Source organism: Natrinema sp. LJW11 (genome assembly GCF_056135975.1).
In genome coordinates this window covers 111,683-166,096 of record NZ_JBWBDM010000006.1, presented here as the reverse complement: position 1 = coordinate 166,096, position 54,414 = coordinate 111,683, and the positions used below count along the sequence as shown (strand labels likewise).

Sequence of the window (54,414 nt, the reverse complement as noted above, 5' to 3'; positions counted from 1 at the left end):
GCTGGCGATGGCGCTCGTGCTCGTGGTGTTCGCACCGACGCTGGGGATCGCCGGCCGACTTCGGCCCTCGACGACGTCGCCGCTGGTCGAATCGACAGCCGGTTCGGGTCTCGATTCGTCTCGGTTCGACGATCGGGCCGCGCGCCAGCGGATCGTCGGCGAACCGTTCGATCGGTGGCTCGAACTGGCCACGGCGTACGACGACGAGTCGCGGTCGACGCGCGAGGACGCGCGCCAACGGCTCGTCGAGTCGCTTCGTCCCATCGCCGCGACCGCCTACGCGAATCGGGCGGGGCTGACCGAGGACGACGCGATGGCCGCGATCGAGGCCGGTTCGTGGACCGACGACCCCCGCGCGGCCGCCTTCCTCGGGGGCTCGAACGGTCCGTCGACGCCGCTGTGGCTCTGGCTGTTCGATCTCGTGAGCGCGGCCGATCCGGTCGTCCGGAGCCTCGAGCACGCGATCGACGAGATCGATCGGGTGCAGTCGACGCCGTCGGTCGCGCCACCGGCGGCGACGTCGGCGACCGAGCGGACGGAGACGGCCGACGCGGAGGGCACAGCGTGACGGACGCGATCCGCCAGGCTCGCTGGCACGGCGCGCTCGTCGTCACGCTGGTGACCGCGCTGCTCGCGGTCGTGCTCGGCCTCCCGTCTCTGCTCTTCCTCGGCGTCGTGTCGCTCGGGTTCGCCCTCGTCGGGGAGGTGAGTTCGGTCCCGTCACTCGGCGGTGGCGAGGACGAAGCGGATGCCGACGCCGACGCTCCCGATGAACCCGACGCTCCTGTTGACGCCGACGCGGAGGGCGGCGGCTCTGCTAGTTCTGGTACCGGCCTGCGCCTCGAGCGGGCGCTCGAGGACGCCCGCGTGCGGCCGGGCCGGTCGGTGACGGTGACGCTGTCGGTGACCAACGAGAGCGATCGGGTCGCGTCGGACGTTCGCGTCGTCGATCACCCGCCCGCGGACGTGCCGGTGACGAGCGGGTCGCCCGCGTTCGCGACGGCCGTTCGGCCCGGTGAGACCGTCACCCACGAGTACGAACTCACGCCGCCGCGCGGAGAGTACGAGTTCGGGACGGCGACGGTCCGCTGTCGGTCGCTGTCGGCGACGGCGGTGACGACCGACGAGTTCGAACCCGCCGGCGAGACCGGGTTCACCTGCGAGACGCTGCTCGACTCGTTCCCGTTCCAGGATCGGACGATCCAGTACGTCGGCCAGACGCCGACCGACGACGGCGGGAGCGGCGTCGAGTTCTTCTCGACCCGGGAGTACCGCCGCGGCGATCCGATGAACCGGATCGACTGGCACCGGTTCGCCCGGACGGGCGACCTCGCGACCGTCGAATACCGCGAGGAGCGGGCGGTGACGATCGTGTTCGTGATCGACGACCGCGCGTCGGTGCATCGCGACGCCCCCGGCGGCGGGCCGGATTCCTACGACTTGACGCTCTACGCCGCCTCCCGGGGCGTCGTCGCCTCGCTCGAGGACGGCAACCGAACCGGGCTGGTGACCCTCTCCGGCGACACTTGGATCGAGCCCGGCGGTGGCTCCGGCACCCGAAGCCGCGTCGAGGACGCGCTCGAGGACGCGGAGACCCGGTCGTCATCGGGCGCGGCCTCGCCCCCGGGATCGGCGACCGATCGGCCGATCGCGGACGGGGGTGGAACGGCGGATTCCCGATCCTCGTCGGATCCACAATCCGACGAGAGCTCGCTCGCGGTCGATCTCGAGCGGCGGCTTCCCCGGCGCGCGCAGGTCGTCTTCTGTACGCCGCTGTCGGAGGCGGGGGCGGTCGATCTCGTCGAGACGTTGCGAACTCGCGGGCGGGCGGTGACGGTCGTCTCGCCCGACGTGACGACCGGCGTCACGTCGACGGTCACGACCGGCATGCAGGTCGCCGGCCTGCAGCGGGCCAACCGGGTCGACGCGCTCCGCGGGCTCGGGGCGACCGTCGTCGACTGGCACCTCGAGGACCCGCTCTCGGTCGATCTGGCGCGGGCGTTTCGCGCCGGTGCCGGCCGAGCCGGAGGCGGATCGCCGTGACGGGCGACGCGATCACCGGCTCGGCCGGCCGGGACGGTCGGGGAGGTCCGAACGCGCGCGACTCGACCGCAGCGGGATCAGCGGGAGCGGCAACGGGATCGAACTCGAGGCGTGCGATTACGCTCGAGACCGGCAGGGAGACCCTCGAGTCGGGAATCCGCGGCCTTCGACGGGCGCTGCGCCGACCGACGGCGAGCGACGCGGCGATGCTCTGCTGTACGCTGACCGTCTGTCTCGCGGTCGGGGCGACGCTGGTCGGTCTCGAGTTGGCGGCGCTCGCGGTCGGTGCCGGACTGGCGGCGGCGGTGACGACCGCGTTGCTGGCGAGTCGGCGACCGCTCGTCCGCGGTCTGGGCGGGATCCTCGCGGTTCCGACCGCCGTTCTGGTCTCGTCGCCGGCCCTCCTCGCCGGCGCGCTCGCCCTGACCTCGTCCGGCGTCGGGCTGATCGCCGGCGCGGCGGTCTGGTCGCTCGTCGTGGCCGCGTTCGCCGCGGGCCTGGTCTCGTGGGAGCAATTCGGACGCGGCGGCGTTCGGCGCGGTTCGACGGGGACGACCCTCGCCGCGATCGGGGTCGCCGTCGTCGCCGCCGTGCCGATCGTTCCGCGGGCCGACCTCCGCGCTCGCGCCGCGGCGGCCGTGACGGATACGGTCGGGCAGTTCTGGGCCGCTCTCGTCACCTCGCCGGAGCCGTGGACGGTGGTGTCGTTCGCCGGCCTGGTGCTCGTCGCAGCCGTCCTCTCGAGTCGCGCGCTCGCTGCGGTGCCCCTCGAGCGGGTCGTCCCGCCGGATCGCCGCGACGCGCTCGCGACGGCCGTCGACGCCGTTCGCCGGGGGTGTTCGCTCTCGATCCGGGGGGCGCTCGCGCTGGTGATCGCGGCCGTCGGCGCGCCGCTCGCCGTCGATCGGCTCGGGGGACCGGCGGTGACGCCGGCCGACCTGCGGACGGAGCTGCCGGCACCGGTCGGCGACGCCGTCGCGACGCTCGTCACGACCGTCGACCTCCGCGTTGTGCTGCTCGCCCTCGCGGCGATCGCGGTCGCGCTCCTCGTCCTCGAGCGGGCCCGTCGCGCGGCCGGTCGCGGCCCCGCCGTCGTGATCGCCCGATTAGTCGCGCCGATCGTCGGCGGGGCGCTCGTCGCGCTCGTGCTCGCGCGGGCGCTCGCCGGCTCGGCGCTCGAAGCCGAGATTCAGCGGGTGCTGACGACGGGCCTCGGCGGGGTGGCACCGCCGTCGGTGCTCGAGTTCCTCACCTCGGTTCCCGCCTTCGTGCTGGTGGCGATCGTGTTGATCCTCGCGCTGGGCTCGCTCTCCTCGCTGCTGTGGACGGTGACGATGTTGCGAGTGGTCCGCCTGCTTCCCCGGCGGGGGATCGCCGCCGCGCTCGCCGCGGGTTCGGTGTTCGCGCTGGCGATCGGCCTCGCGATCGTCGGCCGGCTCGAGCCGGCGATCTGGACGGCGGCGGCGGCGTTCGTCCTCTGGGACGTCGGCGAGTACGCGGACGGAATCAGGACGGAACTCGGCCGCGACGCGGCGACGATGCGGGCGGAACTCGTCCACGTCGGCGGGACGGTGCTGTCGGGCGGCCTCGTCGCCGGCGGGACGGTCGCCCTCTCCCGGTGGGGCGTGACCGACGTGTCGATCACCGACCCGGCCCTCGCGGCCGTCGCCGTCGGGACGGGACTGTTCGCGGTCGTCCTCGTGACGTGGACGCTTCGGGGGTAGGGACTGGGACTCACCGGTGGCGTATCGATCATCGACCCGTACCTTCCGCTTCAGACAACGTTTTCTCGGTTCGCGTGAGATGTGGGTGCATGGAACGCATCTCGCTGTCGAACTCGGCGTTCGAGGGTGACAACAACGCCTATCTCTTCGCGGACGGAGCCGAAACGGTGCTGATCGATACCGGCGACTGGATGCCGGCGACCCGCGACCAGCTCGAGGCGGCGTTCGCCGATCGGGAACTCGAACTCGCCGACGTGGACCGGATCTTTCTCACGCACTGGCACCACGACCACTGCGGACTGGCCGGCGAGATTCAGGCCGAAAGCGGTGCCGAGGTGTACGCACACGCCGCCGACGCGGCGCTCATCGAGGGCGACGAGGAGGCCTGGGAGGCGATGTACGACCGCCAGAAGCGCTACTTCGAGGAGTGGGGGATGCCCGAGGCAAAGCAGGAGGTCCTCCTCGAGCGGACGGTTCACGACGAGGCGACCGTCGAGACGCCGACCGTCACCCCCTTCGAGGACGGCGAGACGTTTGCCGTCGACGGCACCGAACTCGAGGTCGTTCACACCCCCGGCCACGCGGCCGGCCTCAGCATGTTCGAGACGACGATCGACGGTGAGCGGGTGGTCTTCTCCGGCGATACGCTCCTGCCGGTGTACACGCCGAACGTCGGCGGCGCGGACGTCCGCGTCGACCGGCCGCTCGAGAAGTACCTCCGCGCGCTGCGGGGGATGGTCGACGCGGAGTACGACCGCGCGTGGCCGGGCCACCGCGATCCGATCGACGATCCCACCGGGCGGGCGCAGTACATCATCGACCACCACGAGGAGCGCTCCTGGCGGGTGCTCGACGCCCTCGATCGATTGGGCCCCTGTGATACGTGGACCGTCAGCGCTGAGCTGTTCGGCGAACTCGACAGCATCCACATCCTCCACGGTCCCGGCGAGTCCTACGCCCACCTCGAGCACTTGGAGCGCGAGGGGACCGTCGTCCGCGAGGGACGCAAGTACCGGCTCGCCGACGGCGTTTCCGACGAGCTCGCTGCGACCGAGGGTGAGCGGTGGGACCTCGAGTACTGAGCCGTCTCCATTCTCGGTCGATCCTCTTCGCGTACTAACGAACTCGATGTGTGAATGGGAGGCGCTAATGGGAGTTCGTGCGGCGAAGCGTCCTGCTATCGTGGCGACAGGGAATGGCCACGCCCTCCCCAGCCGATTCGCTCACTAGCGTTCGCTCATCCACTGGAAGACGCGAAGCGTCTTCCAAGCCATTCGCTCACAAAGTTCGCGAAGACCTCGCGCAGCGTCGGGCCGCGACTCACCTGTCGGTTCGCCGCGGCACAGCGCGCGCCACCGCAACGTTGGGTGCCGGTCCGGAGTGAAACGTGGTTTCCCCTTCTCGTCCTTCAGTCACCCATCGAGGGAACCGGCACGCTGTTCAGCGCGCCCTCGACGATCGAGCGGGGATCGACGTCGCGGACGTCCGCCTCCGTCGTCAGGACGATGCGGTGGTCCAGCACGGGGTGGACGACCGCGCGGACGTCCTCCGGAGCGACGTACTCGCGGCCCGCGATCGTCGCTTGAGCGCGACTCGCCTCGAACAGTCGCTGGAGGCCGCGCGGTGAGATTCCGACCTCGACGCGCTCGTCCTCGCGAGTCGCCCGACAGACGTCGACGAGGTACGCCCGAATCTCGGGGTCGACGTCGATCGATTCGGGAACGGTCTGGAGATCGAGGACCGCGTCGCGGTCGACGACGCTGCCGACGTCGGGCGTCCGTGTCTCTCGGTTCGCCCGTCGCTCGAGGAGTTCGAGCTCGCCGTCGCGGTCGGGGTACCCGATCGTCGTCTTGACCATGAAGCGGTCGACCTGCGCTTCCGGCAGCGGGAAGGTACCCTCCTGCTCGACGGGATTCTGCGTCGCGATGACGAAGAACGGGTCCGGGAGCTCGCGCGTCTCGCCGCCGATCGAGACCTGTTTCTCGCCCATCGCTTCCAGCAGGGCGGCCTGGGTCTTGGGCGGCGCGCGGTTGATCTCGTCGGCCAGCACCACGTTCGCGAAGATCGGTCCCTCCTCGAACTCGAACTCGCCGGCCCGCTCGTCGTAGACGTGGGTGCCGGTGATGTCGGCAGGCAGCAGATCGGGCGTGAACTGGATGCGCTTGAACTCGAGGTCGAGCGCCGTCGCTAGGGTCCGCGCCGTCAGGGTCTTCCCGGTCCCGGGCACGTCCTCGAGGAGGACGTGACCCCCTCCGACGATAGCCGTGAGAATCGTCTCGAAGCGCTGCTGGTCGCCGATGACTGCGGTCTGGATCTCCGAGAGGACGTCCTGACACGTCTCGGCGGCCGCGGAAACGTTCATGCTCGCGGTCTGTCTCCCGACCGTTATATACGGTTCGGCCGATACGACGAGTCCGAGCCGATACCGAGAAGTTTTTACTCATAACCGAGTTAGAAATGCGTATGATGTGGCAAGACTTGATCTTCCTGGCCGGTAGCGTCCTCTCGATCGTCTTCCTCGCACCGACGGTGCGCGACGTGACCGCGAACATCCCGCTCGCCTCGAGCGTGCCGTCGATGACGATCGGCGCGGTCTACGCCGTCACGTACGCGACGCTGGGAATGCGCTTCTCCGCGCTCGGCTCGTTCGGCGTCGCGGTCATGTGGTCGCTGATCGTTTCCTACCGCTCGCCGGGACCCCACGACGGCCTCGCGAACGCCGGTCGATTCGTCCGCTCGCTGCTCCGGCAGGCGCGTCGCTCCGGGACCGAGACGCCGACCGAAACCGAGTACACCGCACCCGGCCAATCGGCCGACTAACGACCGGCGTCGCGGTTCGCTTCGTTCCCAGCTGACAACTGATCGTCCCCGAGACGGAACGGGAGTGACGGACCGGTTCCGGGACCGCAGTCATTCGGTGCTGAGACCGGGGAAGCTTTGATCCCGCCGAATGCTAGAGTATAGTACTATGCACACGCGAGCCTGCAGATTCGAGGGAGGGCAGCCGCCGTGATCGACGACGTCGAGGAACTCCTCGAGGAGATCGGGTTCGATCCGGAGACCAGCGTTCTGACCTACCGGCAGGCACAGGTGCTCGCGTTGCGCGAACGCGGCGTCTCGCAGGCCGACATCGCCGAGGCGCTGGGGACCTCGCGAGCGAACGTCTCCTCGATCGAGTCCAGCGCCCGCGAGAACGTTTCGAAGGCCCGCGAGACCGTCGCCTTCGCGGAGGCGCTTCGCGCGCCGGTCCGGGTTCGCGTCCCCGCCGGGACCGACCTCTACGACGTGCCGCAGATGGTGTACGACGCCTGCGACGAGGCCGGCGTCAAGGTCGACCACACCGCGCCGGATCTGATGAAAGTCGTCGGCGACGCCGCGGGGTCGGCCGTCTCCGGCCGGCAGATATCGACGCCGCTGATCGTCGGGGTGACCTCGGAGGGAATGGTTCGCGTTCGACACCACGACTGAACCGCCTCTCGTCGCTGCAACCCGTGCGACTACTCGTACCGCTCGTCGAGAAACTGCCGGACTGACCGCCCGACCTCCGATCGAAACTGGTCTGTCTCGACGGTCCCGCTCCCGCGATAGAGCCGGTCGTGCGCTTCGCGAACGATGTCCTCGAGGACGCGCTCGTGGACCGCCTCGACGGTCACGGGCCGCTGGCTGTCCTCGAGTAGTCTCGCGATTTTCTCCATCCGTTGTCGCGTCGCGTACGTCGCTGCCAGCTCCGGAGCGGACGCGTCGACCGGAGTCGTTTCTTCGTCGTCTCGGTGCGCGGGGTGGAGTAGCTTCGCCCGCTGTCCCCGTTTGTTGCGGATGATGACGCCTTCGGCGGGTCCGTCGTACCACTTCGACTGCGGGACGGCGTACGACTCCGGATCGAAATCTCGCGTGTGCCGCTCACGTTCGACGGCGTTCACGGGCCGGAGCCCGACCCGTTCGAAGATCCGTTCGGTCGTATCGGGCGGATAAAACGCGCCGTTCTCGTCCGACCAGATATCGAACCCGAGAACCGACGGGGTTCGGTCCCACTCGTACTCGATCGCGTGCCGGTGCATCGCCTCGCCGACGAAGACGATCGACTCGACGTCGTCGACGGCGCGTCGAAGCGCGTCCCGATCGAGGCGCTCCCGAACGTGGCGGACGGCGTGGCGGTACGGGGCGGGAATCGCGTCCGGATCCGAAAACCACCGGTCTCGATCCCCGAAGCGGACGAGCCCCGACCGCTGCAACCGAAACCGAAAATTCGCCCCGTCGACTTTCTCGAGGAGCCAGAGATGCCCGTCATCGAAGAGCTCGCGGGGCGCGTTCTCGACGCGCGGGATGGATGGGTATCGCTTCAACTGTGTCGTCCTCGAGTGGCTCCACCGTCTTTTATCCCCCGTTGGCCCCTGGTCTCTCGGAACCGCTCACCGGGAGGATACCGCTCGTCGAGTCGCGATCGACGAGTCGACGGAAAACGTCATACCCTCCGTGTCCGTGTTTACGGGTATGAGTCCCGACGACAGAGTCACCGTCGAAGACGTGATGTCGACGCCGCTGGAGACGATTTCGAAGGACGAAACGGTAATGGAAGCGGCACAGCGGATGCGCGAGAAGGACATCAGCGCACTGGTCGTTCGGACCTCGCCGCGAGCGATTATCAGCAGTACGGATGTCCTCGACGCCGTCGCTGACGGCCGGGACATCTCGGAGTTGCGGGTCGCCGACGTGATGACGACCGACGTCGAGACCGCCGCGCCGGACCTCTACATGGAGGAGGTCGCCGCGATGATGACCACGTACGGTATCAAGCACCTCCCGGTCGTCGACGACGACTACGTCGGGATGGTCTCCTCGACCGACGTCACCGCCCACCTCTCGTAGGTACTGATCGGCTGACTATCGATACCGACGGCGGCGTCTCGGTCGCCTGCCGGCTCCCCGAGAGATTTGTACGCCCCGGCCGTCGGCAGGGGTATGGACTTCGAACTCGACGGCAATTCGGCGCTGGTGACCGCCGCCTCGAGCGGCCTCGGCTTCGCGAGCGCGCAGGCGCTCGCCGAGGAGGGCGCGAACGTCGCGATCTGTGGCCGGGACGCGGATCGGCTCGAGGACGCCCGCGACGAACTCGAAACGACGGCGGCGGGCGACGTGCTCGCTGTTCAGGCCGACCTCACGGACCCCGACGACGTCTCCCGGCTCGTCCGCGAGACGGTGGACGCGTTCGGGGGGATCGATCACCTCGTCACCTCCTCGGGCGGCCCGCCGAGTACGACCTTCCTCGAGACCGACGAACAGGACTGGTATCGGGCCTACGACCTGCTGGTGATGAGCGTCGTCTGGACGATCGAGGAGAGCCACGAGCACCTCCTCGAGTCCGAGTACGGGACGATCACGTGTATCACCTCGCGAACGGTCCGGGAGGTCGCGGACGGCCTCCTGCTCTCGAACTCGGTCCGACGGGGCGTGATCGGTCTCGTCAAGACGATCTCGCGGGAGTTCGCTCCCGACGTTCGAGCCAACGCGGTCCTGCCGGGGACGATCGAGACGGCCCGGATCGAAGAACTCGTCGAGGCCGGCATCGAACGGGGCACCTACGAGGACTACGAGGCGGGGCTGACTGAACTGGCGAGCGACATTCCGATGGACCGCCTCGGCGAGCCCCGCGAACTCGGCGACGTCGTCGCCTTCCTCTCGAGTCCGCACGCGAGCTTCGTCAACGGGGCCGAGATCCCGATCGACGGCGGCCTGTTGCGGAGCTGAGGCGGTCGCACCGCAGCCCGGCAACTCGTCCGATTTCGAATCGAAATACTCTCGGTTCCCCTCGGACGAGTCGGGGTGTGTACGGGCCGGCTCAGATCGCTGGATACCTCGCGCTGGTGGTGACGCCCGCCGCGTTGCTCTTCGGTGCCGTTCGTGCGCCGACCGACCCGCCGACCGGACTGGTGAGCGTCCAGTTCGGGGTCGTTCTCGCGGGAACCGTCGTCGCCGCGACGGAGCGCCACCGCCTCTGGACGTTCGATACGACCGGATTCGATCGTACGGACGCCGCCGACGCGCTCGCGGTCCCGGCCGCGGCGGTGCTCACCTACGTGCTGAGCGTCCACGCCGATCTCGGCCCGGTTCTCGCGTCCGCGCTCGTCGGGCTGGTCGTCGGCCTCGGACTCCCGCGGATCGACGGCGCGGCCTACTGCGGATCGTTCGTCGGGATGGCCTCGCCGGCGGTGTTCCCCTCGCTCGAGGGGGTCGCGCTGGCGGGACTCGTCGCCGGGCTCGCGTTCGTCGCGACGGCCGAATCGTTCGGCGGCTTCGGCGGCAAATACGGCACGCTCGCGCTCTTCGGCTGTCTCTCGGCGGTGTTCCTGACGGACGTCGACTACGCCGCCGGGCGCTCGCTCGAGTGGGGTCTCGCTCCCGCGATCGGCGCCGTCGCCGTCGTCGCTGCGGTCGCGACCGTCCTGCTCCGCACTCGCGGCGAGACGAGTTCGGTGGTCGCTTCCGCCGCGGTCGGGATCGTCGCCGGCGTCGGGTTCCCGCGGCTCCTTCCGGAACTGGGGCCGACGCTGGCCGCGGTCGCCTTCTGCGCCTCGTTCGTCGGAATGTCGAGCGCCGAACGGTTGGAAACCACGGGGCAGGTCGCGGGTGCCGGCCTCGTCTGTGGGCTCGTGTACCTCGCGGTCGCACCCGCCCTCGCCGGCGCGGGCGGCAAGTTGGGGACGACCGCGTTCGTCTCCTGTCTCGCGCTCGCCGGCGCGTTGGAGCTACCGGCCGTCGTCCGCTCGAGCGCCGATCGCTTCGTTGCGAGCCGTTGAACGTGGTCTCCGGTCACGCTCGAGTCCGGTGGCTGCTCGAGTCGGGGACCTCCGTCGGGCGCGCCCGGTCGGCCGACCGACGACGATTCGAATCGGGAACGCTTTCACTATCGATCTGATAGTGACAGTAAACAAACGACAATGCCCCCGATTCGCAACACCCTCGGGGATCTGACCGCCGAGCGGTTTCGAGCGGCGGTCCTCCTCGGACTCGCATCGATTCCGTTCACCGTGGCCCTCTCGTGGGAGTCCGCATCGACCTCGGTCTCGGGGACGGCCGTGCTCGCCGCCGGGCTGCTGGCCGGCCTCCACTACGGCGACCGATCGGCGGAGAACGGCGACGTCGGCCCGCTCGAGGGCTATCGCTACGGCAAGCGACCGGCCGCGAGCCACCGGGCCGGGATCGTCACCGGCGTCGTCGGCTCCGTCCCCGCGGTACTCCGGGCGATAGTCCACATGCTCGACCTCGCGTGGTCCCTGTCCGGATGGCGGGCCGCGATCGCCGTCAGCTTACTCCCGGTCGCGATTCCGATCGTCGTCGGCCTGTTCGCCTTGTCGGGGGCGATCGGTGCCTACGTCGGTGACTGGCTGACCACCCGGGTCGATCGCGCTCGAGACAGGGCCAGTTCGCGAGTGAACGCGAACTCGGACGGCGACGTCTCCGGCTGGTGGCGGTGGGTCGCCGCGTACAGCCTCTTCGCTCCGGCGGTACTGCTTTACGTGTTCGGCGTCCGCCCCGGGAGCGGTGCCGGTTTCGCCCTCTCGGTGCTGGCGCTGTTCGTGCTGGTCCCGTTCTCAGTCGTCGCCGCCGTCGCGCTCTTCGAGGACGCGCTCACCCTTCGGGAAGTGGGGCGGGACTGGATGCCCAACTATTGGGTCTACGTCGGCGCGCCGCTGGGCGTCTACGCGCTCGTCTATCTGATAGCGACGGTCCTGCAGTCGGCGAACCCGTCGGGGGACGCCGTCTACGGATTCATCGTCGCGCTCTGGCTCTCGGCGATCGTCTATTTGAACGGCAGACGCCGGCACGTCGGCACGCCGTAACTGTCGTCACCGCGGCGGCATTCGGGCGGATGAACCGCTCGTCGTCGCTCCGCTCACGGTTCCCTTCGGTCACCGTTCGCTTTCCGAAACCCCCTACTCCGATCCCGTCTCGCTCCGCTCATACGGGCTACTGTACCGATGTACCGGCGCGACCGCAGGTCGGATCGCGGGCGCGCCGGAACTGACTGACAGCAGTCCGTATCAGTCGGCCGAAATCTCGCAGGTGCCCTCGTAGGCCACGTCCGAGACCGATTCGATTTCGGGGTCGTCCCCGCAGACCGGACACGCCGGATTCGGCCGGACGGGGACCTCCTCGAAGCTCATGTCCATCGCGTCGTACAACAGGAGGCGACCCTCGAGCAGGTCGCCCGTCCCGAGCAGGTGTTTGACGACCTCGGTGGCCTGGATACAGCCGACGGTGCCGGGGAGGACGCCGAGGACGCCCGTGGTGGCACAGTCCGGGACGGTACCGGGTTCCGGCGCTTCGGGGAACACACAGCGGTAACACGGCGGCGACGTCCCGTCTCCGTCCGCGTCGTCGCGGTCGTCACCGCCGCGGTCGTTAGTGAAGGACGTGATCTGCCCTTCGAATCGGTAGATAGCGCCGTGAAACAGTGGCGTCTCGGTGAGGACGCAGTGGTCGTTGAGTAGGTAGCGGGTCGCGAAGTTGTCGCTGGCGTCGAGGACGACGTCGTACTCGGCGACCAGGGACCCGACGGTCTCCGCGGTAACGCGGGTTTCGTGGGTCTCGACGTCGATATCGGGGTTCAGTTGGTCGACGTAGTCGGCGGCGCTCTCGACCTTCGGCCGACCGACGTCGGCGTCGCCGTGGACGATCTGTCGCTGTAGGTTCGAGCGCTCGACGACGTCGTCGTCGACGATTCCCAGTCGACCGACGCCGGCCGCGGCGAGATACTGGATGGCCGGCGAACCGAGTCCGCCGGCGCCGACGATCAGGACGCTCCCCTCGAGCAGCCGCTGTTGGCCCTCGGGACCGATCTCGTCCATGATGACGTGTCTCGAGTAGCGATCGAGCTGGGTCGCGTCGAGGCGCAGGTCGCTCATACGGTACCGTTCGGCCGAGAGCGAGAAAAGGACGCGGGTCGAATTCTCTTCGACGGACCGTTGTCAGCACGTTCCGGAGCAATCGTGAACTGCCATGCGATTCCGCCGGGACGTCGGTACAGCGAATCGTCTCATCCGTCGGCGCTGGCAGGCGGTTGAGCCCGTCGTCTGGGGGCTGCTCCTTCCGTCGTCGCGGCGACGACGCGTGGTCTCGCGGAGGTGGCAGGATCTTCACCGACCCAACGATTTAATAGTGTGGTGTGCATTCACACACCTATGGCAACCTCACCCAGTGATGCCGGTGACGACGTCATCGATCAATTCCTGTCCGATCGCGGGCACTCGGTCGAACAAGTAGGGTGGGACCACGATTATAACAAGAAGCAGTGTCCGGAGTGTGGCGGTCTCCACGATACGTCCGCCAGTTCCTGTACCGTCTGCGGGTGGGAACCTGCGACGTAAGGGCCGTCGCTGTCGCGAATCCGCGCCGTCACAAACGGTCTTTGCCCCATCGCGCATCGACGGGGCCGAGTTACGGCATCGTCGCAACTCGTTCAGGTCGGTGACGATTTGAACCCCCTTCGATCTCCGTTCACGGCTCTCCGTTTTTATCACACCGCATTCGACACAATTATAACCATTTACCGGTCATCTCGTAGTGAGAAGCACTATGCCGGAATGCCAGAACTGCGGCGCGTTCGTCACCGAACGATACGCCCGGGTGTTCACCCCGCGAGGCGTCGACAATCCGCGCGTCTGTCCGGACTGTCAGGACAAGATCCGCGACGGTGCAGACGTCCGAGACGCCCGCTCGCCGCGCGATCCATAACCGCTCGTTTCTGTCGAAGAAAACCCACGTCACTTATAGGTGTCGCGCTCCTGTTTGGCTACAATGACTCCGACGGACACGACGGTTACCCGCCTGTTCGGTGGTCCGGGAAGCGGGAAGACGACCGCCCTTCTGGACCGCGTCGAAGATATTCTCGAGCAGGACGGCGTCACCTTCCGAGACATTCTCGTCGTCTCGTACACGCGAGCGGCGGCCCAAGAGATTCGAGAACGCCTGGCCGACCGCCTCGACGAGAGCCCGCGAGCCCTGCAGGGCAACGTCTGTACGATGCACGCGAAGGCCTACGAACTGCTCGATCTCTCCCGAGCCGACGTTATCGGTGAATCCGACAAGGAGGACTTCTGCGACCAGTACGGCATCGATTACGAGGACGAGTACTCGGGCGCCGGCCGTCGGACCGCCCGATCGACGACGATCGGGAACAAGATCATCGCGACGAGCCAGTGGCTCCAGCGGACCAGCCGCGACGTCTCGGACTGGTACGACGTCCCCTTCCAGTGGGACGACGAGGAGGTCCGACTCCCGCCCGAGATCGACGACAACGCCCAGGAGGGCAACAAGTACACCCCGACCTGGCCCAGCGACGACGACCGGATCGACATTCCAGAAGCCATTCGCGCCTGGCGCACCTACAAGGGCGACGAAGGGAAGATCGGCTTCGCGGACATGCTCGAGCGAGTCGAGCAACGCTCGCTGCTGCCCAGCGTCGACTACCTGGTGATCGACGAGTTTCAGGACATCACGACGCTGCAGTACGACGTCTATCAGGAGTGGAAACCCCACATGAAGCAGGTCCTGATCGCCGGCGACGACGACCAGGTCGTCTACTCCTGGCAGGGTGCCGATCCCGCCCTCCTGCTCGAGGAGGAGGTCGACGAGGACGTCATCTTGCCGAACTCCTACCGACTGCCCTCGAACGTCCTCAACGCGGTCAACAAGGAGATCCGCCACATCGATCAGCGGCAGGACAAGGATCTCAAGCCGCGGACGGAAGGAGGGGCCGTGGAGGCGAAAACGAACGCGTCGATGCTCGACGTGGTCCGGATGGTCCGCCGAGCGCTCGTCGAGGGCGACGGCACCATCATGGTGCTGTTCCGGGCGCGCTACCAGATGTTCCAGTTCATCGACGAGTTCATCACCGAGGGCGTCCCCTTCACGTCGCTGACCGACCAGCGGATGTGGACCGACCGACTCACGCAGTACGTCTACGCGGTCGAGGCGCTCGACGCCGGCGAGGACGTCACCGGCCTGCAGGCCCGCCGACTCGCGGACATGCTGCAGGACTCGGCATTCGGGACCAACGAACGCGACGCCCTCTTCGACGAGATCGACGAGCGCCAGGAGGAGGCCGGCATCGAGGACCTGGAGGAACTCATGATTCCCGCCGACGTCATCGAAGACCACGCGCCCTTCATGCCCGACCCGGCCTCCGCCTCGGACATGCTCCGGAAGGTCACTAACTTCCAGAAGAAGAGCGTCCGATCCTACTTCGCCATCGGCGAGTATCAGGGGATGGACACCGACCGCGTCCGCGTCGGCACGATCCACTCCGCGAAGGGTCGCGAGGCCGACCACGTCTTCGTCGGCACCGACCTCACCGAAAAAGTCGTCGAGCAGATGGTCGCCACCGTCGACGATCCCACCGACATCCCCGGCTGCGAGGAGTTCACGAAGACCTCTTCGCCCGTTCCCGTCCTGACCGACAACGAACGGCGCGTCTTCTACGTCGGCATGTCTCGAGCCCGCGAGCGACTCGTCCTCCTCGAGAACCTGGTCGACGGCGCGCCCACGCTGCCGATCGACGTCCTGCTGAAGAATCAGCTGACCGATTCGACCCTCGAGGAACTGATCGAACTGGCCCAGGAGCCGATGGACGAACCGAACGCCGACGAACTCGAGGCCGAAGCCGAAGCGCCGTGACCGGTGGGAACGAACGCAGCCTCGAGCGCGACCGTCCATCCGACCCCGCCGCCTCGAGCGCGACCGCCGACCTCGGTCGCGAGCGACGCGACCGCGCGGCAATCGTTCTCTCCGACGCGCTCGAGGAACGCGGCGCGACCGCGTTCGTTCACGTCGGGACCGACCGCGATCCGAGGATTCGATACACCTGTTCGACGCCGGCGGACGGCGTCACCGCAGTCGCGTACGACGGCGTCGAGCGCGAGTGGCTCGTCCGCTCGACGGCCGACGAGGCCGGCGGTCATCCCGCCGATCGCCTCGCCGCGACGCTGGCCGAGCGCGGCCTCGAAGGGACGGTTCTCGCGCCGCCGCGAGTGCCACACGACGCCGCGCTCTACCTCGAGGGAGGGGCGTTCGAACTGGCGTCGACCGACGCCCTCGAGCGGGCGCGAGCGACGAAGACGGTCGGCGAACGCGACCGGATCGCGACCGCGCAGCGGGCGGCGAGCGCCGGCATTCGGCGAGCGGCGTCGGTGCTGGCCGACGCGACCGTGATCGACGGACGACTCGCGACGGCCGGGAGCGCCGATACAGGGGGCGAGTCCGAGTTTTTGACGCCCGATCGACTGCGGATCGCCATCGACGAGGCCGTCGTCGGTGCGGGCGCGTTTCCGGTCGGTAACACGGCGGTCAATCCCAACTCAACCAGCTCGAGCGCTGGAACCGACGGGGAGCCGCTCCGGCCCGGCGAGCCGATCGTCCTCGAGACCGCACCGCGCGGGCCGGCCGGTTACTACGGCGGGCTGGTTCGAACGCTGGTCGTGGACAGCGACGGCGGCCGAGAGCGGCGGGTTCACGTCGCCGTCACCCAGTCGTTTCGCTCGGCGCGGTCGATGCTGACCGCCGGCCCGGAGTCGGTGACCGCCGTCGCGGCCGACCTCGAGGCGGAGGTGCGTTCGTTCGGGTCCGGCGACGGCGACGCGATCGAGACGCGGGTTTCGGGCGTCGGACTCGAGCCCCGCGAGCGGCCGATCGACGGGGGCGACTCGCTGGATGCCGGGACCGTCGCGCGGCTCGACGTAGCTGCACGCGTCGACGATGACAACTGGCTTCGGATCGCCGACGTGCTGGCCGTGAACGCCGAGGGCGAGCGACCCGACTGGCTCGCGGCCCCGTCGCAGTCGCTCGAGCCGACCGCGTTGCTCGAATAACCGTCGCGGACGTTTGCTACCCCGACTCGAGGCGACATGCGAGTTCGTGGGCGAATCACTTACTGACGACGAGCGCCCTGATTCACTGGCAGCAAGGAATAGCCACGCCCTCCCCAGCCGATTTCTGCTCACGGGCGCGCAGCGCCCGTCTGCTCACGGCGGCGGAGCCGCCGTTCGCATGGTATGCGAGACCGGAGGTCTCGCACTATTCGCATGGTTCGCGGGACCGGAGGTCCCGCGCTAACGCTCGCGCCTGCCGTCGCTCGCTCATCCCTCGCACGGCATCGACGACCGCCCTCACTATCGTTCGGCCGGTCGACAGCGCGCGCCACCGCACGTGGTCCATCGGTCCAAAGTTCTATCCTGGTACGATAGCCGTCACTCGCCTCTTTATCGTCCGCTGTCTCTTGATCCGCTCCCACACGAGCCGATCGTAGAGCTAGGTGATCGATTCCGTTACCGGTCGTCGTCCGGATCGGATTCGGGCTCTTTCGCGACCGTGTCGACGACCCGGCTGGCCACGAGTTCGGGAACGTCGGTCGGCATCGTCAGCCAGTGTTGGATGGCCACGAGCCCGATCGCGAGTCCGATGAGGGTCAGGCCGATGCCCGTCTGCCCCTGCAGGAACAGGAAGTCGAGTCCGGCGAGCGCCGCGGGGATGGCAAAAACGAGCGTGCCCGCGAGTTTGATCGTGTCGATGATACCGGCCATTACACCGAGGTAGCGCGGCGACCGCTAAAAGCGCGGCGACGAGTCGCGCCCGATCGTGGCAGACGTCGAGACGGCGGCCGGACCCGGAACGGCTTTCTCCCGTCGCCCGTCAGTTGCAAGTATGTTTACTGGGATCGTCGAGGAGACCGGCGAGATCGTCGCTCGAGAGCGAACGGACGACGGCCTCCGGCTCCGGATCGGGGCCGACGAGGTCGCGACGGGACTCGAGCACGGCCAGAGTATCAGCGTCAGCGGCGCGTGTCTCACGGTCGAACGCTTCGCGGCGGGCGAGTGGTTCGAGGTCTTTCTCGCGACCGAGACCGTCGAGCGGACCTACCTGGGCGATCTCGCCGAGGGAGCGACGGTCAACCTCGAGCGGGCGATGCCGGCCGACGGCCGGTTCGACGGTCACGTCGTTCAGGGTCACGTCGACGCGGTCGCGACGGTTTCAGCTATCGAGTCAGTCGAAGAGGACTGGTTCTTCGAGTTCGATCTCCCCGAGGGGTACGACCGCTACGTCGTCGAAAAGGGGTCGATCACGCTCGACGGGATCAGCCTGACCGTCGCCGACCTCGATACCGAGACCGGCCGGGTGACGGTCGCGATCATCCCGACGACCTACGAACTGACGACGCTCTCGGAGAAGGCACCCGGCGACTCGATCCACCTCGAGGTCGACGTGCTCTCGAAGTACGTCGAACGGCTGCTCGAGGCCCGCTTCGAGTGACTGGGCCGGCTATTCGTCCGCTACGTCCAGTCGTCGCTGGCACTCCTCGAGCAGTTCGACCTGTCGCTCGAGGAGGAGCGCGGCCCGCTCGCTTCCCGCTTCGACTCCATCGTCGAATCGGGACTGCAGCGCTCGGAGCTGCTCGAGGTGGGCCGCGAGCCCGTCGGCGAGTTCCTCGTCTTCCAGCCGGGTGTGCGTCTCCTCGAGTTCGGTAACCGCTTCGTCGAGCACCTGACGCCGCTCGCGGGACGCGCCGGTTCCCGCCGCCATCACTGCTGTAACAGCGTCGAGGTAGCGTCGGACGGCCGCTCGCATCGCCTCGAGCCCCTGTCGCTGGGCGAGTAACGGGAACGCGACGGCGACTCGAGCGGCGCGTTGCTGGGCGGCGAGGCTCCGCTTGAACAGTTCCTGTCCCTGCGCCATCGCCGTTCGCTGTGCGGCGAGCGTGGCGGTCAGTGGCGAACTCGAGCGCCCCCGCTCTCGTCCCCGGTCGGTACTGTCTGCAGCGGACCCGGCGGCCGGGCGTTCGTCCGCCGTTTCGGCAGTTCCCCGGCCGGTCACCGCAGTGCCTTCCGGAACGATTTCGCGGGCCGCCGCCTCTGCGCCAGACTCGGCGTCAGTTTCCGGGCCGGCGACCGTTTCGGGATCGATCTCGGGCTCCGAACGGCGATCCGGTTCCACCGCTGCCTCGAGATCGACCCCGGGATCGATCTCGGCAGCGGGATCGCGGCCTCCCGCAGACGCTTGTGTCCCGTCGGCATCGGGATCCGACTCGGTTTCCGGGCGCGGATCCGTCGGGGCGGACGAGTCGACGTCGACGCCGGGGTCGAGTGCCGTTTCCGGACGCGCGTCCGCCCTCGGTTCCGACCGGGAGTCGGTCTCCCCGGTCGACTCGAGATCGATACCGGTCTCCAGCTCGTCGGCCGGATCCGTCTCCGCTGCCTCGTCCCCGGCCGATCCGTCGGGTCGCTCGGCTGCGTTTTTCGTCGTCGGTTCCGCCGTCTCATCGGCGGTATCGCGTTTCGCTACCTCACCCATCTCCTCGGCGAGTTCGTCTCCGCGATCCCGCTTTGCGGGAGCGCCGGATTCGAGTTCCGTTTCGAGAGCGGTTTCGTCCGCTTCGTCGGTATTGGCGGGGTGATCCGGTTCGGCGGCGTGCGTGTCACGAGTCGTCTCTGCGGGCTCGGTTCCCGTCGATTCAGCGGTATCGGGCTCCGCCGACTCGACGCTATCGACATCCGTCGGCACAGTCGCGGCCTCCGTCTCCGCCTCGAGTCGGATCGTCCCGCTCGAAATTTCGTCGATCGTGGATTCGTGGATCACTACGGTCTCCCCGCCGCCCCGACGCCAGCCGAGCCTGGCTCTGATCGAGTCCACGATTCCGGCGCGGGGCTCGACGCGGGCGGTGTCCCCCTCGACGGCCGCGACGGTCCCGATCTCCTCGCCGGCGGCGTTCTCGACGGTTTTCTCGATATCGTCGTCCGTAAACGTCGCACTCATGAGTCAGGGCTGCGCCGCTCGAGAAAAGTCCCTGCTGCCTGCACCCGCCAGCGAGATCGGCGGTTCGTTTGCAGCCGTCTGCTGAGCCCAGAAACCGGCGCTTTCGGGAAGCTCTCCGTCGAGTCGCGGTCAGCGCTGGGGCGGCTCGAACTCGGTTAGTTCCGGCCGCGAGTCGCCATCTCGATCGCTCGTGACGGTCTGATAGGCACGCCGGTAGCGATCGATCTTTCGGTAGAGGTAGTAGCCGATCGCGAGGTCGTAACAGATGACGTAGCCGACGAACGCGATTCCGAAGCCGATGGGGAGGAAGTCGGTGAGGATTCCCGGAACGATCCCGACCGTGACGTTGTAGGTTCCGTGGACGAACGCGGCGATGAGCAGTCCCTTGAGGACGATCGGACCGGCGTAGTCGCGGTTGAACTTCGCCAGGCCGAGGTAGTAGCCCGCGATCGCCGAATAAATGACGTGGCCCGGCCCGGCGAGCGCGCGGACCGTCGCGATCCCGCTCGCGGTGACGAAGATGTTGGTCTCCGGGTTCGCCTCGCCGATGACGCGGCTGATGTAGAGCGCGTTTTCGATGGCGGCGAACCCCAGTCCGGCGACGGCGCCGTAGACCGCGCCGTCGATGACGGCGTTGAAACTGTCGTTCCGGTAGGCGAACACCTGGACGGCGAGCAACTTCACCGTCTCCTCGACGGGGCCGACGATCAGGTAGAAAAAGAGAACCCCGCTGATCCCGAGCAGCGCCTGGCTGTACGAGTTGACGAGCGCCGCGAACGTCGCGAACAGGACCGCGAGCAGGAAGGTCACGACGAGCAGCCAGAGCGGTTCGCTCGTCGTGATGTCCGCGTACCAGATGTACGCCGCGAGCAACCCCGCGGGGACGATCGAGAGCCCGAAGAAGAGGGCGACGAACGGATCCTCGAGGACGACCGCTGCCGGCGAGACGAGCAAGACGAGGGTGATCGCGATCGCGATCAGCAAGACGAGCGCGCGAAATCCGTAGCTCACGCCGTTGTAGAGCGTGTACGCTAGCAGGTCGACGATCGATCGCGGCTCCCACGTCGAGACGTCGTAGAGGTCGACCGACCCGTCGCCGGTCCGCTCCTCGGCCCGTTCGACCGGGTCGCGCCTACGTTCCATGGATGGCCGTATGATCGCCTGCCCGGTATAGGTTCGGCAACCGGCGACGTCCTGTCGTAGCCACTGAAACGATTCACACACCGGTCGGGGGTGGTTGTCCGTCCGGAAAAGCAGTTGTGCGATCGGACGGGCGGTGTCAGCCAGTGACAATCGACCAGAGCGGTGTCGGCCAGTGGCAATCGATCAATGGTCCTTATTCGACCGGATCGGCTGCGGAAAACTCTCCCGGCGGGGCCTGACCGGTGTCGGACACCGATTCCGCGATCGTTCGAACGAGCGAGATGTATTCGTTCGGATCGACCGGCTTGATGTGATAGCCGTCAGCTCCTAACTCGGCCGTTTCGCGGATATCATCCGGGGAATTCGAACTCGAGCAAACGATCACCGGGGCGGATCGCAGCTGCGGCTCGCGGTCGATCGCTTCGAGGACCGCTCTCCCGTTCGCCTTCGGGAGGTTCAGATCGAGAAATACGAGGTCCGGAACAGCCGCCGAGTCGGACGACTCACACAGGCTCAGGTGCTCGAGCGCTGCCTCTCCGTCGGTAACGACGGTGACCGTGCCGTCGACGCCGCTTTTCTCGAGTCCCTCACGCATCAAATGAACGTCACCGGGATTGTCCTCGATCACCAGGACCGACGGCGGATCGACGGGGTGATCGGGGCTCACTGCCCGCGCTCCGTCGTCTGTGTCACCGTGGGCCCTCCGCTGTACGTGTCACCGTCGGTCCTCCGGCGGCTGTCTCCGTTTGGCCCTGGGAAGAGTGAAGTAAAACGTCGTTCCGTCACCCGGTTCGGAGTCGACCCAGATATCGCCACCGTGATGGTCGACGATCTTTCGGCACAGTGCGAGCCCGATTCCCGTCCCCTGGTACTCCTCGTTCGAGTGGAGTCGGTTGAAGACCTCGAAGATCTGATCCGTGTGCGCCGGCTCGATTCCGATCCCGTCGTCCGCGACCGAGAACACACACCGGTCGCCCTGCCGTTGTGCCTCGATCTCGATGCGCGGCGGCGCGTCGTCGGTGTACTTGATCGCGTTCGCGACCAGGTTGTGAAACACCTGTTCGAGCTGGGTGTCGTCGCCGACGACCGTCGGGAGTTCGTCCGCGACGACCGTCGCGTCGCTCTCCTCGATCTGTAGCCGGAGGTCGGAGAGGACGGCCTCGAGGACGGCGGTACAGTCGACCGGTCGCAACTCGGCGTCGTTCGTATCGATCCGCGAGTAGGTGAGCAGCCCGTCGACCATCTCGCGCATGCGATCGGAGCCGTCGACGGCGAAGTCGATGTACTCGCGGGCCTCCTCGTCGAGCTCGTCTCCGTATCGCTCCTCGAGCAACTGCAGGAAACTCGAGACCATCCGCAGGGGCTCTTGGAGATCGTGCGATGCGATGTACGCGAACCGCTTGAGCCGATCGTTCGACTCCTCGAGTTCGTCGATAGTGTCGCTGAGTTCCGTCTTCGCTTCGGTTCTATCGACGAGGGTCTGCAGCATGCGATCGATGTCGCGGGCCGGCTCGTCGGGTCCGAAGTACTCCCGGGGTGGCGTGTAGTAGAAGTTGTGGCAGAGCGTTCCGTCGTAGATGAGGTGCGGGTGGGTCCGGACGACGTCCGTGAGAATCCCGGGCGGGATCGCCTCGCGATCGTACTGACAGAGCGCGATGCAGTCCTCGCCCCGAAAGAGGTCGTTGACCCGGCTCTCGTACGCCATGAAGTCCTCGATCGTCGTCTCCTCGTCGAGGATCCAGTGCGTGTCTGCCGTGATCCGAAGCGCCGGATACTCCGCCGTCGCCTCCTCGATCGTCCGCCGGTAGAAGTCGATCATCTCGTCGGGATCGAACGCGCCGTTCCGGCGGTAGGTCTCGTCGATCGAATGGAACGTGAGCGCTCCGGAGTCGGTTGCGGCGTCGACGTCGACGCCGCCGTCGTGCAACGCATCGAGTACGTCGTCCTCGGTCTGCTCCTCGATGACGTACATGACTCGCTCACCCCGCTCTACTCCCTGCCGGACGAACGGGACCATCGCTTCGACCTGCTCGTCACGGGACTCGTAGAACAGCGCGATGTGTTCGTTCGCTTCCACGCCGTCGAGCGGTTCGACCGGGCCGCGAAACTCCGGACTCGAGCGGAGGGCGTCCAGGCCGTGTTCGACGTTCAGGGGTTCGGAGCGGGCAGCACTTCCCGTCAGTGATTCGTCCTGTGGGTCGTACTCGGCCTCCTGGCTCATTGTCCACAACTCAACGGCCGTCGCTAAGTATGCTTTGCCCACTTGGGTCTCGTCGATCGAAACTCCGCTCCGGCGTCCGGGGCAGCGGTGCCTTTTGTTCGACCCTCGCTACGGGCTCGAGACCGCCAGCGCGGACTCGGAATTATCAAAGGCTTCCCGGCCCAACCGGCGCGTATGCACTTCGACCAGCGAACTCAGCGAGCGCTTCGCGACGTCGGCCTCGAGACCGACGAGCTCCGGGCGGCCTCGCAGGCGGTCGTCGACGCCGTCGCAGAAGACGCGGCGGCGCTCGAGGCGTTCTTCGACGAGCACGACACCGTTTACTCCGATATGGACATGGCGCACTCGAGTTCGGACTACCCCGAACACGACGTCGACTACGCCGACATCCCGACCCACGCCGACGAGATGCGCGGCTGGCTCCGGTTCGAGACGTGGGGCGTCTCCGTCGAGGACGGCCGCATTCTGGGAGACGGACACGTCGAACTCTCGCTCGGGCCGACGATCGACGATCGGGTTCGGTTCGCAGCCGACCGCGACACGCTCCGATGACGTCCGTCTGCGAGGCTTGGGCCGGATCGCTCGAGCGAGGGGTGCGACGAGAGCCGCGACGAGGGATCGACGAGCGAGAGTCGCGACCACGGTCGGACGAGCGACAGCGGCCGTCGACGGCGGCGGGGCGAGCGCTCGCGGAGGGAGCGCGATGACGACGGCTCGAGTCCGCGGCATCTACACGACGGCGATCACCCGGTTGTTGAGCGAGACCGGCCGCGAGGTCGTGCAGGCTTCCGAGCCGATTCGGGAGCGATTCGAGCGATCGTTCGACGCCGCGCCGGCCGACGTCTCGATCGAGACGACCCGGGACCGACAGGGCGTCGAGATCTCGGGCGCGCCGGACGCGGTCGAGACGGTCGCGGGCGAACTCGAGGAACTCGCGATCGATGCCTTCCGCTGGGCGGACGACGCGTCCCGCGGTGCGGTCTTCGACGCGGAGGTGCTCGAGGCGGGCGGCGGCAGCGGTGCGGTCGTCGACCTCGGCGACGGACGGCGCGGCTTTCTGAAGTACGACGACGCCGACGGCTACGTCGACGCCGGAAACCGCTACCGGGTGCAGGTCCACGAGCCCGCGCCGCCGTGGGACGACGACCGACCCCTCGTCCGCCCGACGCTCGAAGTCGAGGGCGGGCTCTGTACCCTCTCGCGGGCTCGGACCGGCGTCTCGGCGGCGCTTCGCGGCGAGCGGGCGGAGGAACTGGTCGGTATGACCGATCTGCTTTCTGTCGATGTGCCGGAGGGATGGGGTGTCCGCTGGCAACACGCGGCCGCCGACGCCGACCTCGAGGCGATGGGCACCGCGCTCGAGGACGCCGCGGATTGGGCCCGAGCGCTCGAGGCCGCGCTGGCTAACGCACCGGACGAACCCGGCGAGCCGGGACTGCTCGCTGCGCCCCGCCGGACCGAGTGGTGCTGGTTCGGTCGGGAATCACGATTCGCGCTGGACGGCGTGCGGCGTCGGGTGGAGACCACGATGCCGGGCCACCACCGGACGAAGGCGGCCGATCGGGCCGCGAGCGCGGCGGTCGACTTCGCGGAGGCCGTCTGCGGGTCCGCCGGAGCCGAGAGCGATGGCGCTGCGGGCGGCGAGTTTCCCTTCGCGGCGGTCGCTCGGCAGTTCGGCCCGACGACGGGCGACCGCCTCGAGATCGGTCACGGCAAACCCGACGGCCGACTCGTCTCGCTCGGTCGCGGCGAGGTGACCGAGTGGGACCCGGAGGGGAAGGTGACTCTCGAGCGCGCCATGAGCGGCGGCGGGAGCTACGACGCGCTCGGCGTCGCGAAGGAGTCGGGCGACGTTGCCGTGACGAAGTTCCGCGAGGGCCGCTGGTGGTATCCGACGACGTACACGGCCGCCGACGGGTCGTCGAAGGGGACTTACGTCAACGTCTGCACCCCCGTCGAGCTCTTTCCGGAGACGGTTCGGTACGTCGACCTCTACGTCGACGTCATCCGGCGGGGCGACGGAACGGTCGAGATCGTGGACGCCGACGAACTCGAGGACGCCGTTTCCGACGGATTCGTCTCCGACGAACTGGCCGAGAAGGCGATGAACGTGGCGGAAGCCGTCGAGCGCGCGCTCTCGAAATAGGCCGTTTCGCCCCGGCTCTCCCGTTCTCGTGCTTCAGTCGGATCAGGACCGATGGAGACATTTACTGAGCAGGGTGCTCGGTAGTGAATTCGATGAAAGAAGTGTCCTGCTCTCGTGGCAACAGGGAATCGCCACGCCCTCCCCAGCCGATTCGCTCGCGCCTCGCGGCGCTCACTCATCCCTCGCGCAATGTCATCGACCGGCCTCACTCTCGTTCGGCCGGTCGACAGCGCGCGCCACCGCATACCGGTTGGCTGGTGTGGTGTGTGATAGGAGCTGTCCGACGACGGCGACTTATTCGGCCTGGTCGTCCGGCGTGTGGATCTCGTCGTCGAGGACGACCTCGAGACGGCCGTCCGCGAACAGCCGATCGATCTGGCCGTGCGTGAATTTCCCGTCGCAGTTCTCGCCGACGAAGGTGACGAGGCTCTCGGTTCGCTCGACGACGGTGGCCAGCGAGCTCCCGGTTCCGTAGGAGTAGCGAACGGTCGTTCCGGGGTGGAGCGCCTCAGCGGTGACGCTGAGATATTCCCGACGGTGGAGGGCCATACCCGGGGACGCGCCGATCCGAGCATAGCTCTTCTGGCCGTCGCGGGCCCGCAGCGCGCCCGATCGGCGCTCGCCGGAACCCGTCTCCTCTTCTCTCTCGAGGCCGTGGTCGACGTATATCGATGATATCTCTCCACGACGCCGCGGACGTGACCCACGCCGGCGGGATGCGAGCGACTCGTGCGTTTCCCACGCGAACGCACTCGCATCTGGATCCGTTCGTGCTCTTCGAGCGGTTCCACATCGGGGCCGACCAGGGGTTCCCCAGCCACCGCCACGCCGGGTTCGAGATCTGCACCTACATGCTCGAGGGCGGGATGGCTCACGACGACTCGCTCGATAACGCGGGGACGGCTCGAGCGGGCGAAGCCATGCGGATCTCCGCGGGACGGGGGATCGAGCACTCGGAGTTCCCGGCGGACGGCCCCTGTACCGGCCTCCAGCTGTGGCTCAACCTTCCCCGAGAGCGCAAGGAGATCGACCCGTCGTACGCGGACGCGACGGCCGAGCGGCTGCCGACCGCGGAGTCGGACGGTGCGACCGTCACGACCGTCGTCAGCGAGGGCTCGCCGCTCGCGTTCGAGACGCCGATGACGTATCGGGACGTGGCGCTCGCCGAGAACGCGTCGTGGTCGTGGGACCGCCCCAGCGACTGGGTAGGCTTCTGTTTCGTCCTCTCCGGGTCGGGTGCGGTCGACGACGCGTCACTCGAGCCCGGCCACTTCTGCACCGTCCCGTCGGGCGACGGTCCCGTGACGGTGTCGTCTGACGACGGCTGTCGCGTCGTCGCCGTCGCCGGCCGACCGCACGACGAGCCGATCCACCAGCGCGGGCCGATCGTGGCCTGAGACGGGTTGCTGTACCGATCTACCGGCGCGACCGCAGGCCGGTTGCGGTCGCACCGGCACTGGCTGACAGCAGCCCGTCCGACTCGAGTCGGGTATCGACATCGGTCGGGGCCGCGCACTCGGGCAACGGAAGCGGTCACTCGTTCAATCCGAGGCGCTCACGACCGGGTCCGGATCGGCGGTGATGGGGAGCAGGCCGACGTACTCGTCGAGATCGAGCGCGAACTCCCGCCCGGTCGGCGGCCGGACCCAGCGGAACTCGAACTCCGCACCGTGTTCCCCCCCGCCGTCGGTGACGGTGTGCGTCCACCGATCGCGGGGTTCGTGCACCGTCGCGTGGAAGAAGTGTCGCACGTACCGCTTCGGCGGCTCCTCGCGGCGCGTCCAGACGTCGGTCGTCAGGTGTCGGGTCCCGCTCAGCGTTCCGAGGCCGCTCTCCTCGAGGACCTCCCTGAACAGCGCCTCTCGCGGTGATTCGCCCGACTCGAGCGTCCCCTTCGGAATCTGCAGGCCGTCGTGTCCCGGTCCCTCGAATACCAGTAACTCGCCCGTTGCGCGAGTGATGTACGCGCACGCTTTCTGGACGTACGTGACGTCGGTCATGATACAGTGTGTCACATCGTTCCGACGTAAAAACCTAGCATAGGAGGTGTTAAAGGACAGTAAGGGGATTGTGCGCTCGGCTCGGGCGCGCGCTCGGTCCGTATTCCGCAGACGGGGACGCCACGACAGCGACGGCCGGGAAAACTGCACGCCGCTCCGCTCGAGCCGCAGTCGTGATTCGCGCGTACCGCTGCTGATCCGGGCGCGATCAGTTCGCGAAGTTTCGTTCGGCCACTGACCGTCCACAGATGGGACAGCCGTTCGCCAGCGTCGCCTCGCGCATCGAGTCCGTGAACGGAATCTCTCGATGACAGTCCGGACAGGTGAATTCGTGCGGTTTCATGTGTATAGTCGGTGTTCTCCGTGTATACTGTCGCTCCCGTTCGAGTTATGGAATTTACCCAGATATAGAGGGGGATATATAAGCGAGACGCCGATGGTTGCTATCGGCGTTGATCGCTTACGCTGGCGGTAAGCGGGGAGGATGCGAGAACGCCGTCTATCCGGTATCTTTCGGCTTCGAGGATACCCGTTCGATGCGCCCGAACGTGTTTACCGACTTCTGGTCGGCTTCGTCGTCGCGATCTTGCAGACGGACCCGGCACCATACCTTTAGTTTTGTTGACTGAATACACGGCAGCATGACCTGTCGGACGCTCCTCACCGGGGCCACCGGGACGCTGGGGACGGCGCTGTCCACTCGACTGATCGACGCGGGACACGAGGTCCGAGCGGCGAGTCGATCGCCGCCGATCCACGACGATGATGACGGGGCGGAATGGATAGCGATGGATCTGGCTGACGGAACGGGGATCCGCGAGGCCGTCGCGGACATCGACGTGATCGTCCACGCGGCCAGCGCGCCCCGCGGCGACAGCGAGGCCGTCGACGTCCGCGGCACCGAGCGGCTGCTCGAGGCGGCCGCCGACGCCGGCGTGTCGAACGTCGTGTACGTCTCGATCGTCGGCATCGACGAAATCCCGTACTCCTACTACGAGCACAAACTGGCGGCCGAGCGGGCCGTCGACGCGAGCGAGGTTTCGTCGACGATCTGCCGCATCACGATGTTCCACGAGTTCGTCGGCGACTTATTCGAGGCCGCATCGTGGCTCCCGGTCTGGCCGCTCCCCACCGAGATTCCACTCCAGCCGATCGCCGTCGGGGAGGCCGCGGACGCGATTGTCGAGCGCGCGACGACTGAACCGGCCGGTCGCGTCCCCGATATCGGCGGTCCCGAGGTGCGAACCGTCGGCGACCTCGCGCGGGCCTACCGCGACGCGAGGGGGCTCCGCCGGCCGATCGTTCGCCTTCCGATTCCCGGAAAGACGGCCGCCGCGTTTCGAGCCGGCGGGGCGATCCGTCCGGACCGGACCGTCGGAACGGTGACGTGGGACGAGTGGGTCGCGGCCCGGTACGACTGATCGTTGCGCTCGTCCGCCGCAATTACCATAGATTCGCCGCGACGAACGCGATCTGGACGAGTACGAGCGACGCCAGGGCCGCCAGAACACACAGTTCGTAGTAGCCTCGGCGGTGGTCGAACTCCGACGTGCCCTCGAGGACGGTTCCGAGAGCTCGCAGGCCTATGTAGGTCACTGTCACGATAGCCGGAAAGACAGCCAGCGCGATGACCGTCGGTGCATACTCCGGACCGTAGTACGTCCCGATACTCCAGCGAATGCGAACGCTATCCTCCAGCACCCGGGCGGACGCGACACTCACTGCGGCGCTCGCGAGTACGACCAGCAATCCGCCGACCGCCGTCGGTCGAAGCCGGCCGCCAGCGCGACTCGAGCACAGTGTTGCTAGCCGCGTCGCGACGCGGCGGAGTCGTTCGACCGTACCTGAGCGATGAGGCGATGTCATCGTCCGTTCACCAACGGAGTGGGGAAAGAAAACGGCCGGCACGACTGCAGCCGCTGCAGCGGCGAAAACCCCTTTATGTCCGTTCTCTGTACACTCCCTAACCGTGAGTGAGGAGCCGGACGTCGAAACGATCGGGGCCCTGCTCGAGGACCCGACGGTGCGAACGATCCTCACCCAGACGAGTCAGGAACCCATGACAGCGAACACGTTGAGCGATCACTGCGACGCGTCCAAACCCACGGTGTATCGGCGGCTGGAAGACCTCCGCGACTGTGGCCTCCTCGTCGAGCGGACGAAACCCGATCCGGTGGGCGGACACCACCGGACCGTCTACGCGACGAATTTAGAGCGAATCACGGTCGATCTCGAGGACGACGGGCTGACGGTCCGGATCGACCGCCGCGAGGACATCGCGGATCGGTTCACGGCGCTAATCGAGGGGATCTGACGTGCGACCGCTGCCGCTACAGCTCTGGGACGTTTCGCCATCACAGTGGCTCGTCACGTTCGTGCAGGCGACCGATATCCTGAGCGCCCTTATCGGCCTGTTTATCGCCTATCAGGCGTATCGAGGATACCGCCGAAACGACAGCCGGCCGATGCTGGTGATCGCCGTCGGCTTCCTCCTCGCTCTCGCAGTCCCCTTCCTGCTGGTCGTGCTCTACGTGTCGCTTCCCTTCCTCTCGGAGACGCTCGCCGCCGTTCTCAGCCAGCTCAGCCAAGTGTCGGGACTGCTGGCGATCCTCTACGCCCTCCGAATGCCGGCGTGAGCTGGTGATTTTGCCTTCGCTGCGGCGCGACGGACTACGAGTCGCCGTCTCGAGACCACCCGACGCGGACAGTTCAGGCTGAACGATTAAGCTGTGCCGGGATCTACCTCTGAAAATGGGCACGTTAAACGAAGAGATGGCCGACGTTCAGTCGGACGTCGACGACGTGCAAACCCAGCTCAGGGAGGACGTTCCGGAGTTCTTCGAGTTCGACGTCACTGTCGGAAACATCACGTACAACGCGAACACCAACAGCGTCTCCGTCACCGTCGAACCGAGCTCTCGAGCGCGAGAGCAGCTGTCGGACGAGCTCGGCGGCGTGACCGTCAAGACCGACGGGAAACTGGAGTTCGAATTCAGACTGACGGATTCCCCGTCCGAATCGGGATAAGCGAATTAGTCGGCCGTCGATGCTGCTCGAGCCGGCGGTCGGCCCGATCAGTCGGCCGCGAGCTTGTCAAGGCCGGCCGATTCGATGTCTTCGCCGTCGACCGACGAGCGCAGCGAGTCCATCCCGTCGTCGCGATCGATCTCGAAGTCGTTCTCGTAGAGTTCCGCGACACGAGCCAGCTCCTCGTCGGAGAGTTTCGGCACGTCGCTGGCGGCCGCCCACTCGTCGATGTCCGCCGTCGTCCGGAACGTCGGCGTGACGGTCGCGACGGAATCGTGGCTGAGGAGCCACGCGATCGACGCCTGCCCCATCGTTCGCTCGCCACCGCGATCCGCGCGCTCGAGGAATCGAAGCGCCTCGAGTTTCTCCCAGCCGGTCTCGTACCACTCCTCGGGTCGGAACCCGCGGTGGTCGCCCTCGCCGAGTTCGGTGTCGGGGGTGACCTGCTCGTTGAGGATCCCCGATGAGTGGGGGACGCGGGGGATGAGGCTGGTCGACGAGCCCGTGCGTTCGATCGTCTCGAGGAAGTGGTTGCCGACCTCCTGTTCGAGTACGTTCCAGACGAGCTGGACGGAGTCGAACTCCTCCTCGATCGCGAGGTCGCCTTCCGCGAGCCAGCCGATCGAGGGGCCGAGCGCGAGGCCGGTGGCGTCGATCAGCCCGTCCTCCTCGAGTTCGTCCAGCAACTCGAGGACGTCCGGCGTGATCTCGTCGACGTCGGCGTTGTGGAGCTGGAGCACGTCGATCGAGTCGATCCCGAGGCGCTCGAGGCTCTCGTGGACCGCGTCTCGCAGGTACTCCGGATCCATCTCTTTGGGGAGTTCGCCGTGGCCGGCCTGCGGGTTGTCGTAGAAGTCGTAGCCGACTTTGGTGGCGATCGTGACCTCGTCGCGAACGTTCGAGAGGGCCTCGCCGAGTAACTCCTCGCTCCGGCCGTGGCCGTAGACGTCGCCCGTGTCGAAGTACGTGATTCCCTGCTCGACGGCGTACCGGACCATCTCGATGGCGTCGTCCTCCGAGCGGTCGCCCCACCAGTCGGTCCCGACGACCCACGCGCCGAAGCCGACCTCGCTGACCTCGACGCCCGAGTCGCCCAGTTCGCTGTGTTGCATACTCCTCCTTCGAAGCGGGGGAACTTATATTGACCGCGAGGCGAATACCTCCGCCTTTACGTGATGAAGCCGGCACAGTGGGCGACCATCCACCGTTCGTCGTCCCGGCAAGATCTTCTACGCCAATCACTAAATTTAATACAGGTGTAAGGATACCTATCCTAAACACGGTCCAATGCTGGAGACGACCCGCACCTACGTCGCCAAAATCACGAACCACAGTCAGGTTCGTGATTATCTCGACCAGTGCGGGTTCTCCGCATCCAAACTGTGGAACGTTGGACGCTACTACATCCAAGAGCGGTGGGATGATGACGGCAAAATCCCTGATGAAGCCGAATTGAAATCAGAGTTGAAAGACCACGAACGCTATAGTGACTTACATTCTCAGTCAAGTCAGCGAGTTCTCGAAGAACTTGCTGAGGCGTTCAACGGGTGGTACAACTCCGACGACAGCAACAACCCACCGGGCTATCGGAAACGTAACAAACATCATCCGCGCTCCACTGTGACGTGGAGGCAGAACGGCATCAAGCACGATGAGAAACACAATCGCGTTCGACTCTCGAAGGGTTTCAACCTGAAAAAGAGTCGGTCGGACTTCATCCTCGCGGAGTACAAGACCCGTCCTGACGTACAGTTGGAGAACATCCAGCAAGTGCGGGCCGTCTGGAACGATGACGAGTGGGAACTTCACCTCGTCTGCAAGAAGGAAATCCCTGTCGAGGACGCGCCCGGTGACAAGACGGCGGGCATCGACCTCGGGATCAGTAACTATCTCGCTATCGACTACGAGGACGGCCCCTCGGAGTTATATCCGGGGAATACGCTAAAAGAGGACAAGCACTACTTCACCTGCGAGGAGTACCAGACCGAAGGCGAGAACGGCCCGTCAAAGTGGGCGTTGAAGACTCGTCGGAAACTCTCCCGGCGAAAAGACCACTTTCTCCATACTCTCTCGAAACACATCGTCCAACGGTGTGTCGAAGAAGGCGTGGAGAAAATCGCCGTGGGAGACCTCAGTGACATCCGAGAGAGCGACAATGGCGACTCACGGAACTGGGGTCGGTCGGGAAACAAGAAGTTGCACGGCTGGGAGTTCGACCGGTTCACGAACCTACTCGAATACAAGGCCGAGGAACACGTCATCCTCGTTGACCGCGTGGACGAGGAGAACACCTCGAAGACGTGTTCGTGTTGCGGGCAGATTCGAGACAGCAACCGCGTGGAACGTGGTTTGTACATCTGTGCATCGTGTGAGACACCGATGAATGCAGACGTGAACGGCGCAGTGAATATTCGGAGAAGGATAACTCAGAATCCTCCGACTGAGGATATGAGTAACGGCTGGTTGGCACAGCCCGGAGTCTTTCTGTTCGACCGCGAGAGCGGACGGTTCACACCGAGAGAACAGGGAGGCTGCAAACTCTAATATCCCAACGCTCGGGATTCCCCCGGCTTTAGCCGGGCGAGGATGTCAAGGTGAACGGAACGCTCGAGACGCCGCCCGAATCAGTTCGGCCGTGACCCCTCCGCAGGTCGAACTGGGAACTGTGGGTCCGCGTGTCGACCGCCGCGTCCGAGGCGACCCCGTCCCTTCGAGTCGAATCGCTCTTGGGTACTCGGCTGACACGTATGCGTATGGACGACCGCCGTTCCCGCACTTCCCGACGGAGTCTCCTCCTGCTGGCGGTTCTCGTCGGTATCGTTCCGCTGGGGCTCCTCGCTGCGAGAACGTTCGAGTTTCCGGGCGACCGAGTCACGGTCGGAGCGGTCGTGGTCGGCGTTCTCCTGTTCGTCGGCGCGCTCGCGCTCCCCGCGTTTCTCCTGGCCCGCTGGCAATCCGATAGAGAGTCCAGGTAACCCGCGTGCCAGTGGGTCCGGCAACCGCCGTCGGACAACCGAACCACTATCAACTCTGCGGGCAATAGCTCGGAGTATGACAAAGCGGTACGTGTCGCTCCCCGATGAGGCCGAAGCGGGGATGCGCGAGTTCATCGACGAGGTCGACCGACGGCTTGCGAGCGACGAAGACACCTGTTCCGTCGTCGAAGACGTCCTGATCGACCTCTCGGGCGACCGTGAAGCATACGACCGCTGGCAGGCCGGCGAGTCGGTCTCCACGGCCGAGCGCGTCCGCCTCCAGAGCTACGATCCCTGTAACACGACCCTCGAGAGCGAGTACTACGCCGAGAAGGACGAAGAGAGGTTCCGCCGCTCCAAGCACCTCCAGTGGCTCTGGCGGCAGTTCGACAGCCTTCCCATCGCGGATAACGTCGAGTTCGCGCTGCGGTTCCGGCGGATGCTCGCCGATCACCTCTTCGAGGACTGCGGGGACGACTGTCGCTTCTTCAAGGGAATCTCGTTCACCTACGGTCACAACATCACGATCGGCGACAACACCGTCGTCCACGACGACGTTCACCTCGACGATCGGGGAAAACTCACGATCGGCGACCGCGTGTCGATCTCCGACGGCGCCCACATCTACAGCCACGACCACGACGTCGTCGATCAGACCGAGGTCCGCAACTACCATACGATCATCGAGGACGACGTCCGACTCACCTACGATTCGATGGTTCAGGCGGGCAACAAGGTCGGTGAGAACGCGATCGTCGGCGCGCGCGGTGTCGTCCAGTACGACATCCCCGCCCACCACATCGCCGTCGGAATGCCCGCCCAGAGCGTCAAGATCAAACCCGGCTGGGAAGACGTCGCAACGCCCGTCGACGACGCCGGCACCAATCGGCAGGAACAGCGCCACCTCGAGTACGACCTCCCCGACGATTTCGCGGTCTTCGACGAGTTCGGTCGAAACCTGTAGCCCTCCTTTCAATTCCCCGTTCCGTGACTCTCTTCGCGTCGGAAATCGGGGAATATCCAAGTGCCTCGAGAACGTATCACATACCAATGGCGCTCTGGGGTTGGCTCATCGGCTACGTCGTGCTGTTCGCCCTGCTCCACTTGCTACTGTACTACATCTACGCCCGAAGTGACGAGGACGACGGCGAGCGAACGCCCTCGTTCGCCGGTCCGAACCGCCCGAGCGTTCGCTCCTCGCCGGGATCCGATCGGTACCCGAGGGCGACCGACGATATTGGAGACGCCGATCCGGAGTACGCCGACCCTGACCACGAAATCGAGGGGGAGACGATTCGTTGTCCCCACTGTGGTGCACCCAACGAGGCCGATCAGACGTTCACGTACTGTTGGAACTGTATCTCGGGGCTTCGGCAGTGACCGTCGCCGACAGGCGTTCACTGATCGAATCGGCCGTCCGACCGACGGCCGGATTCGTCCGGTGGTCCGACTGAGACGGTCTGCTGTCAGTCAGTTTTGCCGCGACTGCAACCGGCCTGCGGTCGCGCCGGTAGATCGGTACAGCGAACCGTATGACGCACTGCGACTGTCAACTCACGGTTCGTTCAGACCGTTGTGAGAGTATCCGCTACTAGCTACTACTGGCCGGTATCAAGCGGTTCGTGGGGCAATAAACGATTACGCTTTTGGTCTTCAGACCGAGACGAGAAGGGGACGACAGTAATGACAGGATACGCTCCCCGCGCCGCGCAGTCTCGCTCTCCCGCCCTGTATCGCGCCGCTCACGACCCCGACGGCCCGGCGACCCTGAGCACGACCGTAATCCACGCACTGGCCGACTGTCTGGGCGTCGACGTGACCGACAGCCGCGTCTCGCTGTCCGATACCGTCGACCCCGACGCACTGGACGCGCTCTTCCGACCGCGCTACGACGGCACCCCCCGCGCCGGCGGCACGCTCTCGTTCGTCGTCAACGGTCATCACGTTCGGGTCCGCAGCGACGGCGAGATTCTCATCGAACCGCCCGCCCGTCGCTGAGACGACCGTCGAAACCCGCCACTCTCAGGCGACCCGTACCACGAAACCCGACCGCTCTTACGCCGACAGCTCCGCCGCGAGGCGCTCGAGGTGATCGACGCCGACGACGGCGACGGCGTCGCCCGGCTCCGATCGAATCGTCTCGAGGCGATCGACCATACACCCTTCGCGCGTGTCATCGCGGTACGACAACGCGCTGCCCTCCGTCTCGACGCTGCCCAACAGCGCCTGAACGCCGGCGACGTGCGAGCGCTCGTGCGCAGCCTGTCGGTCCGGCGGTTCCTCGGGGTCGATGTCGTACTCGACCCGTTCGCCGGGGACGACCGTCATCGACGTGGCGTGGGTCAGCGTCGCGGCCACCCGACAGGCGAGCGCCTCGCGGGTCGCGCCGCCGACGCTCGAGATGACGCGCCGGGCCGTCCCGGGCGAGACGCGATCGGCGACCAGCCGCGCGACCAGTCGGCGGCAGAACGACCAGTTGGGGGCGTCGATGCCGACGGGGGTCGCGTCGGGTGCGGCGCGGATCGCCGCGCTCATCTCGCCGCCAAAGCGTGGCGGCGTCGGGTCGTCGGCGTCGCCGTCGCGGGCATAAATGCGATACAGGGGCATCGCGACGGGCGGTAACTCGAGTGCGAGCGTTGCCGGTTCGACGCGCTCGAGAACGCGTTCGACGCGCGCGATACTCGCGGGATGGTCGTGGACGACGCCCAGCAACACCAGATCGCCGGTCGAGTCGACGAGCCGGCGGCAGAACTGGGGGGTAACTCGGGGGTCATCGAACGATTCGGAAAAGGACGGGGACTCGTCCATTGCTCGAGTGGTAATACGTGACTACCGGCATAACCCTTCTGTTGTCTTGACTCGAAACCGAGTCATGATTGTAGGGGCGGGCGATACCGTTCCGAGAACCGTTTCAGGCGTTCAAAACGGAATTACTAGAGACGGTCTCGAAACCGATTTCGCTCGCCGATCCGTCCGCCGAGGCCGGAGAGAACCTCGCGAGCGTGCAGATCGATGCAGTCGACCCAGCCCGCTACTAATATAAAACACCGCATCGGCCATCGAATGGGAACGATTGACGATCGTATTCCGTCGAAGTAAACCGTGGCCATCGTCCCCCACTGCTGCGTTTTTTCTCGTCTGGTGACCGTCTCGGCCGTCGTCGTCGCTCGCGGCCATTGGAAAAGGCTTATATAGAATCACAAACAATCATCCGCTCGACTATGAGTCAGCGAATGCAGCAGGGTCAGCCGATGATCGTAATGAGCGAGGACTCCCAGCGCGTCAAGGACAAGGACGCGCAGGATTACAACATCAGCGCCGCCCGCGCGGTCGCTGAAGCCGTCCAGTCCACGCTCGGTCCGAAGGGAATGGACAAGATGCTCGTCGACTCCATGGGATCGGTGACGATCACCAACGACGGCGTCACCATCCTCAAGGAGATGGACATCGACAACCCGACGGCCGAAATGATCATCGAGGTCGCCGAGACCCAGGAAGACGAGGCCGGCGACGGTACCACGACGGCCGTCGCGATCGCCGGCGAACTCCTCAAGAACGCCGAGGACCTCCTCGAGCAGGACATTCACCCGACGGCGATCATCAAGGGCTTCCACCTCGCCAGCGAGCAGGCTCGCGAGGAGATCGACGACATCGCGACCGACATCGACACCAGCGACGAGGACCTCCTCCGGAAGACAGCCGAAACATCGATGACCGGCAAGGGTACCGAGGTCAACAAGGAGCACCTCGCCCAGCTGATCGTCGAGGCCATCCGACAGGTCACCGTCGAGGACAACGAGGGCAACAACGTCGTCGACCTCGAGTTCCTCAACATCGAAACCCAGACCGGCCGCAGCGCCGGCGAGTCCGACCTCCTCGAGGGCGGCATCATCGACAAGGACCCCGTCCACGACAACATGCCCACCGAGGCGACGGACGCGGACATCCTGCTGCTGAACGAGGCCATCGAGGTCGAAGAGGCCGACGTCGACACCGAGGTCTCCGTCACCGACCCAGACCAGCTCCAGAAGTTCCTCGACCGCGAGGAGAAACAGCTGAAAGACAAGGTCCAGCGCATCGTCGACCTCGGCGCGGACGTCGTCTTCTGCCAGAAGGGCATCGACGACCTCGCCCAGCACTACCTCGCCAAGGAGGGCATCCTCGCAGTGCGCCGCGCCAAGAAGAGCGACCTGGAATTCCTGCAGGAGGTCGTCGGCGCGTCGATCGTCTCCGACCTCGAGAGCGCGACCGCCGAGGACCTCGGCTTCGGTGACGTCACGCGCGACGACGAGGACGAACTGTTCTACGTCGAGGGCGAGGACGCCCACGGCGTCACCCTCCTCCTTCGCGGCTCGACCGACCACGTCGTCGACGAACTCGAGCGCGGCGTCAACGACGCGCTCGACGTCGTCGCACAGACCGTCTCCGACGGCCGCGTCCTCGCGGGCGGCGGTGCGATCGAGGTCGAACTCGCCTCGCGTCTGCGCGACTTCGCCGACTCCGTCTCCGGCCGCGAGCAGCTGGCCGTCGAGGCGTTCGCCGACTCGCTCGAGCTCGTCCCGCGCGTCCTCGCCGGGAACGCGGGTCTCGACTCGATCGACACGCTGGTCGACCTGCGCGCGGCCCACGACGACGGCCAGATCACGGCCGGTCTGAACGTCTTCTCGGGCGACGTCGAGGACACGTTCGAAGCCGGCGTCGTCGAACCGGCCCACGCCAAGGAACAGGCCGTCACCTCCGCCGCCGAAGCGGCCAACCTCGTGCTCAAAATCGACGACATCATCTCCGCCGGCGATCTGTCGACCGACAAGGGCGACGACGAAGGCGGCCCCGGCGGTGCGCCCGGCGGCATGGGCGGCATGGGCGGCGGCATGGGCGGCATGATGTGAGGGAGGTTCGGAGGCCGTAGGCCGAGAACCTCCGAATACGAGCGGGGAACGAAGTGACCCGCGATGTAGAACTAAATTTTGCTCTGCGGGCCAGCGAAGCTGGCCCTCGGCAAAATTTAGTATAAAAGCACTCCTCTTTCCTCTCCGCTCGTTTCACTCGCTCCGAGTCAGTCGTCGGCCCGCTCGCTCACTCCGTTCGCTCGCGGTGAGTAAGCTGATGGCACCGCGACTCCAGAAGATGCACTGTCAGAAAGCGACCGTCCGATTACTCGTCCTCGTCGACCTCGAGATCGAACTGTTCGTTCTCGCTCACGGCGTTGAGGACGACGCTGGTGTTCGAGGCCTTGATATCGGGGTCGGTCAGCAGCTGTTTGATCTGGTCGTTCATGCCGTCGGTGTCTTCGAACTTGCCGATGGCGATCACGTCGTAGTCGCCGGTGACTTCGTAGACGCTGGTCATCTGGCGGTGGTCGCGCAGCGTTTCCGTCACGTCGGGCAGCGCGTTCCCCTCGACTTGCAACTGGATGACGGCGGTCACGTCGAACCCGGCCGCGCCGTAATCGACGCGGGGGGTGTAGCCCTGGATGACGCCCTCGTCCTCCAGCGTGGAGAGGTGATTCGAGACGGTCGTCACCGAGACGTCGAGTTCTTCGGCGAGGCTTCGCAGACTCGCTCGGCCGTCGCCGAGGAGTGAATTCACTAGTTTTGCGTCGAGATTTTCGTACGTCATCACATCTACCCACTCAGTGAGGCCTTTAGAACTTTACGAATATACAGTTTGGGCGGAGAGAGCGAAGATTTGCTTAGAACAGCAGTGTTTTAATAGGCGGGTTCCGAGGATACGACCACGAGAACAATGACAAGCGGCAACCTCACTGACACCGAACAGGCGGTACTCGACGAGATCGAGGAACAAGACGTCGATTTCCTCCGACTGCAGTTTACCGACATTCTGGGAACGGTCAAGAACGTCTCCGTGCCGGCTCGACAGGCCGAGAAGGCGTTCGCCGAAGGAATCTATTTCGACGGATCGTCCATCGAAGGCTTCGTTCGCATTCAGGAGTCGGACATGCGGCTCAAGCCCGATCCGGACACGTTCGCGGTTCTCCCGTGGCGCCAGAAAGAGGAGAGCGCGGCCGCCCGAATGATCTGTGACGTCTACGACACCTACACGGGCGAGCCCTTCGAGGGCGACCCGCGCCGCGTCCTTAAAAACGCGCTCGACCGCGCCAACGAGATGGGCTATACGGTCAACGCCGCGCCCGAACCGGAGTTCTTCCTCTTCGAAGAAGACGAAGCGGGTCGCGCGACGACGAAGACGAACGACGCCGGCGGCTACTTCGACCTCGCGCCGAAAGACCTCGCGAGCGACGTTCGCCGCGACATCATCTACGGCCTCGAGAGCATGGGCTTCGAGGTCGAGGCGAGCCACCACGAGGTCGCCGAGGGCCAACACGAGATCAACTTCACCTACGACGACGCCCTGACGACGGCCGACAACGTCGGTACCTTCCGCACCGTCGTCCGCGCGATCGCCGCCCAGCACGACCTCCACGCGACGTTCATGCCCAAGCCGATTCCGCGAATCAACGGCTCGGGCATGCACACGCACCTCTCCCTGTTCACCGAGGACGGCGAGAACGCGTTCCACGACGACGACGACGAGTTCAACCTGAGCGACGAAGCCCACGCGTTCACCGCCGGCATCCTCGAGCACGCGCCGGCGATCACGGCGATCGCGAACCCGACGGTTAACAGCTACAAGCGCCTGGTGCCGGGCTACGAGGCGCCGGTTTACGTCGCCTGGTCCGACCGCAACCGCTCGGCGCTGATCCGCAAGCCGGCCGCGCGAACGCCCGCGGCTTCGCGCGTCGAACTGCGCTCGCCCGACCCCTCTTGTAACGCCTACCTCGCGCTCGCCGTCATGATCCACGCCGGTCTCGACGGGATCGAGAAGGATCTCGACTGTCCCGACCCGGTTCGCGAGAACATCTACGACTTCGACGAGGAGAAACGCGAGGAGTACGGCATCGACACGCTGCCGGCGAACCTCGGCGAGGCCGTCGACGCCCTCGAGGAGGACGACGCGATCTACAACGCGCTCGGCGACCACGTCAGTTCCAAGTTCGTCGAGGCCAAGCGCCAGGAGTTCGAGGACTACCTCGTCGACGTCTCCGAGTGGGAACTCGACCGCTATCTCGAGACGTTCTGAGGCGCCTCTCCGCTCTCGTCGGTTCGGTTGTCGCTTTGCGTCGCGTTTTCAGTAGCAATGAGAGTCGTCGGGTGGCCGCTCAGGCGAGGGCGACGAGGTTGCCGAACTCGTCACCGTAAACGAGTCGATCGTCGGCGATGGCGACCGACGTTTGCACCGAGTAGTCGCCCTGAAAACGCCACTGTTCTACGCCTGTCTCGCGGCCGTACGCGAACACGTTCGCCTCACGAGTCCCCAGGTAGACTCGCTCGGCGCCCACAGTGAAGTTGTCCGGGCTTCCCTGCGGTTCTTCGGCGGTCCAGCGGTACTCCTGGGTCTCGGTATCGATCGCTTTGAGCGGGTAGCTCGCAGTGTACGCAACGCCATCGCTGACGGCGACCGTCTCCCCCCCGCCGGTTCTGTCCGTCCACTTCGTGGTACCGTCGACGGCGTCCAGGGCGTAGAGTTTGCCATCGCCCCACCCGAGATACACCACTCCGTCGACGACGGTCGGACTGGGGATGCCGCCCTGGGTCGAGAGAAACTCCTGCCAGCGCGGTTCCCCGTCGGTCCCGACGGCGTAGATATTGCCGTCGGAACTCGTGAAGTAGACGGTATCGTCGGTAACCCGGGGTGTCGACGCGACCGGTCCGGCGGTCCGGACCTGCCACTGTTGCGTTCCGTCCGCCGCCGAGAGTGCGAGCAGGCGGTCCGACGTCGGGACGTAGAGGGTACCGTCGGCGACGGTGAGTCCGCCGCGGATCTCGTTTTCGAGCGTCGTCGTCCAATAGGAGTCACCGGACGTCCTGTCGAGTGCTGCGACGGTGCGTGCGCTACCGACGAAAGCTGTTTCCGAGACGACGGCGACCGGAAAACTGTACGCGCCGCCAGTTTCGAAGGTCCACAGTTTCTCACCCGACGACAGGGAAGCGGCGTAGAGTCGGCCGTCCCAACTGCCCGCCAGAACGGTGTCGCCGGCGATCACTGGGTCGCCCCACAGCTCGTCCGCTGCAGTCACGGTCCACGCGACCGTCGGCTCCGCAGTGGGCCCCGCGGCCGTCCCGTGACCTGTCCCGGTGTTTGCCGAATCCCCCTGAAACGAGCGCCATGCACCGTCGATGGCAGGTATCTCGTCGGACGCGTTCGAATCGTCCGACGATGTGGGCTCGTCGCTGTCGGATCCGAGACAACCCGAAAGTGCGATAGACGCGCCGACCGCCTGCAGTAGTTGTCGTCGTTTCATACCGGTTGTTTCGTATACTTGTCACGATAACGTCCCTTAAACTTTCCCAATCGAGCGACAAAGTCGCGGTATCGGGCGCCGAATACCGCTGTCCAACCGGACCGGACTCTTCGCCATACACGGCGGGAAGACGAATTCGTAACTTCTTAATTCACACCCGCATCGGAACGGAAGTGCCCGCCGTCAACATCGACACCGTCGCTGACGGGTTCAGTGCGACACGAACGACGGACGAGCTGTCCGGTTCCTTATTCGCCCCGGGAGCGATCGTCCGTCGATAGGTCGTGTTCGTGGCTCTCGAGTGCCAGCGTCTCGGGCTCGAGCGTGTAGTATCGCTCCCAGGCGGGCGCGAGACTCACGACCCTGGTCCCCGCGATCTCGGCGTCGCGATGCCGGTGGTGGTGGCCGACCAGACAGAGGTCCGGCGAGAGCGTTTCGAGCAGGTCGTCGACGTACTCGCAGCCGGGATCGTAGCCGTAGGACAGCAGGCCGTTCGGGGCCTCGTGGGTGAGGAGGACGTCGACGTCCTCGAGGTCGGCGGCTCGGTCGATATCCTCGTGGGTGAAGTGGCGGCGGCGCTCGTCGACGAGTTCGTCTCGCGGCAGGTCGTACCTCGTGGGGGCGAAGTTGCCCGAGAGGCCGGCCACGCGGAGGCCGTCGACCGTCGCCGCCGTGCTCGCGAGGAGGTGCACGTTGTTCGCTTCCGCGGGGTGCGCGCCGGCCCGAAGCGCGTCGATCACGTCGAAATCCTCGTTGTTCCCCGCGATGAACCACGTCGGAGCCGGCAGGTCGTACCGCTCGAGGTCGCCGAGCTGGAGCACCCGGTCGGGCTCGAGGGTTCGATAGAGTTCGAGCAGGATCTCACACCGATCGGGGTCGGACGCGTGGGCGTCGCCGAGGACGAGCATACACCGACGTAGGAGGGTGCCCCGGATAGTATCCACGCCGAGCGCTACCGATTCGCCGCGGTTCGGATCGCGAAACTGGGTGTCGAGTGACTGATTGGGTGCCCGGGACATTCAGGGACGTGATTTAGCCGTACGGCTGTCGGAGAACCGAGTATGACCGACACGCCAGACATCAATACGGTAGGAACGGAAGACGACTATATCCACGTCCGGTTTCGCGATCCGGATCGGTACGACGAGATACGGACGCCCGACTGGGCGGAGCAGCCGGCGGAGTCGGTTTCCGAGGGCAGCGAGGTCCGGACCGGGAAGATCGAAGGGGAAGACGACTGGGAGGCCACCAGCGTCCTGATCGAGAAACACGTCGGCGAGGAGAAAGCGAAAGAACAGGCCCGCGAGATCGTCGACAAGATTCAGTCCTGAACCGCGCCCGCGTTCCCTTCGGTCGCACCGCCAACGACCGTCGCCACTGCTCGTCACGGGGAGTGGCGTCGCCATCAGTTCAGGAGGACTGCAGAGAATCCGTATGTCCGCTCGAGTACCGGTGTGTGCCAGTCGGCGGCTGCGCCCCTTCTCAGGCCTCGGCCTGCTCGATCCACTCCTCGGCTTGACTCTCCGAGATATCGGCGGCCTCGGCGACGGCCTCGGCACCGGCGCGCGTGAGGTCGTCGACCGTCGCGATGCCGGCCTCCGAGAGCTGCTCGCGGACGTTCGCATCGATCCCCTCGACGTCCTCGAGGGTGTGCTCCGGATCGGTTTCGATCTTCGTGTGGGGCTCGTCGACCCCCTGAACCGGGATCTGCTGGGTGACCGCCTCGGTCTGTGCCTCGAGTTGCTGCTGGAACCGCTCGATCTGGTCGGCCTGCTGCTCGAGGAGTTCCTCGACGCCGCCGGTCTGTTCCTCGAGCTGGTCCTCGAGTCGGTCTTGTAGCTCTTGGGTCCGCTCGAGTTGCTCGCGGAGCTGTCCCGAAAGGTCGTCGACGTTCTGGACCGTTTGGTCCTCGACGGAGCGCGTGATCTCGAGGAACTGGTCGGTCTGCTCGTCGAGCGCGTCGGCGAACTCTTCGGAGAGCTCGGTGGCGGAGTCGACGTCTCGCTCGAGTTCGCGCTCGAGCGCGTCGTAGAACTCCGCGTGAGTCGATTTCAGCTGGTCGAAGGTCTCGTCGACGGTCCGGTGAGCCTCGGGAGCGTCCTCGTTGGGCAGCATCGCCGCCGTCGCGCTGAGGTAGCCGTGGGTCGCCGCCTGCGCGAGCTCGAGTTGCTGGCGCTGGAGCGATTTCTGTCCTTTGAGCCCGGTGAGGGCCATCGTGTCGACGTTTCGCTGGGTAGCCAGTCCCTGCTTGAACAGCTGCTGGCTCTGTTTGACCGCGGTTCGCTGCGCGTCGAACATCGCTCGGATGGGGGATTCTGAGTGACTCATCGTCGTCGACTAGCCGTCCGGTTCGATGCGGTATAAGCGATGGCCTTGCAAACCATTGAATGGTTCTGAACGGTATCAGTCGGGCTCACGAGCTGTGCGACCGCCTCCCTTCGATTTCGTTCGAGAGCGAGTCGACTCGGGCGTGACTGTCAGGAGTCTCGTACTGCGGTATTATCCGTCCGATCGTGGTCGTTCCACGCATGGTCGACAGCAGACGCTACGAATTCGAGGGGGAGCGACCGACGATCGACGACGGGGCACGGGTGAGCGGCGAGGCGACCCTCGTCGGCGACGTCCGAGTCGAAGCGGACGCGAGCGTCTGGCCCGGCGTCGTCTGTCGAGGAGATATCGGTCCCGTCCACATCGGTCGGGCAACGCACGTCGGCGACAACGCCACGATTCACGCGTCGCGACTCGAGGACGAGGTCATGGTCGGACACGGCGCCGTGCTCAACGAGACGACCGTCGAGGAGCGAGCGCTGGTCGGATTCAACGCGACGATCAATTCCGACGTCGCGATCGGCAACGGGAGCATCGTCGCCGCGGGCACGGTCGTCCCCGACGGCTACTCGATCCCGCCCGAGTCGTTCGTCCGCGGCGTTCCGGCGGAGATCACGCCGCTCGCGGAGACGGGGATCGACGCGGCGGAGATCCTCGAGGAGTTTGCCTCGGGAGACTACACGAACCTGGCCCAGCGCCACGAGGAACTGTTCGAGTGATACGGTCTGCTGTACCGATGTACCGGTTCGACCGCAGGCCGTCTCGCGGTCGCACCGGAACTGATTGACAGCAGTCCGTATGACGGCCCCGGTACCGTTCGGGGTGGAACCGTCGAGATCGCGGCGTTAGGCCTGCTGGGTCGCGTCCCCGATCTCGAAGATTTCGCGGTAGAGACTCTCGGCGAGGTGATCGATGTCCGCTTCGGCCTCGCTGGCGGCCATCGTGTCGCCGATCCCCTGCCACTCGACGGCCAACCGGGCGATCGGGACGAGCGCGATGCCGCCGATGACGATTTCGCCGTCGGGGGTGTGGACCCGCCACTCCGTCCGCATCCCGTTCGACGACCGGCTGACGTCGTCGACCTGTCCGCCGGCCGCGACCCACTTCCCGACGAGTTCGTCGGTGATCCGGCGGAGTTTCCGTTCGCCGAGCAGGTGAAGCGCGCCACCGCCGATCGCCAGCAGCGCGAACGCGGCGGCTGCCATCGGGAGACCGCCGTAGGGCATGTTTATCGACGCTGCGAGCGTGGCCGTCACGACGATCAGTCCGAGCACGCGCGCGTCGACCGCGCTCGGCACCGTGCCGCTCCAGGTCGACGTCGCATCCTGGGCCGGCTGCTCGAGTTGCATATCGACTGCACATCGACACGAAACCCGGATAGTCGTTCCCCTGTACCACTCCCGGCTTTATACGTCTCTCATGGGACTTACTCGTCCTCGAGTAACGCCTCGTCGCCGTGGCGCTCCCGCAGGGCTGCCAGATAGTCGCGCTGTTCCTCGAGTCGCGGGGTCGGGTCGGCGTACGTGTACTCGAACAGTTCGCTGGGGTCCCCGTCGACGCCTTCGGCGCGCTCGACCAGCGTCGCGAGCGTCTCTTCGATCTCGGTCTCGATCGCGTCGATCCGATCGTCGTCGAGGACGCCCTCGTTTCGCAGGTACGCCTCGAACCGGTCGATCGGATCGCGCTCGCGCCAGCGCTCGACCTCCTCATCGTCCCGGTAGACGCCGGGATCGTCCGCCGTCGTGTGCGCGCCGTAGCGGTACTGCACGGCCTCGATCAGCGTCGGCCGCGAGCAGTCGCCGCCGGCCTCAAGAGCCTTTTCCCGCGCGGCTTTCGTGACGACGTAGGTCGCGAGCGGGTCCATCCCGTCGACCTGGACGCCCGCGAGGCCGTAGGCGCGGGCCTTCTGGGCGATCGTCGCGCTCGCGGTCTGGCGTTCGCGCGGGACCGAAATGGCCCACTGGTTGTTGTTACAGAAAAAGACCGTCGGCGTGTCGAACACGCCCGCGAAGTTCATCGCCTCGTGGAAGTCCCCCTCGGAGGTCGACCCGTCGCCGAAGTGGACGACGCCCACGCGCTCGTCGCCGCTCAGTTTCGCCGCCCACGACCACCCCACCGCGTGGGGGAGGTGGCTGGCGATCGAGATGTTCAGCGGAAAGACCTCGATCTCCGCGAGCGCTTCGTTCCCGGCCTCGTGGCCCATCCAGTACAGCAGGTACTCCCAGGGGAGCCCTCGCGCGGCCAGCGCGCCGTGTTCCCGGTATTGAAAGGAGAGCATGTCGTCGTCGGCCAGCGCGTACGTCGAACCGATCTGGGACCCCTCCTGGCCGGCCAGCGAGGAGTACGTCCCCAGCCGACCCTGCCGCTGCAGACTGATCATCCGCTCGTCGAAGCGCCGAGCGAACCGCATATCCCGGTACATCGAGCGGAGGGTCTCCGCCTCGAGGTCGGGTTCCAGTTCGGGGGCGACGACGGTCCCGCCGGCGTCGAGCACTCGGACCCGATCGTCCGGCTCCCGCTCGAGGAGGGCGGGCTCGAGGACGTCGTGGGACATACCTGCATCGACGCGCGCCCGATACATAAACAGTCGCTCTCAGCGCGTTCCTGACGAACGCGCCGTGTTCGCTGTGCGAGCATGCCTCCGTCATTCGACCCCGAAATCGGCTGTCACTCTGTTAATCAAAACCCACTTTATCGTGAAAACGGCCGGGGTTCATAGCGATAGGTATACAATTACCGTGTATTGATGCAACAAACCATTGATAACTTATTCGACGCGTTAGCGAACGAGCAACGACGACGAATACTGTTCGACCTCGCGGAGCGAAACCGACGAGACGACTCGCCGATCTCTATCGACGCACCACCCGATGCGACTGATGACGGTGAAACGGTCAGTACCGAGCAGTATCACGTTCATCTGCCGAAGTTAGACGATCGCGGCTTCATCGACTGGGAACCGGGTTCGAACACCGTCGAAGCGGGGAATCGGTTCGAGGAAATCGCGCCGACACTGGAACTGCTCCGCGATAACCGGGCGGAATTGTCCGCCGATAGCGTGTGAGTTCTACGGACCTCAGTTCTTCCACTTCCCACTGATCTCTCGTGACGAATTTCACCCAGCAGCGGTACCCGGACGAGCCGATCGACATCCTCCACGTCGAAGACAACGAGGCGGATGTCCGTCTCACGCGAGAAGCGTTTACGGCGATCGATCGCGAGACGACGCTGCACGTCGTCGACGACGGAGACGATACCGTGGACTTCTTGCGGCGGCAGGGCCAGTACGACGCAGCACCCCAGCCGGATCTCGTCCTTCTCGATTTGAACCTCCCCGGGAGGGACGGACACACCGTACTGAAAGCGATCGACGACGCGCCACAACTCAGGCGGCTTCCGGTGATCGTTCTGACGAGTTCGAACAGGAGCGAGGATATCGCGACCTGTTATCGCACCCACGTCAACGCCTACGTATCGAAGCCGTCGACGCTCGAGGAGTTCGTTTCGCTCGCCACGGCGGTCGAAGCGTTCTGGCTCGAGCACGCACAGCTTCCACCGAGTTCGGCGTAGCCTCTTGCTCCTTGAGACTCGAGTCGGTTCTTTCCACCACGCTCCCCGAGCGGAACCGACTCGCCGCGATTAGCACGAGTGAATAGTTACTTCTCTACTGACAGTAAGTCCGCATCCGACCGTACGCTTTGGCGGAACCAGTGAGGACTCTGCTGTCCCGTTTCACAGTAAATGGCGAGCCCTGTCGTGGTTGGGCCGTAACAGGACTCGCCACTCTCTCATTTCGGTCGTGCCCTCAAGTAGCTTGTGTGATAATCTGAGTGAAATCTGCAATTTCCGAGACAGAGAGAGAGTGGGCCGAACGCGGCGCCAGTGGCTGCAGTGGCAGACACGAATCCTTTTCCATCCTCGCCCGTTATCCTACGTGTTCGGCTATCCGGACTCGTGGTTGGGCCATGACAGAGAACGAAACTACAAGAGAGGCGATTAGCCTGTTGCAGGACCTCGGGCTACAGGAGTACGAAGCGCGCTGCTTTATGGCGTTGAATCGACTCCCCAGTGGAACGGCGAAGGAAATACACGAAATCTCCGAGGTGCCCCGAACGAGGGTGTACGACGCCATCCGGGTGCTGGAATCGCAGGGCCTCGTCGAAGTACAGCACACCAGTCCGCAGGTGTACCGCGCCGTCAGCGTCACCGAGGCGACGCAGACCCTGCGACAGAAGTACGACAATCGGATCGAAACGCTCGAGAGCTATCTCGAGAGCACGGAGATTCAGGACGTCACGGAGAACGAACACGTCCAGGAGGTGTGGTCGCTCGCCGGGCACGAAGCGATCGAGTCGCGAACGATCGATCTCATCGACGAGGCGGAGTCCGAAATCGCGCTGCTCGTCGTCGACGAGGACATTCTCTCCGCGACGATGTTCGATAGCTTACAGCGGGCAGTCGAGAAGGATCTCTCGATGATTCTGGGCGGGCAGACGGACGCGATTACGGACGCGCTCGGGACGGAACTCCCCAACACCCGCGTGTTCGAAACCGGGCTCGACTGGCTCACCGGGTTCGAGAGCGACGACGAGGTCGCGATCAGTCGAATCCTCCTCGTCGATCGCGAAACGCTCCTGATCGGGTCGTACTATCCCAACGCCGCCGATAGCGCGAAAGAACAGGCGATCTTCGCCCGCGGTCTCGAGAACGGGATCGTCGTGCTGCTCCGTCGACTGGTGACCGCCGGATTGCCCCAGATCAGAGATCCGGGGGCCTGACTCGGTTTTCTCCGTCGTTACGGGAACCGAGCGACCGCTGCGCGAACCGCTGTTACCGGACTACTGATACTCGGGGAGTCGATCGGATCGATCCGACCCCTCGACGAACGGCAGTTCGGTGCGAGTCGCGGCCACCTCCTGGCCGCCGACCCGGACCGTCAGGTCGTCGCTCTCGAGGTCGTAGTCGACGATCGCGAGCGCGATGACGTCCCCGAGCATCGGGCTCTCGCCCGCGCGGGTCACCTCGCCGACCGACGCGTCGCCGTCGAAGACCGCCGCGCCCGACTCGGGAACCGGTCGCTCCCCGCTCTCGTCGCCTCCCGCGAGCGTCAGCCCGACGAGTCGCCGGCTGGGCTGGCCGCGATTCTCGACGCGGGAGACCACCTCCTGACCGACGTAACAGCCCTTCTCGAAGTCCAGCGCGTTTCGGAGGCCGAGCACGTTCGGGAGCGTCCCCTCGAGCTCGGTGTGGAACAGTGGCGAGCCGGCCTCGAGCGCGAGGCTCTCGAAGGTCCGATAGCCGAAGGGGGCGGCGTTGAGCCCCTGGTTGAGCAGCGTGTCGTGGACGGCTGCGGCGTCGTCTGCGGAACAGATCACCTCGTAGCTCTCCTCGCCGGTGAGCGCGTCGGTGCGGATGACGGAGACGCCCTCGTCGCCCATCGTTCCGCGGACGAACGAGTAGCGCTCGTCGGGCGAACCGGCCCCGTTGAGGACGCTCGCGATCTTTTCGGTGGCGTGGGGCCCGTGGATCCCGAAGACCGCGTAGTCGTCCGTCGCGACCGTGATATCGACGTCCTGAATGAACACCTTCTCCGACCACTCCTCGGCGAGCGGCTCGGCGGCCTCGGGCTGGGTGAAGAGCAGCAGTCGCTCGCCAGCGTTGTAGACGTACAGTTCCACGTCGATCCCGCCCTGGGGATCGAGCACGAGCGCGTAACAGCCCTGCCCGTCTTCCGCGGGGACGCGATTCGACACGACGTTGTCGACGTACTCGACGCGGTCGTCGCCCGTCACGACGATCACGCCGTAGGCGAACTCGAGCAGGCCGACGCCGTTGCGGACCGCGCGATGGGTCCGCTCGGGTCGCCCGTAGTGTTCGACGATCCGTCGGTCGGCGCGCTCGCCGAACGTCGCCCCGTGATCCTCGTGGATCGACTCGATGACACTCATGCGTACTCACTGGGGCCTGCCCCTCTCAGGCGTTTCGATTCAAAAAGGGAGCCGCTCGCGAAGCCACTCCCCGATCGACTGGTCGTCGTCCTCGTCGGCGCTCCGGTCGGGGACTACCCGCTCGGCGGGCTTGATAACCGTTTCCGACCCCGATTCGACGACGATCAGGTCGTCCGCCTTGAGCGTCGACAGGGCGTCCTCGAGTTCGTCGATATCGACCTCGACGGCCGCTCGGAGTTCGAAGACGGTCATCCCGTCCTCGGTGCGATCGACCAGCGCGTCGAGTACCGCCACCTCCGTTCCTTCTCGGTTCCGGTACTCCCGCTTTGCTCTCATCCGTCTACCCATTCGATGACCCGGGATTTGACGTTTGCCGTTCCGACGACGACGGCTGCCGGAGTCGGTCCGCGACGGTCGGTCAGCGACAGGTCGTTTCCGGGCGGCGTCCGTTCAACGTAGACTGACTGTCATAACTCGATGACTGACAGGCAGTACGTTTTTTATGGACCGGGTCGGTACGGTGGGACAATGGTCCTGCGATGCTCGCTGCTCGGGCACGACTTCGGCGAGACCGATGTCGAACGCGAGCGCGAAGAACGGGGCAGTGAGGTCGTCGTTACCGTCCAGGAGTACGAGGAGTGTTCCCGATGCGGCCAGCGCAACGTCATCAGCGAGAACACCGAAGTAACCAGCCTCTCCGCCGGGACGGGAGCAGACTCGCTTTCCGACGATCACGACCCCCAACCGACTGAACCGCCCACCGAACGAGACGCCGCGGCCGACAGCGCCGCCGACGTGGACTCGGACGCCGCGTTCATCGACGCCGATGACGCCGATCCCGCGTCCGACGACGCCGAACTCGTCGACTCCGAGCCCGATGCGTCCGCCGCTCCGAACCCGACCGCCGGAAGCGAGGCCGGCCCGGCGGACGATGTGGTCGCCGCAGCCGACGCAACCGACGACAGCTCCGACGAGGCAACTGGCGAGATCGAACTGCCGACCGACGAGAACGGCGATCCCGTCACCGACGACGGCGAGATCCTCGAGGACGACGATGATGACCCGGCCACCGACCGGGACCGCGAACACGGCGAGTGGCCCGACTCGAGCGACGTCGGCCCGCCGGTCGACGCGGACGCCGACCCGACCGAGTGGCCCGACGACGGCGACGACGGCGGCGAGACCGTCACCGAGACCGACGACGGCGGCGAGATCCTCACCGGGACCGACGACGCCGAGTCCGTCTCCGACGCTGCAGACGCCGAGGCCGATCCGACCCTACCCGACGACGACGCCGTCGTCCTCGAGAACGACGCGCCGGCGAGCGAAACGGGCGACGCACGATCGGTGACCGCGGAGGCCCCGGCCGCGGAGCACGGTGAGGCCGACGCCGCGTCGGCGTCGGACACCGGTATCGAGCGGGCCGACTCGGTCGCGACGCCCGTCGAAAGTGACGGCGCTCCCGGGACCGATGTGCCGACCGAATTCTACTGCCCGCGGTGTGACTACGTGGCCGCAGGCGACCGCGGGTCGCTGCGCGCCGGCGACATCTGCCCCGACTGCCGAAAGGGGTATATCAGCGAGCGCGAACGCCAGTAGTCGCTCTCACGACCCCGATACCGTTCGAGCGGTTGCGTGAGCGCTCACTCGCGCCTCGGTCCGACGGTCGCTCGGTCAGCGTCTTGGCCGGAGCGGTTCGAATGCTACTGCAGCCGTCTCAGTGGCCCGTTCTCGCACCGAAACCGGTCAGCGGGCCGAAACGTTTCCTATGAAAAGAGGTAAACGGTCCGCCGTGTTTCTCCCAACCCATGAAGGAGTACAAGATGCGCCGCGGCGAATATCTCGAGGAGCGAATTCCGGACATGGAGTCGACCGTCGAGGACTACTTCGGGTCCATCACCGACACCCGGGAGTACAAGGGAAGCGACCTCTTCGTCATCGGCGAACCCGACAACCCCGTCTTCGAGAAAGTCGTCGTCGGCACCATCGAGTACTCCGGCAAGAAGGACAAACTCGGCGTCGAGTTCTACGAGCGCGACCCCACCGAACTCGGTCCCGACGAACTCGAGGCCGCGGGCGACGCCGTCGACGCGAAAAACGACTTCCTGCTCGAGGCGACCGGTCGCGACGCCAAGTCCCGTCGCGAATCCATGAAGCGGACGGTCGAAGACGACCCGGATCACGATTTCGACTAACGAAATTTTACCCTGTCGTTCGAGAGAGCGGAGCTCTCTCGTGACTGAGCGAATCGGAGATTCGCGAGGTCCGCGAGACCTTTGGTCTCGCTTGATGACGAAACGCCGGAGGCGTTTCGAACCACGGTCTATCGCGAGCGAGGCGCATAGCACCCCGTTCGCGATGTCCCTCGGTGAAATTTCGATCAAAAGCAACGGAAGACGTTCCTGCTCACTTCGTTCGCAGGCTGCGACTTCCGAGCCTTCGTTCGCTCCGCTCACGAAGACACTCCTCCTTCCGTTCGCTCGCTGACTCGCGGTTTCACCGCTCGTCCGTTCGCGGCGCTACGCGCCGCGCAACCGCTCGCTCACATCAGTCGTCGGCCCGCTCGTTCGTGCCGTCGGCACTCACTCGCGGTCATCGACTGGGTAACGGCCTGCCCTCCCCCGAGTCGGGCGACTCACCGCGAGTGCGGTGAGCCGCCCTCCCGGCCACGGCACCGCGCTCGCCGTTGGTCGATTGTTCGTAACGGCTTTGACCGCCGCGTCGAACCACTCGGTAATGGAAGCGCAAGCGTTTCTCGGGGCGACGCTGGTCGCTCACGTCGGCTTCGCGATCTTCGTGGCCGCTCACGGCTACCTGACCGGCCGCGACCCCGGAAAGTGGCCGTTCGTGACGCTGGCGTTCGGCCTGGCCGGCATCGCCGCCTACTTCTTCTACGACGAGACGGGCGGCTCCGAGGGGTTCTGAGCGGATCGAAAAAGCGCGTTTTCACCGCCTCGAGCGGGTACTCATACGGTTTGCTGTCCCGATGTCCCGGCGCGACCGCGGGCCGGTTGCGGTCGCGGCAAAACTGACTGACAGCAGACCGTCTCAGGCCAGGAAGACGTGTCGCGGTCGGTCCGCGAGGATGTCCCGCCCGAACTCGACGGTCTCCGAGAAGGCGTCGCTCCGGAAGAACGCCATGGCGTCCTCCCGGGAGTCCCAGCGACTGGCGATGAACATGTCGTTCTCGTCCTCGCGGTTGACCAGCAGGTCGGTCTTGCGGTGGCCGTCCATGTCGGCGAGGACCTCGCCAACGTCGTCGAACGTTCCGACGAAGTCCCCGCGGTGGTCCGGCTTGACGGTGTAGAACATCCCCATCGTCCCCCACGAGTCGCCCTCGTCGTCGCCGGCCTGTCGGACGACGTCGGGTAACTCGGCGAGGAATCCGGCCGCCGTGTCCGCGGCGCGTGCGGTGTCCCAGAGGCTGACGACTGCGGTTTCGCTGTCCGCGTCTTGGGCCTCGTAGACCGCCGTCTTCACGTGGGTATCGTAGTGGTCGAAGTTCTCTCGGTAGCCGTCCACTTCCGCGAACAGTTCGTCGGCGTCGGCGTCCGAGTAGAGGACGACCGCGTGGACGTCCTCGCCGTGGGGCTGGCCCGCGTAGATGCCTTCGTCCTCGAGTTCGTCGCGGACCTCACCGCTCTCGTCGCCGTGGTTCGACCCCGAATCGTCGCCGTGGTGGTGTCCGCCGTCGTCGCCGTGGTGGTGGCCCTCGGCGTCACCGCCGGCGTGGGGATGGCCCCCGTCGTCCTCGGCCGGCACGCGATCGCCGGCGAGGAAGGCCCCGAGATCCGCCGGCGGGAACCGCCGGGCCGAGAGGAACCGGCCGAACTCGGCGAAGCGGGAGCTCGAGGGATCGAAGCGCATCTCGGAGAGGAGTTCCTTCACGTCGGTCGGATCGTCGGCGAACAGCGTCACGCCCCACTCGAAGTCGTCGAGGCCGACGCTGCCGGAGATGATCTGGGTGACGCGGCCGGCGTACTCTCGACCGATGTCGCCGTGGGAAGACAGGTGTTCCGCGCGCTCGTCGAAGGACAGGTCGTACCAGTTGTCTTCCGGGCCGCGACGCTTGTCCATCGGATAGAAGCTCAGGAACTCGCTGTCCGGGATCTCCGGCGTGAGTCGGGACTCGATGTAGCGCGCTAGGCCGGTGTCTTCGACCTCGGCATCCTCGTCGAAGTAGTCCTCGGACATGTAGCCCGAGACCTCCGTCACCGAGAGGTAGGAGTCGGCCCGCTCGGTGAACTCGGCGAGCGCGGTGTGTTCGAACCGCCGCTCGAGCGCGTCGATGTCGGCGAGCGTCGGTCGCAGGTGGAGCACGAGCAGGTCGGCCTTGTGGCCGAGCACCGCGAACGTCGCCGACTCGCCTTCGTCGGCGTCGTCGACGGCCTCGCTGGACGCGAGGTAGTCGATGCCCTCCTCGATCGCCTGCGAGCGTCGGCGCTCGGGCGCGTCTCGCCAGGCGTCCCAGTCGATCGACCGGAAGTCGTGGAGGACGTACCAGCCCTCTTCGGTCTGTGGCGGTCGTCGTCGTTCCATGCTCGTCGGTTGGGACGGGATCGCTAAGAAGGACCGGGTTTCGGTCGACTCGCCCCCGGCGTCCACCCGTTGGTCGGAAACCGCCGCGATGAGGGTTTCCGAATCCCCAGCCGCCGATATCGAGCGCGACCGAAACCCTTTACGTGCGTCCGTTTTATCCACGACGTACATGCGGAAAAGTGGGCCGCCGAAGGGA

Annotated in this window: 61 protein-coding genes (2 of these 61 only partly in view); 38 read left to right on the top strand and 23 right to left on the bottom strand. The window is 66.0% G+C overall.

Annotation, left to right across the window (positions count from 1 at the left end; genetic code table 11):
• From AC0QDI_RS16875 to AC0QDI_RS16860, 4 genes are all read left to right on the top strand, one after another.
• Positions 1–568: the 3' portion of a DUF7269 family protein gene (locus tag AC0QDI_RS16875; RefSeq protein WP_474670229.1), read on the top strand. Its footprint begins 161 nt before the window's first position; 568 of the gene's 729 nt are visible here — the last part of the coding sequence; the start codon falls outside the window, past its left edge; its stop codon occupies positions 566–568.
• Positions 565–2,043 (top strand): DUF58 domain-containing protein, encoded by a 1,479-nt coding sequence (locus AC0QDI_RS16870; protein ID WP_474670227.1) that lies wholly within the window; start codon positions 565–567, stop codon positions 2,041–2,043. Before AC0QDI_RS16875 ends, AC0QDI_RS16870 begins: the two co-directional genes overlap by 4 nt.
• The gene (locus tag AC0QDI_RS16865) at positions 2,040–3,767 is read left to right on the top strand and encodes a DUF7519 family protein (RefSeq protein WP_474670225.1); all 1,728 of its coding nucleotides are present in this window, start codon (positions 2,040–2,042) and stop codon (positions 3,765–3,767) included. The genes AC0QDI_RS16870 and AC0QDI_RS16865 overlap by 4 nt, the downstream gene beginning before the upstream one ends.
• Positions 3,768–3,856: 89 nt before the next feature.
• On the top strand, positions 3,857–4,849 hold the full coding sequence (locus AC0QDI_RS16860; RefSeq protein WP_474670223.1) for an MBL fold metallo-hydrolase: 993 nt from the start codon (positions 3,857–3,859) through the stop codon (positions 4,847–4,849).
• 326 nt (positions 4,850–5,175) lie between these two features.
• On the opposite strand, the gene AC0QDI_RS16855 is transcribed toward AC0QDI_RS16860, so the two are convergent.
• A complete protein-coding gene (locus AC0QDI_RS16855; RefSeq protein WP_474670221.1) occupies positions 5,176–6,129 on the bottom strand; it encodes an AAA family ATPase in 954 nt (317 codons plus the stop codon).
• Positions 6,130–6,233: 104 nt separating this feature from the next.
• Here AC0QDI_RS16855 and AC0QDI_RS16850 point away from each other — a divergent pair, with 104 nt between their 5' ends.
• Positions 6,234–6,587 (top strand): hypothetical protein, encoded by a 354-nt coding sequence (locus AC0QDI_RS16850; protein ID WP_474670578.1) that lies wholly within the window; start codon positions 6,234–6,236, stop codon positions 6,585–6,587.
• A 168-nt stretch (positions 6,588–6,755) separates the two neighbouring features.
• Positions 6,756–7,235, top strand: coding sequence for a Tfx family DNA-binding protein (locus AC0QDI_RS16845; RefSeq protein ID WP_474670576.1), 480 nt, complete (start codon positions 6,756–6,758; stop codon positions 7,233–7,235).
• 29 nt (positions 7,236–7,264) lie between these two features.
• On the opposite strand, the gene AC0QDI_RS16840 is transcribed toward AC0QDI_RS16845, so the two are convergent.
• Entirely contained in the window at positions 7,265–8,110 is an 846-nt protein-coding gene (locus AC0QDI_RS16840) for an RNA ligase family protein (RefSeq protein WP_474670219.1), read from the bottom strand.
• Positions 8,111–8,258: 148 nt separating this feature from the next.
• Between AC0QDI_RS16840 and AC0QDI_RS16835 the strand changes: the two genes are divergently transcribed.
• The 4 genes from AC0QDI_RS16835 (at position 8,259) to AC0QDI_RS16820 (ending at position 11,605) form a co-directional block, all read left to right on the top strand.
• Complete coding sequence (locus tag AC0QDI_RS16835) at positions 8,259–8,633, top strand: CBS domain-containing protein (RefSeq protein ID WP_474670217.1); 375 nt, start codon at positions 8,259–8,261, stop codon at positions 8,631–8,633.
• Between the two features lie 93 nt (positions 8,634–8,726).
• On the top strand, positions 8,727–9,512 hold the full coding sequence (locus tag AC0QDI_RS16830; RefSeq protein WP_474670215.1) for an SDR family oxidoreductase: 786 nt from the start codon (positions 8,727–8,729) through the stop codon (positions 9,510–9,512).
• A 77-nt stretch (positions 9,513–9,589) separates the two neighbouring features.
• Positions 9,590–10,561, top strand: coding sequence for a hypothetical protein (locus AC0QDI_RS16825; protein ID WP_474670213.1), 972 nt, complete (start codon positions 9,590–9,592; stop codon positions 10,559–10,561).
• A 141-nt stretch (positions 10,562–10,702) separates the two neighbouring features.
• Entirely contained in the window at positions 10,703–11,605 is a 903-nt protein-coding gene (locus tag AC0QDI_RS16820; RefSeq protein ID WP_474670212.1) for a DUF5518 domain-containing protein, read from the top strand.
• 201 nt (positions 11,606–11,806) lie between these two features.
• Here AC0QDI_RS16820 and ubaA read toward each other — a convergent pair whose 3' ends face one another.
• A complete protein-coding gene (gene ubaA / locus AC0QDI_RS16815; protein ID WP_474670210.1) occupies positions 11,807–12,670 on the bottom strand; it encodes an SAMP-activating enzyme E1 in 864 nt (287 codons plus the stop codon).
• 276 nt (positions 12,671–12,946) lie between these two features.
• Between ubaA and AC0QDI_RS16810 the strand changes: the two genes are divergently transcribed.
• From AC0QDI_RS16810 to AC0QDI_RS16795, 4 genes are all read left to right on the top strand, one after another.
• On the top strand, positions 12,947–13,132 hold the full coding sequence (locus tag AC0QDI_RS16810; RefSeq protein ID WP_374062530.1) for an HVO_0416 family zinc finger protein: 186 nt from the start codon (positions 12,947–12,949) through the stop codon (positions 13,130–13,132).
• Between the two features lie 208 nt (positions 13,133–13,340).
• On the top strand, positions 13,341–13,499 hold the full coding sequence (locus tag AC0QDI_RS16805; RefSeq protein ID WP_474670208.1) for a DUF7563 family protein: 159 nt from the start codon (positions 13,341–13,343) through the stop codon (positions 13,497–13,499).
• A gap of 63 nt (positions 13,500–13,562) precedes the next feature.
• The gene (locus tag AC0QDI_RS16800) at positions 13,563–15,440 is read left to right on the top strand and encodes a UvrD-helicase domain-containing protein (protein ID WP_474670206.1); all 1,878 of its coding nucleotides are present in this window, start codon (positions 13,563–13,565) and stop codon (positions 15,438–15,440) included.
• A complete protein-coding gene (locus AC0QDI_RS16795) occupies positions 15,437–16,630 on the top strand; it encodes a M24 family metallopeptidase (RefSeq protein WP_474670204.1) in 1,194 nt (397 codons plus the stop codon). Before AC0QDI_RS16800 ends, AC0QDI_RS16795 begins: the two co-directional genes overlap by 4 nt.
• Positions 16,631–17,086: 456 nt before the next feature.
• Here the strand turns inward: AC0QDI_RS16795 and AC0QDI_RS16790 are convergent, their stop codons facing one another.
• A complete protein-coding gene (locus tag AC0QDI_RS16790; protein ID WP_474670202.1) occupies positions 17,087–17,341 on the bottom strand; it encodes a DUF7533 family protein in 255 nt (84 codons plus the stop codon).
• Between the two features lie 121 nt (positions 17,342–17,462).
• On the opposite strand from AC0QDI_RS16790, the gene AC0QDI_RS16785 reads away from it, so the two are divergent.
• Positions 17,463–18,068, top strand: a complete 606-nt coding sequence (locus AC0QDI_RS16785; protein WP_474670200.1) for a riboflavin synthase — start codon at positions 17,463–17,465, stop codon at positions 18,066–18,068.
• A gap of 9 nt (positions 18,069–18,077) precedes the next feature.
• On the opposite strand, the gene AC0QDI_RS16780 is transcribed toward AC0QDI_RS16785, so the two are convergent.
• The 4 genes from AC0QDI_RS16780 to AC0QDI_RS16765 form a co-directional block, all read right to left on the bottom strand.
• Positions 18,078–19,568 (bottom strand): hypothetical protein, encoded by a 1,491-nt coding sequence (locus AC0QDI_RS16780; RefSeq protein ID WP_474670198.1) that lies wholly within the window; start codon positions 19,566–19,568, stop codon positions 18,078–18,080.
• 129 nt (positions 19,569–19,697) lie between these two features.
• Positions 19,698–20,711 carry a PrsW family intramembrane metalloprotease gene (locus tag AC0QDI_RS16775; protein ID WP_474670197.1) on the bottom strand — a complete coding sequence of 338 codons (1,014 nt, stop codon included), beginning with the start codon at positions 20,709–20,711 and terminating at the stop codon, positions 19,698–19,700.
• Positions 20,712–20,904: 193 nt separating this feature from the next.
• Positions 20,905–21,378 (bottom strand): response regulator, encoded by a 474-nt coding sequence (locus tag AC0QDI_RS16770; protein ID WP_474670196.1) that lies wholly within the window; start codon positions 21,376–21,378, stop codon positions 20,905–20,907.
• A 48-nt stretch (positions 21,379–21,426) separates the two neighbouring features.
• Positions 21,427–22,932 carry a sensor histidine kinase gene (locus AC0QDI_RS16765; protein WP_474670194.1) on the bottom strand — a complete coding sequence of 502 codons (1,506 nt, stop codon included), beginning with the start codon at positions 22,930–22,932 and terminating at the stop codon, positions 21,427–21,429.
• 174 nt (positions 22,933–23,106) lie between these two features.
• Between AC0QDI_RS16765 and AC0QDI_RS16760 the strand changes: the two genes are divergently transcribed.
• Entirely contained in the window at positions 23,107–23,484 is a 378-nt protein-coding gene (locus tag AC0QDI_RS16760) for a DUF7532 family protein (protein WP_474670192.1), read from the top strand.
• Between the two features lie 151 nt (positions 23,485–23,635).
• A complete protein-coding gene (locus AC0QDI_RS16755; protein WP_474670190.1) occupies positions 23,636–25,078 on the top strand; it encodes a ribonuclease FAU-1 family protein in 1,443 nt (480 codons plus the stop codon).
• A gap of 294 nt (positions 25,079–25,372) precedes the next feature.
• Here the strand turns inward: AC0QDI_RS16755 and AC0QDI_RS16750 are convergent, their stop codons facing one another.
• A complete protein-coding gene (locus AC0QDI_RS16750) occupies positions 25,373–25,627 on the bottom strand; it encodes a hypothetical protein (RefSeq protein ID WP_474670188.1) in 255 nt (84 codons plus the stop codon).
• A gap of 122 nt (positions 25,628–25,749) precedes the next feature.
• On the opposite strand from AC0QDI_RS16750, the gene AC0QDI_RS16745 reads away from it, so the two are divergent.
• On the top strand, positions 25,750–26,475 hold the full coding sequence (locus AC0QDI_RS16745; protein WP_474670186.1) for a pirin family protein: 726 nt from the start codon (positions 25,750–25,752) through the stop codon (positions 26,473–26,475).
• A 144-nt stretch (positions 26,476–26,619) separates the two neighbouring features.
• Here the strand turns inward: AC0QDI_RS16745 and AC0QDI_RS16740 are convergent, their stop codons facing one another.
• Complete coding sequence (locus AC0QDI_RS16740; protein ID WP_474670184.1) at positions 26,620–27,078, bottom strand: NUDIX hydrolase; 459 nt, start codon at positions 27,076–27,078, stop codon at positions 26,620–26,622.
• Positions 27,079–27,286: 208 nt separating this feature from the next.
• Complete coding sequence (locus tag AC0QDI_RS16735; protein ID WP_474670182.1) at positions 27,287–27,421, bottom strand: DUF7560 family zinc ribbon protein; 135 nt, start codon at positions 27,419–27,421, stop codon at positions 27,287–27,289.
• A 298-nt stretch (positions 27,422–27,719) separates the two neighbouring features.
• Here AC0QDI_RS16735 and AC0QDI_RS16730 point away from each other — a divergent pair, with 298 nt between their 5' ends.
• The gene (locus AC0QDI_RS16730; RefSeq protein WP_474670180.1) at positions 27,720–28,499 is read left to right on the top strand and encodes an SDR family oxidoreductase; all 780 of its coding nucleotides are present in this window, start codon (positions 27,720–27,722) and stop codon (positions 28,497–28,499) included.
• Between the two features lie 22 nt (positions 28,500–28,521).
• Here AC0QDI_RS16730 and AC0QDI_RS16725 read toward each other — a convergent pair whose 3' ends face one another.
• Positions 28,522–28,944 carry a hypothetical protein gene (locus AC0QDI_RS16725; protein WP_474670178.1) on the bottom strand — a complete coding sequence of 141 codons (423 nt, stop codon included), beginning with the start codon at positions 28,942–28,944 and terminating at the stop codon, positions 28,522–28,524.
• Between the two features lie 103 nt (positions 28,945–29,047).
• Here AC0QDI_RS16725 and AC0QDI_RS16720 point away from each other — a divergent pair, with 103 nt between their 5' ends.
• The 3 genes from AC0QDI_RS16720 to AC0QDI_RS16710 all read left to right on the top strand — a co-directional run bounded on the left by AC0QDI_RS16720 (position 29,048) and on the right by AC0QDI_RS16710 (position 30,105).
• Positions 29,048–29,392, top strand: coding sequence for a helix-turn-helix domain-containing protein (locus AC0QDI_RS16720; RefSeq protein ID WP_474670176.1), 345 nt, complete (start codon positions 29,048–29,050; stop codon positions 29,390–29,392).
• 1 nt (position 29,393) lies between these two features.
• A complete protein-coding gene (locus AC0QDI_RS16715) occupies positions 29,394–29,714 on the top strand; it encodes a DUF7521 family protein (RefSeq protein WP_474670174.1) in 321 nt (106 codons plus the stop codon).
• 115 nt (positions 29,715–29,829) lie between these two features.
• Positions 29,830–30,105, top strand: a complete 276-nt coding sequence (locus AC0QDI_RS16710; RefSeq protein ID WP_474670172.1) for a hypothetical protein — start codon at positions 29,830–29,832, stop codon at positions 30,103–30,105.
• Positions 30,106–30,152: 47 nt separating this feature from the next.
• Here AC0QDI_RS16710 and AC0QDI_RS16705 read toward each other — a convergent pair whose 3' ends face one another.
• Positions 30,153–31,217, bottom strand: a complete 1,065-nt coding sequence (locus AC0QDI_RS16705) for an aldo/keto reductase (RefSeq protein ID WP_474670170.1) — start codon at positions 31,215–31,217, stop codon at positions 30,153–30,155.
• 175 nt (positions 31,218–31,392) lie between these two features.
• Between AC0QDI_RS16705 and AC0QDI_RS16700 the strand changes: the two genes are divergently transcribed.
• The 5 genes from AC0QDI_RS16700 to AC0QDI_RS16680 all read left to right on the top strand — a co-directional run bounded on the left by AC0QDI_RS16700 (position 31,393) and on the right by AC0QDI_RS16680 (position 35,078).
• Positions 31,393–32,649, top strand: coding sequence for an RNA-guided endonuclease InsQ/TnpB family protein (locus tag AC0QDI_RS16700; protein WP_474670168.1), 1,257 nt, complete (start codon positions 31,393–31,395; stop codon positions 32,647–32,649).
• A gap of 209 nt (positions 32,650–32,858) precedes the next feature.
• On the top strand, positions 32,859–33,080 hold the full coding sequence (locus AC0QDI_RS16695; protein ID WP_474670166.1) for a hypothetical protein: 222 nt from the start codon (positions 32,859–32,861) through the stop codon (positions 33,078–33,080).
• Positions 33,081–33,156: 76 nt separating this feature from the next.
• Positions 33,157–34,044, top strand: a complete 888-nt coding sequence (locus tag AC0QDI_RS16690) for an acyltransferase (RefSeq protein ID WP_474670164.1) — start codon at positions 33,157–33,159, stop codon at positions 34,042–34,044.
• 86 nt (positions 34,045–34,130) lie between these two features.
• Positions 34,131–34,460, top strand: coding sequence for a DUF7577 domain-containing protein (locus tag AC0QDI_RS16685; RefSeq protein ID WP_474670163.1), 330 nt, complete (start codon positions 34,131–34,133; stop codon positions 34,458–34,460).
• A 303-nt stretch (positions 34,461–34,763) separates the two neighbouring features.
• Complete coding sequence (locus AC0QDI_RS16680) at positions 34,764–35,078, top strand: HalOD1 output domain-containing protein (RefSeq protein ID WP_474670161.1); 315 nt, start codon at positions 34,764–34,766, stop codon at positions 35,076–35,078.
• Between the two features lie 57 nt (positions 35,079–35,135).
• Here the strand turns inward: AC0QDI_RS16680 and AC0QDI_RS16675 are convergent, their stop codons facing one another.
• Complete coding sequence (locus tag AC0QDI_RS16675; protein WP_474670159.1) at positions 35,136–35,888, bottom strand: hypothetical protein; 753 nt, start codon at positions 35,886–35,888, stop codon at positions 35,136–35,138.
• Between the two features lie 413 nt (positions 35,889–36,301).
• On the opposite strand from AC0QDI_RS16675, the gene thsB reads away from it, so the two are divergent.
• Positions 36,302–37,969, top strand: coding sequence for a thermosome subunit beta (gene thsB / locus AC0QDI_RS16670; RefSeq protein WP_474670157.1), 1,668 nt, complete (start codon positions 36,302–36,304; stop codon positions 37,967–37,969).
• Between the two features lie 265 nt (positions 37,970–38,234).
• Here the strand turns inward: thsB and lrp are convergent, their stop codons facing one another.
• Positions 38,235–38,699 (bottom strand): HTH-type transcriptional regulator Lrp, encoded by a 465-nt coding sequence (gene lrp, locus AC0QDI_RS16665; protein ID WP_474670155.1) that lies wholly within the window; start codon positions 38,697–38,699, stop codon positions 38,235–38,237.
• 126 nt (positions 38,700–38,825) lie between these two features.
• Between lrp and glnA the strand changes: the two genes are divergently transcribed.
• Entirely contained in the window at positions 38,826–40,181 is a 1,356-nt protein-coding gene (gene glnA / locus AC0QDI_RS16660; protein WP_474670153.1) for a type I glutamate--ammonia ligase, read from the top strand.
• Between the two features lie 79 nt (positions 40,182–40,260).
• Here the strand turns inward: glnA and AC0QDI_RS16655 are convergent, their stop codons facing one another.
• Positions 40,261–41,403 carry an outer membrane protein assembly factor BamB family protein gene (locus tag AC0QDI_RS16655; RefSeq protein WP_474670151.1) on the bottom strand — a complete coding sequence of 381 codons (1,143 nt, stop codon included), beginning with the start codon at positions 41,401–41,403 and terminating at the stop codon, positions 40,261–40,263.
• A 248-nt stretch (positions 41,404–41,651) separates the two neighbouring features.
• Positions 41,652–42,311, bottom strand: a complete 660-nt coding sequence (locus AC0QDI_RS16650) for a metallophosphoesterase family protein (RefSeq protein ID WP_474670149.1) — start codon at positions 42,309–42,311, stop codon at positions 41,652–41,654.
• 153 nt (positions 42,312–42,464) lie between these two features.
• Here AC0QDI_RS16650 and AC0QDI_RS16645 point away from each other — a divergent pair, with 153 nt between their 5' ends.
• The gene (locus AC0QDI_RS16645; RefSeq protein ID WP_474670147.1) at positions 42,465–42,734 is read left to right on the top strand and encodes a hypothetical protein; all 270 of its coding nucleotides are present in this window, start codon (positions 42,465–42,467) and stop codon (positions 42,732–42,734) included.
• 151 nt (positions 42,735–42,885) lie between these two features.
• Here AC0QDI_RS16645 and AC0QDI_RS16640 read toward each other — a convergent pair whose 3' ends face one another.
• On the bottom strand, positions 42,886–43,731 hold the full coding sequence (locus AC0QDI_RS16640) for a helix-hairpin-helix domain-containing protein (RefSeq protein ID WP_474670145.1): 846 nt from the start codon (positions 43,729–43,731) through the stop codon (positions 42,886–42,888).
• Between the two features lie 200 nt (positions 43,732–43,931).
• Here AC0QDI_RS16640 and AC0QDI_RS16635 point away from each other — a divergent pair, with 200 nt between their 5' ends.
• Positions 43,932–44,450: a gamma carbonic anhydrase family protein gene (locus tag AC0QDI_RS16635; RefSeq protein WP_474670143.1), complete on the top strand. Its 519-nt coding sequence runs from the start codon at positions 43,932–43,934 to the stop codon at positions 44,448–44,450.
• 126 nt (positions 44,451–44,576) lie between these two features.
• On the opposite strand, the gene AC0QDI_RS16630 is transcribed toward AC0QDI_RS16635, so the two are convergent.
• Both AC0QDI_RS16630 and pdhA read right to left on the bottom strand, forming a co-directional pair.
• The gene (locus AC0QDI_RS16630) at positions 44,577–45,080 is read right to left on the bottom strand and encodes a hypothetical protein (RefSeq protein ID WP_474670141.1); all 504 of its coding nucleotides are present in this window, start codon (positions 45,078–45,080) and stop codon (positions 44,577–44,579) included.
• A gap of 77 nt (positions 45,081–45,157) precedes the next feature.
• A complete protein-coding gene (gene pdhA, locus AC0QDI_RS16625) occupies positions 45,158–46,285 on the bottom strand; it encodes a pyruvate dehydrogenase (acetyl-transferring) E1 component subunit alpha (protein ID WP_474670139.1) in 1,128 nt (375 codons plus the stop codon).
• Positions 46,286–46,477: 192 nt separating this feature from the next.
• On the opposite strand from pdhA, the gene AC0QDI_RS16620 reads away from it, so the two are divergent.
• From AC0QDI_RS16620 to AC0QDI_RS16610, 3 genes are all read left to right on the top strand, one after another.
• On the top strand, positions 46,478–46,795 hold the full coding sequence (locus tag AC0QDI_RS16620) for a DUF7344 domain-containing protein (RefSeq protein ID WP_474670137.1): 318 nt from the start codon (positions 46,478–46,480) through the stop codon (positions 46,793–46,795).
• 41 nt (positions 46,796–46,836) lie between these two features.
• On the top strand, positions 46,837–47,301 hold the full coding sequence (locus AC0QDI_RS16615) for a response regulator (RefSeq protein ID WP_474670135.1): 465 nt from the start codon (positions 46,837–46,839) through the stop codon (positions 47,299–47,301).
• Positions 47,302–47,696: 395 nt separating this feature from the next.
• Positions 47,697–48,509 (top strand): TrmB family transcriptional regulator, encoded by an 813-nt coding sequence (locus AC0QDI_RS16610; protein WP_474670133.1) that lies wholly within the window; start codon positions 47,697–47,699, stop codon positions 48,507–48,509.
• Between the two features lie 60 nt (positions 48,510–48,569).
• Here the strand turns inward: AC0QDI_RS16610 and ygfZ are convergent, their stop codons facing one another.
• The gene (ygfZ, locus tag AC0QDI_RS16605) at positions 48,570–49,679 is read right to left on the bottom strand and encodes a CAF17-like 4Fe-4S cluster assembly/insertion protein YgfZ (RefSeq protein WP_474670131.1); all 1,110 of its coding nucleotides are present in this window, start codon (positions 49,677–49,679) and stop codon (positions 48,570–48,572) included.
• A 39-nt stretch (positions 49,680–49,718) separates the two neighbouring features.
• Positions 49,719–50,015 (bottom strand): DUF6432 family protein, encoded by a 297-nt coding sequence (locus AC0QDI_RS16600; protein WP_474670129.1) that lies wholly within the window; start codon positions 50,013–50,015, stop codon positions 49,719–49,721.
• 192 nt (positions 50,016–50,207) lie between these two features.
• Here AC0QDI_RS16600 and AC0QDI_RS16595 point away from each other — a divergent pair, with 192 nt between their 5' ends.
• The 3 genes from AC0QDI_RS16595 to AC0QDI_RS16585 all read left to right on the top strand — a co-directional run bounded on the left by AC0QDI_RS16595 (position 50,208) and on the right by AC0QDI_RS16585 (position 52,604).
• Positions 50,208–51,278, top strand: a complete 1,071-nt coding sequence (locus AC0QDI_RS16595; RefSeq protein ID WP_474670127.1) for a DUF7093 family protein — start codon at positions 50,208–50,210, stop codon at positions 51,276–51,278.
• 209 nt (positions 51,279–51,487) lie between these two features.
• Complete coding sequence (locus tag AC0QDI_RS16590; RefSeq protein ID WP_474670125.1) at positions 51,488–51,874, top strand: DUF5611 family protein; 387 nt, start codon at positions 51,488–51,490, stop codon at positions 51,872–51,874.
• Between the two features lie 541 nt (positions 51,875–52,415).
• Positions 52,416–52,604, top strand: coding sequence for a hypothetical protein (locus tag AC0QDI_RS16585; protein WP_474670123.1), 189 nt, complete (start codon positions 52,416–52,418; stop codon positions 52,602–52,604).
• Between the two features lie 123 nt (positions 52,605–52,727).
• Here AC0QDI_RS16585 and AC0QDI_RS16580 read toward each other — a convergent pair whose 3' ends face one another.
• Complete coding sequence (locus AC0QDI_RS16580; protein WP_474670121.1) at positions 52,728–54,218, bottom strand: heme-binding protein; 1,491 nt, start codon at positions 54,216–54,218, stop codon at positions 52,728–52,730.
• A 169-nt stretch (positions 54,219–54,387) separates the two neighbouring features.
• Here AC0QDI_RS16580 and AC0QDI_RS16575 point away from each other — a divergent pair, with 169 nt between their 5' ends.
• Positions 54,388–54,414, top strand: the beginning of a protein-coding gene (locus tag AC0QDI_RS16575) for a PadR family transcriptional regulator (protein WP_474670119.1). It continues 498 nt past the right edge of the window; 27 of the gene's 525 nt are visible here — the first part of the coding sequence; its start codon is at positions 54,388–54,390; its stop codon lies off the right edge, out of view.

Coding starts and splice junctions, on each gene's coding strand:
- AC0QDI_RS16860 (WP_474670223.1), top strand. CDS start 3,857: ATGGAACGCATCTCGCTGTCGAACTCGGCGTTCGAGGGTGACAACAAC.
- AC0QDI_RS16855 (WP_474670221.1), bottom strand. CDS start 6,129: ATGAACGTTTCCGCGGCCGCCGAGACGTGTCAGGACGTCCTCTCGGAG.
- AC0QDI_RS16850 (WP_474670578.1), top strand. CDS start 6,234: ATGTGGCAAGACTTGATCTTCCTGGCCGGTAGCGTCCTCTCGATCGTC.
- AC0QDI_RS16835 (WP_474670217.1), top strand. CDS start 8,259: ATGAGTCCCGACGACAGAGTCACCGTCGAAGACGTGATGTCGACGCCG.
- AC0QDI_RS16830 (WP_474670215.1), top strand. CDS start 8,727: ATGGACTTCGAACTCGACGGCAATTCGGCGCTGGTGACCGCCGCCTCG.
- AC0QDI_RS16820 (WP_474670212.1), top strand. CDS start 10,703: ATGCCCCCGATTCGCAACACCCTCGGGGATCTGACCGCCGAGCGGTTT.
- ubaA (WP_474670210.1), bottom strand. CDS start 12,670: ATGAGCGACCTGCGCCTCGACGCGACCCAGCTCGATCGCTACTCGAGA.
- AC0QDI_RS16810 (WP_374062530.1), top strand. CDS start 12,947: ATGGCAACCTCACCCAGTGATGCCGGTGACGACGTCATCGATCAATTC.
- AC0QDI_RS16805 (WP_474670208.1), top strand. CDS start 13,341: ATGCCGGAATGCCAGAACTGCGGCGCGTTCGTCACCGAACGATACGCC.
- AC0QDI_RS16800 (WP_474670206.1), top strand. CDS start 13,563: ATGACTCCGACGGACACGACGGTTACCCGCCTGTTCGGTGGTCCGGGA.
- AC0QDI_RS16790 (WP_474670202.1), bottom strand. CDS start 17,341: ATGGCCGGTATCATCGACACGATCAAACTCGCGGGCACGCTCGTTTTT.
- AC0QDI_RS16785 (WP_474670200.1), top strand. CDS start 17,463: ATGTTTACTGGGATCGTCGAGGAGACCGGCGAGATCGTCGCTCGAGAG.
- AC0QDI_RS16780 (WP_474670198.1), bottom strand. CDS start 19,568: ATGAGTGCGACGTTTACGGACGACGATATCGAGAAAACCGTCGAGAAC.
- AC0QDI_RS16775 (WP_474670197.1), bottom strand. CDS start 20,711: ATGGAACGTAGGCGCGACCCGGTCGAACGGGCCGAGGAGCGGACCGGC.
- AC0QDI_RS16765 (WP_474670194.1), bottom strand. CDS start 22,932: ATGAGCCAGGAGGCCGAGTACGACCCACAGGACGAATCACTGACGGGA.
- AC0QDI_RS16760 (WP_474670192.1), top strand. CDS start 23,107: ATGCACTTCGACCAGCGAACTCAGCGAGCGCTTCGCGACGTCGGCCTC.
- AC0QDI_RS16755 (WP_474670190.1), top strand. CDS start 23,636: ATGACGACGGCTCGAGTCCGCGGCATCTACACGACGGCGATCACCCGG.
- AC0QDI_RS16750 (WP_474670188.1), bottom strand. CDS start 25,627: ATGGCCCTCCACCGTCGGGAATATCTCAGCGTCACCGCTGAGGCGCTC.
- AC0QDI_RS16745 (WP_474670186.1), top strand. CDS start 25,750: ATGATATCTCTCCACGACGCCGCGGACGTGACCCACGCCGGCGGGATG.
- AC0QDI_RS16740 (WP_474670184.1), bottom strand. CDS start 27,078: ATGACCGACGTCACGTACGTCCAGAAAGCGTGCGCGTACATCACTCGC.
- AC0QDI_RS16735 (WP_474670182.1), bottom strand. CDS start 27,421: ATGAAACCGCACGAATTCACCTGTCCGGACTGTCATCGAGAGATTCCG.
- AC0QDI_RS16730 (WP_474670180.1), top strand. CDS start 27,720: ATGACCTGTCGGACGCTCCTCACCGGGGCCACCGGGACGCTGGGGACG.
- AC0QDI_RS16725 (WP_474670178.1), bottom strand. CDS start 28,944: ATGACATCGCCTCATCGCTCAGGTACGGTCGAACGACTCCGCCGCGTC.
- AC0QDI_RS16710 (WP_474670172.1), top strand. CDS start 29,830: ATGGGCACGTTAAACGAAGAGATGGCCGACGTTCAGTCGGACGTCGAC.
- AC0QDI_RS16705 (WP_474670170.1), bottom strand. CDS start 31,217: ATGCAACACAGCGAACTGGGCGACTCGGGCGTCGAGGTCAGCGAGGTC.
- AC0QDI_RS16700 (WP_474670168.1), top strand. CDS start 31,393: ATGCTGGAGACGACCCGCACCTACGTCGCCAAAATCACGAACCACAGT.
- AC0QDI_RS16695 (WP_474670166.1), top strand. CDS start 32,859: ATGGACGACCGCCGTTCCCGCACTTCCCGACGGAGTCTCCTCCTGCTG.
- AC0QDI_RS16690 (WP_474670164.1), top strand. CDS start 33,157: ATGACAAAGCGGTACGTGTCGCTCCCCGATGAGGCCGAAGCGGGGATG.
- AC0QDI_RS16685 (WP_474670163.1), top strand. CDS start 34,131: ATGGCGCTCTGGGGTTGGCTCATCGGCTACGTCGTGCTGTTCGCCCTG.
- AC0QDI_RS16680 (WP_474670161.1), top strand. CDS start 34,764: ATGACAGGATACGCTCCCCGCGCCGCGCAGTCTCGCTCTCCCGCCCTG.
- AC0QDI_RS16675 (WP_474670159.1), bottom strand. CDS start 35,888: ATGGACGAGTCCCCGTCCTTTTCCGAATCGTTCGATGACCCCCGAGTT.
- thsB (WP_474670157.1), top strand. CDS start 36,302: ATGAGTCAGCGAATGCAGCAGGGTCAGCCGATGATCGTAATGAGCGAG.
- lrp (WP_474670155.1), bottom strand. CDS start 38,699: ATGACGTACGAAAATCTCGACGCAAAACTAGTGAATTCACTCCTCGGC.
- glnA (WP_474670153.1), top strand. CDS start 38,826: ATGACAAGCGGCAACCTCACTGACACCGAACAGGCGGTACTCGACGAG.
- AC0QDI_RS16655 (WP_474670151.1), bottom strand. CDS start 41,403: ATGAAACGACGACAACTACTGCAGGCGGTCGGCGCGTCTATCGCACTT.
- AC0QDI_RS16650 (WP_474670149.1), bottom strand. CDS start 42,311: ATGCTCGTCCTCGGCGACGCCCACGCGTCCGACCCCGATCGGTGTGAG.
- AC0QDI_RS16645 (WP_474670147.1), top strand. CDS start 42,465: ATGACCGACACGCCAGACATCAATACGGTAGGAACGGAAGACGACTAT.
- AC0QDI_RS16640 (WP_474670145.1), bottom strand. CDS start 43,731: ATGAGTCACTCAGAATCCCCCATCCGAGCGATGTTCGACGCGCAGCGA.
- AC0QDI_RS16635 (WP_474670143.1), top strand. CDS start 43,932: ATGGTCGACAGCAGACGCTACGAATTCGAGGGGGAGCGACCGACGATC.
- AC0QDI_RS16630 (WP_474670141.1), bottom strand. CDS start 45,080: ATGCAACTCGAGCAGCCGGCCCAGGATGCGACGTCGACCTGGAGCGGC.
- pdhA (WP_474670139.1), bottom strand. CDS start 46,285: ATGTCCCACGACGTCCTCGAGCCCGCCCTCCTCGAGCGGGAGCCGGAC.
- AC0QDI_RS16620 (WP_474670137.1), top strand. CDS start 46,478: ATGCAACAAACCATTGATAACTTATTCGACGCGTTAGCGAACGAGCAA.
- AC0QDI_RS16610 (WP_474670133.1), top strand. CDS start 47,697: ATGACAGAGAACGAAACTACAAGAGAGGCGATTAGCCTGTTGCAGGAC.
- ygfZ (WP_474670131.1), bottom strand. CDS start 49,679: ATGAGTGTCATCGAGTCGATCCACGAGGATCACGGGGCGACGTTCGGC.
- AC0QDI_RS16600 (WP_474670129.1), bottom strand. CDS start 50,015: ATGAGAGCAAAGCGGGAGTACCGGAACCGAGAAGGAACGGAGGTGGCG.
- AC0QDI_RS16595 (WP_474670127.1), top strand. CDS start 50,208: ATGGTCCTGCGATGCTCGCTGCTCGGGCACGACTTCGGCGAGACCGAT.
- AC0QDI_RS16590 (WP_474670125.1), top strand. CDS start 51,488: ATGAAGGAGTACAAGATGCGCCGCGGCGAATATCTCGAGGAGCGAATT.
- AC0QDI_RS16585 (WP_474670123.1), top strand. CDS start 52,416: ATGGAAGCGCAAGCGTTTCTCGGGGCGACGCTGGTCGCTCACGTCGGC.
- AC0QDI_RS16580 (WP_474670121.1), bottom strand. CDS start 54,218: ATGGAACGACGACGACCGCCACAGACCGAAGAGGGCTGGTACGTCCTC.